Here is a 57671-nt window from a genome sequence, read left to right on the forward strand (position 1 = left end):
TGCACATTTTTGATTTCTTCACCGGTGAGGAAGCGGATGACGTCAAATTCGTGCACCACGGTGTCGTCAATGAGATTCCGTCCGGTGTAGGAGGCAGGCACATCGGGGTTGATGTGTTCGCAGGACAGCTGTAGCAACTCACCGTGCTCCCGGCTTTCAACCAGAGAGCGAATCTGCTGGTAGCCCGCGTCAAAACGGCGCATAAAACCTACTTGCACCAGTCGCTTACCCGCCTCGACCTCAGCCTGAACAATTTCCCAGGAGGACACCGAATCGGTAGTCATCGGCTTCTCACACAGGATAGGCAGACCCTTCTTGATAGCTGGCAACAGCACGGGAAGGTGTAGGAAACCGGGGGTAGCAATTAGCACTGCATCAAACGCATCTGCTTCAAGTGCAGTTTCAAAATTAGTAAAGACCTGGGCCCCCTCGATACCCTGAACCGCCTGCTGTGCCTTCTCCTCATCAATGTCGATGACGGCAGATACCGCAGCGTTGTTAATGGTTGAGTGAATGCGCTTAATGTGGTCATAGCCCATGCGGCCTGCACCAACGACACCAATTCGAAGTTCGTTAGCCATGAGTTGTTCTCCTCTAGAGAGTAGGTAGAGCGCGGACGCCGCGGTGACGGCATCCGCGTAAAAGGTTAGAGTGTTAGGAAATCACGGTGCGGGAGCCGCAACCGAGCAGGTACTGCTTAGTGCGCTTAGCAATAGGCAGCGGAGTATCGAAACTATTGACGGGGTACATATCTTGCTCCACGATGCCATAGAGGGGGCGACCTAGCTTCTCTGCAGCTTCAATGACCTTGGAAAGGTCCGGCAGACCGTGGGGAGGCTCGCACATAACACCCGCAGCGGTAGCGTCCTTGAAGGTCATATCTTCAGCGCGAACCTTAGCCAAAAGCTCAGGATCAACCTGCTTGAGATGCAAGTAGCCAATGCGATCGGGGTACTTTTCGATGAGTTCTACTGATGAAGCGCCACCGTATTCTGCGTGGCCGGTATCCAGGCACAGGGTGACAAGTTTGGGGTCAGTAACCGCTAGGAACTTTTCAATATCAGCCATAGTTTCAACATGAGAATCAGCGTGAGAATGGAACTGCTGGAACAAGCCGAAGTCGCGTTGCAAGGTCTCACCCAGGCGGTTATGGCCAGCTGCCAGATCATCCCACTGCTTATCAGTCAGCACACGAGACTCAAGAGCTTCGCCGGTCTTATCATCACGCCACAAAGCAGGAATAACGACGATATGCTGAGCGCCCATAGCGGCAGTAAGTTCTGCGACCTTGCGGGCAGGTTCCCAGGCGATGTCCCACTGGTCTACGCCGCGGTGGAATGCGGTAAATACGGTACCTGCTGATACCTGAAGGTCACGTTCTTTGAGTTCTTTAGCGAGAGTCTCGGGGTCTGCGGGTAGGTAGCCGTAAGGGCCAAGTTCAATCCACTTGTAGCCAGCCTCAGCGACCTCGTCCAGGAAGCGCTGCCAGGGGGTCTGTGCGTCGTCTTCAGGGAACCAAACACCCCAAGAGTCGGGGGCGGTGCCAATGATGAGCTTGTTCTCGGTCATGCTCTTTTCCACGCTTTCATCGTTGAAAATCTTGCCGGTATTCGGCGAGTGGCTGATTCACTCCCAACCACAATATGTACTGACATACTATCAAACACTAGTGCCTGCGGTCACTGTCTGTTGAGCAAAGTATGGAAGAAAAATACCAGAATCCGTGAAGACAAGACTGCCACCGTGCGCAAAAAGAAACGCAGGTGGCAGTCTAGCTATTTTCCTCAGCAAAGAGGATGCTCGGTACTTCTAGCCCTTATGACGAGACTCAAAATTGAAGGAAGCACCTGAGGCATCCTTACGCTCCGGAAAGCGCTGGGTAACAGCCTTGTTACGGGTGTAGAACCGCAGGCCATCTTCGCCGTAGACATGGTGTTCACCGAAGAGCGAGTCGTTCCAACCACCAAAGGAGTGGTTAGCCAGCGGCACGGGAAGGGGTACGTTCACACCGACCATACCAACCTTGATATCGCGGGTGAACTTACGGGCTGCATAGCCCGAATCGGTAAAGATGCAGGTACCGTTGCCAAAGGGGTTGGAGTTGATCACCTCGATACCCTCTTCCAACGAATCCACACGAACGACAACCAGCACGGGGCCAAAGATTTCCTCGGCGTAAGCGCTCATCTCTCGTTTGACGTGATCGATCAGGGTGGGGCCAACAAAGAAACCATTTTCGTGGTCAGCAACCACCAGGTCGCGGCCGTCCACAACGATAGCTGCACCATCGGTCTCAGCTTCAGTGATGATGCGCTTGACGCGGTCACGGGAAGCTTCGGTGATGAGCGGGCCCATGTCGGCACCTGCCTCCATACCGTTAGCTACCTTTACTTCGCGAGCCTTAGCAGCTACACGCTCTACTACGGTGTCAGCAGCGTCGCCAACAGCAACTGCTACTGAAATCGCCATGCAGCGCTGACCGGCAGCCCCAAACGCAGCGGCGGTCAGGTGATCGGTCACCACGTCCATGTTGGCATCGGGCAAGATCAATGCGTGGTTCTTAGCGCCACCCAATGCTTGAACGCGTTTGCCGTTAGCGGTCGCAGTGGCGTGGACGTACTGAGCGATGGGGGTTGAACCAACAAAGGAAATGCCGTCTACATCCTTATGGTTGAGCAGACCGTCTACCATTTCCTTGCCACCGTGCAGAACATTGAAGACACCGGCGGGCAGACCTGCTTCTTCCCAAAGCTTCGCCATGAAGTTGGCAGCACCGGGGTCACGCTCTGAGGGCTTCAAGATGAAAGCGTTACCGGCTGCGATGGCAATGGGAGCCATCCAGAGCTGGATCATTACAGGGAAGTTGAAGGGGGTGATACCTGCAACCACGCCCAGGGGCTGGCGCAGGGAGAAGGCGTCAATGCCGGTTGCTGCCTGGGGGGTGTAAGTACCGGAGATGTGGCTGGTGATACCGCAGGCGTACTCTACGATTTCCTGGCCGCGGGCAATTTCACCCTTGGCGTCAGAAAGCACCTTACCGTGCTCGCGTACAACCAGTTCAGCAAGTTCGTCAGTGTTAGCGACCAGCAGTTCGCGGAACTTGAAGAGGATGGCGGTGCGGCGTGCCAGGGAAAGTTCACTCCAGCTAGCAGAAGCGGTCTTTGCAGCTACTACTGCTGCCTGCAACTCAGGGTCCCCGCCCAGGTGCAGGGTGCCGATGGTTTCACCGGTAGCGGGGTTCAGGATGTTCTGGCGTTCGGTGCCAGCGCTGGCAACTTCTTCGCCGTTGATGTGGTGCTTGACTTCGTAAGTCATGATGTTCTCCTTGTGATTTTCTTGGGGAGTAAAACTTGTGGTTTTCCGATACCCGGACTCCACCGGCAATAAGGCCGCCGGGGAGCGCGGGATCGGTAGGTTAGAAGTAGTTACGTTGCTTGGTCTTCCAGTCAGCGTAGGTTTCATAGGCTCTCTGGGTTGACTCGATCTCTGAAGCGCCGGTCACCGGAACATCCCACCATGATTCTGATGAAGGTGCATCCAGCATGGGGTCGGACTCGACGTAGATGACGATGGGGCCTGATCCTTCGGGCGATGCCTTAGCTTCAGCAACAGCTGCCATGAGGTCTTCGCGTACGTTCTCACCCGGAGCTACACGGATAACTCGAACACCCAGGGATTCAGCGTTGGTTGCGAGGTCGATGGGCAGCTTCTCACCGTGGTCAAAGCTGTGCTTTTTAGCGTCGTGCATGCGGTACTTGGTGCCAAAGCGCTGGGAGCCCAAGGACTCAGATAGAGCACCGATGGAAGCATAGCCGTGGTTCTGAATCAGAACGGTAATCAGCTTAATTCCTTCGGCAACAGCGGTAACCAGCTCGGTATGCATCATCAGGTAGGAGCCATCGCCCACCATGACCACTACATCGCGGCCGTCGTCGGTTGCAAGCGATGCTCGCTTAACACCCAGACCGCCGGGGATTTCGTAGCCCATGCAGGAGTATGCGTATTCAACGTGGTAGCCAAAGGGATCCTTGACCCTCCAGAGCTTGTGCAGGTCGCCGGGCAATGAGCCAGCAGCACAAATGACTACGTCTCGGTCGTCCATAGCCTCGTTGACTGCACCAATAATCTCGTTCTGGCTCATCAATGGACGGTAGCGCTCGGCAAAGGCAGCATCTGCAATGGCATCCCAGCGCTCTTTCTCTTCAACAACCTGGGTTGCCTGCTCGTCGCTCACCCTGTAGCCGCTCATAGCATCGTTGAGCTTGACCAGTGCCTTACGGGCATCAGCAACAACGGTCAGGGAAGTGCCCTGCTTATAGGCATCAAAGGAAGCCACGTTGATGTTCACAAAGCGTACATCTGGGTTCTGGAAGGCAGTGCGGGAAGCAGTGGTAAAGTCCTCGTAGCGGGTACCGATACCGATGATGAGGTCGGCATCGTGAACCAGTGCATTCGAGGCGGTAGAACCGGTAGAACCAACAGCGCCAAGGCACAGTGGGTGATTCCAATCCATGACGCCAACACCTGCCTGGGTGTAGGCAACGGGAATGCCAGTAGCTTCAGCGAACTTCTTGAGCTCATCGGTTGCAAATGCATAGTGAACACCGCCACCTGCAATAATGACAGGTTTCTTTGCAGATCGGATAGCTTCAATAGCTGCGCGGATCTCTACGTCCTCAGCCTCGGGGCGGCGAATGCGCCACTCGCGGGGTGCTAAGAATTCTTCGGGAACGTCAATCAGTTCAGCCTGGACATCCTGAGGCAAAGCAATAGTGACCGCACCGGTTTCAACGGGATCAGTCAACACGCGCATACCGTTCATCAGTGACGCAAAGACCATTTCGGGGCGCCAAACGCGGTCAAAGTAACGGGAAACCGGGCGGAAGATGTCGTTGACAGTGATGTCGCCGGCATCCGGGCGCTCCAGCTGCTGCAACACGGGGTCAGCCGCACGGGTAGCAAACTGATCCGAGGGCAAAAGCAGGGCTGGTAGGCGATTCGTGGTTGCCAGCGCCGCACCGGTCACCATATTAGAAGAACCGGGGCCAATAGAGGTGGTTACTGCGTAGGTCGCACGGCGGCGGGTATGGCGGGCATAGCCCACAGCCTGGTGAACCTGGGCCTGCTCATTGCGGCCCTGGTAGTAGGGCATAACTTCGGGTTCGAGCTCCTGGAACTGACGCAAAGCCTGGCCCACACCAGCAACATTGCCGTGGCCAAAGATGCCAAACATGCCGGGGATAGTGCGCTCGCGGTAGGTCTCCCCGCCGACTTCGTCGACGGTGTACTGGTTGCCCAGAAACTTTACGACCGCCTGAGCCACTGACATTTTTTGAGTTGCCATGATCTTCTTTCTCGGTTTCAGATCTAAAAAGTAGGTTGGTTTTACGCTGAAGTGTTCAGCAGGGAAGCCGCGGTTGCCACAGCAGCGGCGACGTCGCCGTCTTCGGGGTAGAGCAGGGTTCTACCCACGGTTAGCCCCTGCACGCCGGGCAGCTTAAGCGCCGCTTCCCAGGTGTCAAAGACCTCGTCTGGTGAGCCGCTGGGGTCACCACCCAAAAGCACCGTAGGTAGGGTAGTGGACGCCATCACGCGCTCCATCTCATCTACAACCGGTAGCTTCATCCAGGTATAAGCACTGCTAGCACCCAGAGCGCTGGCGATACCTACAGACTTGATGACGGCGTCCGCGCTCAGGTCGTTTTTGATAGCACCGTTCACGGTCTCCGAGATAAAGGGCTCAACCATGGCGTACATGCCGCGCTCCGCCAAAGAATCAACTGCCTTTGCAGTTGCCTCTAAAGTTGCCACGGTTGCGGGGTCGCCGTAGTGGATGCGGGTGAGCATCTTGCCGCCATCAGCTCCCAGCTTCTCCAGTGCCTGAGCAGTATGACCGGTGAAGCGGTCATCTATCTCGTTAATGAGCCCGGAGAGACCACCTCGGTTCATGGAACCAAATACCAGCTTGCCCTCCAAGGCGCCGAGTAGCAGCAAGTCATCCAGAATGTCGGGGGAAGCAAGTACGCCATCCACTGCCGGATTTGCTAGAGCAACCTGTAGGCGATCCAGCAAATCCCGGCGATCAGCCATTGCCAGCGCGTTGTCGCCCACCTTGTTGGCTCCGCGGGCAGGGTGGTCAGCTGCAACAATAAAATTCTGATTGCCATAGACGGCACCGGGGTGGCGCTTGCGGCTGGACGCTGCGCGGAAAACCGCCTGAGGGTCTTCTAGCCGGGTGCGGTTCAGGTGCTCATACCGCCTGGGGTCGCGTTCTTCGTTGAGGTTAATGGTCATAACGTGTTCCTCTTGTTCCTGGGGCGATTAGAAACCGCGGCCGCGTTCTTCGAGCAGTGCCTTAACTTCCGTTTCAACAGGCATAGCTTCTGAGCAGGCAATCTGGGAGGCAACGATAGCGCCAGCTGCGTTAGCGAAGTCGAGAACTTGCTGCAGGGGCCAACCGGAGATGATGCCGTGAGTGAAGGCGCCACCGAAGGAGTCACCTGCACCCAGACCGTTAGCAGTTTCAACGGGTACGGGAGCAGAAACAATACGCTCAGTGGCGGTCTTTGCCATAACGCCGTTAGCGCCCATTTTTACCACGGCAATCTTGACGCCAGCTTCCAGCAGACGATCTGCCTGATCATCGGGGGTACCATCGCCTACTGCAGTGGCGCACTCTTCACGGTTACCAATAGCAATAGTTGCGTACTTGAGTGATTCCTTAGCCGCTGCAGTAGCATCCTGCGGATTTTCCCAGAACATGGGGCGGTAGTCCAAATCCAGAATGGTGTGCTGACCTTCTGCAAGTTCTTCGCGGGGGCGTGATGCATGGGCGTGGAGCTGAGCTTCACGAGCAGGTTCCTGGCACAGACCGGTGAGGGTGGTCCAGAAGATTCGAGCGTTCTTTACGGCTTCGGTATCGACCTGTTCCTTGGTAATCTGCAGATCAGGTGCAGTGGGGAAACGTCCGTAGAAGTAGAGGGGGAAGTCTTCTGGGGGCTTGATGGCACAGAAGGTAACGCAGGTTTGTAGGCTTTCATCCACCAGCACGTTGGCGTCATCCGAGCCGTAGCGGTTCAGTTCACGGCGCAAAAAAACGCCAAAGGGATCGTTACCCACACTAGTAATCACCGAGGTCTTGTGCCCATATTTTGCAGCAGCTACAGCCACGTTTGAGGGGGAGCCACCCAGGTACTTGCGAAAGGTGGTGACGTCTTCAAGACCGACGCCGATATCATCGGGATAAACATCTACACTGATGCGGCCCATGGTCAGCAGCTCGTACATTCGGTGTCCTTTACTAGCTTTGCGTGGTTCGGCTTCTTGCCGAGGAGGTCTACTACTAGCGTGCACTATGTTACTTTGTCCTGTCAATCTTTGTACTAACATATTGACAAAATTCCTTTATCTTTACAGAATGTTGGTGAGTCAAATAATAAGAAGGCTCAGATAAGACCTCCGGGCACCTAACAACCGACTATCATGCACCTCAGGGTGCGCCCGGCGTTCATTTTGAACCGTTCCAATTACTTGATTCGAACGCCGCTTTTCAAAGGAGAAACCTATGAAACTTGGTGTCTACAGCGCAATCTTGCACGACCGCCCCCTAGAAGAAGCACTGGGTATCGTCGCTGACCTCGGCCTCTCAGGTTACGAACTCAACACCGGAGGCTTCCTACCCCCGGCACACGTACCCGTAGACGAAATACTCGAAAACTCCGAACTCGCAAAGGACTACCTTGCCAAGTTCGAAGCATCCGGTGTGGAAATTGCAGGCCTCAACTGCAACGGCAACCCCCTGCACCCCAACCCCGAAATCGGAGAAAAGCACGCAGAAGACCTCCGCAAGTCCATCCGCCTAGCACCCCTTCTGGGCCAGACCCGCGTGGTCACCATGAGCGGCCTGCCCGGCAGTGAGCCAGGAACCAAGCACCCCGCCTGGCACGTCAATGCATGGAACTCTGGCACCCTGGATTCCATGGACTACCAGTGGGACGTCGCGGTAAAGTTCTGGAGCGAGATTGAAGAACTCGCCGCGGAGAACGGCGTCAAGGTAGCTCTCGAACTCCACCCACAGAACCTGGTCTTCAACCCACCCACCGCTAAGCGTCTGGTAGGGCGCATCGGCGCTAAACACATCGGCGTTGAGCTAGATGCCTCCCACCTCTTCTGGCAGCAGATGGACCCCGTCGCGGCAGTGCGCTGGCTGGGCGATCTCACCTTCCACTCAGCAGCTAAGGACGTGCGCATCAACCGCGAGAACGCCGCGATTTACGGTGTTCTGGACGAGCGCTTCCGCCGCCTCTCCCCCGAAGAGAACCGCGTCAATCTTGGGGGCGACGAATGGGTCAACGAGTGGCCCCAGGATTCCGCCTGGGACTTCGTGGCAGTGGGCGTTGGACACGATGCAGCCTACTGGGCAGAGTTCATGAAGGCTCTTTACGAGGTAGATGAGAACATGTGGGTCAACATCGAACATGAGGACACCTCTATGGGCCCCATCGAAGGTCTGAAATACGCTACACGTACTTTGTTAGAGGCCGCCGACATCGCTGGCATCAAGGTCACCTAGTACCGTCGAATTATGCAATTCGACCCCCCTCCCTTTGCCCCAGAGCAGGGAAGGGGGTTTCTAACCAGCGCAGAGCCTCAACAGCACTGCACCGTAACACCCAGAGCTGCCCTAAGCCAACCGATTCTCTTTGGTAGACCTGAGATATTCTAACGCTCCTTTTCTTATGTGGGAGCCTACCGGTGAACCGCCACATAGATGCGCGCCGTGATTCCCAGGTAACGTTCAGACTTATTGAATGTGAGCTGTAATATATCCTGTATGACTGAGAACGGTAACACTCCCACCCCTGAAAATAATCCCCCCAACACTCAAAGCTACGGTTCTTACGGTTCCCAAAGTGGCATCTCGCAGAACGGCGGGGCTTACCAGCAGCCCTACGGCGCTCCTACCTACGGCACACCGGCAAGTGACCCCCAGCAACCCGGCGGTAAAAAGCCCAAGAATATTGTTGGCATCGTTGCCCTGGCACTTTCTGCCCTTGGTTTTGTGCTGGGCCTCTTCCCCGTAACAGCCCTCTTTGGATGGCTTCTACTCTTTGCCGGTTTCGTAACAGGTATCGTGGGCCTTTTCCAAAAGTTGAAGGAAAAAATCACCTCAATTATCGCTATCGCACTTTCAGTGGTGGGCACCATTGCCTCAATCATTGCAATTGTTGTTTTCGCGGCAAATACCTTTGCAAATGACCCCGAGTTTGAACAGATGATACAGGACGCTCAGGCCTCCGTATCTGCTGCAGTAACCCCCAGCGCATCAGCAACAAGCCCCAGCGCGGCTGCAGAAACCTCACCACCGGCGGCACAAGCCTCAACAGGTACAGTAGAAACCAGCTCCGCTGTAGAACCAACGTCTGCTGCAGCTGATAATAACGCAGCAGCAGATGTGCCCCGCCAGCACACCAACGCCCTCAAAGAGGCCCGCAGCTACCTTGAATTCTCGTCTTTCTCTTACGCGGGGCTCTACGACCAGCTGACCAGTGAGTACGGTGGAAAGTACCCAGCAGAGGCTGCCCAGTACGCTATGGACAATCTTGAAGTTGATTGGAATGCTGAAGCGCTTGAAAGTGCTGAAAGCTACCTTGAATTCTCAGCATTTTCTTATGCAGGTCTCTACGAACAGCTCACCAGCGAATACGGGGAACAGTTCACTCCTGAAGAGGCCCAATACGCCGTCGATAACGTTGAGGCCGACTGGAATGCTGAGGCACTTGAATCAGCTCAGTCGTACATGGAATTCAGTAGCATGAGCGACGACCGCCTCTACGAACAGCTCACCAGCGAATACGGGGAACAATTCACTGCTGAACAGGCCCAGTACGCTATGGACAACCTCTAATCTCAGACTAAAAGCCGCCCCCTCTTTCCTTGAAACTAATCTAGGTAAGAATTGGGCGGCTTTTTGGTGTCCGCTTCGTCGGCGTAACCCAAAGCTTCACCGACATGACCTAAGAACGTGCCGGTGAAGCTTTGGGTTGCACCGGCAAGCGAGCAGAGCTTAGAAGGGTGCGATTTTAGGCGGCGCAGGGAAGATGGCGTCCAGCTGAGCCAAATCGCCCTCGCTGAAGCGAGTAGCTATGGCGGCAGCGTTGGTGCGCACCTGGTCGATGGTGGTAGCACCAGCAATGACCGATGACACCGGGCGTTGCTGGGCCAGCCAAGAGAAAGCAACCTGCACCTCGGTCAGTCCGCGCTCGGCGGCAAACTCCGAGAAAGCACGCATCTGATCCCAGTCTGTCGAGTCCAGCAATTCGGGCTTGATGCGGGTCAGGCGCCCTTCAACAGCGTCTTTACCGGGGTTATATTTACCGGTCAGCAGACCGTTAGCCAGGGGGAAGTAGGGTAGGACGCCCAGGCCAAACTCGCGGGCAGCGGGCAGTACTTCTAGTTCAGCGCGGCGGTCCAGCAGATTGTAATGGTTCTCTGCGGCGATGTAGCGAGTGCCTAATTTCTTGCCGATATATTCCGCTTGGGCTATCTGCCAACCGGAGTGATTGGAGCTGCCAATATAGCGCACTTTGCCCTGCTCAATCAGAGTGGCAAGTGCTCCCAGGGTTTCTTCCACGGGGGTGACGGGGTCGGGGGTGTGGTGGAAGTAGAGGTCAATATAGTCAGTGCCCAAGCGACCCAAGGACGCTTCGATAGCGCGCATGATGTAACGCCGGGAACCTCTCACCCCGTGGTCAGTACCGTTGGCGCCATCCATATCCATGCCAAATTTAGAAACAATCACGATTTCGTGCCGGTCAATGCCGGTGTCTTTGAGCGCCTGACCGAACATGGTTTCAGATACCCCAGGTCGAGCCCCGTAAATATCGGCAACATCAAAGAGAGTGATGCCCTGCTCCACGGCGGCTGCCAGCACATCGTTGGTGCCGGTCTGAGTTTCGGTGGCGGTTTTGCTTCTACCCAGGTTGTTACAGCCCAGGCCCACGCTCGAAACGGTTAGCCCGCTGTTTCCCAGTTGACGATACTCAATGCTCATACCTCTACCCTAGGTATAAGTCTTCAATCTTACAAAACCCGGTGGTACTCAGGGAAAAAGTCCATGAGTACCACCTCGTAGAAAGTTAAGAACATCAGATTAGAGAGTATGAAGTAGGGCCTAGTTTATGGTGGCAAACTCCCCAGTATCAGCAACTCCCAGAGCGTTGACTCCTGCGGTAGGTTGAATCCAGCTTGCAGCCTGACTCAGCAAAGAATAGTTAGATTGAGCGTTGATATTACCGCCTGGGGAACGATCACCGGTGGAGCATACAGCTACAATTCGGCCATTAATCACCAAAGGTCCACCCGAGTCCCCTCGGTTTACTGCACCAGAGACACCCCGCAATTGACCTGCGGGACCACCATAGGCATCAATTGAAGGACCCTCTACCTGCACTGTTGCCATACGTAGGCTAGTCGTAGGTTGGTCATAGGCCCCCAGCCCGTAACCCACGATAGTTCCAGTATCACCAGTGCGTGGACTGTAGCTAAAATCCAACCTAGCGTAGCTTGGAAGAAAAACTGATCGGTCTAGTTGAACCAAGGCAATATCTCCACTGGGAGCCGCATAGACTCTACTGGCCCTGACGACTGTAACGGGGTTGAGCTGGTCATTGGAGTGATAGACCTGCATGTTGGAGGCACCATCGATGCAGTGTTTTGCTGTCAGAACCCATTGTGCGTTGAGTTGTTCACCGGTACAACTGTTGATTCCATTGCTGCCGGTCACATTGAACCGGAGCTGGGCAGCCCAAGGACTCGTGGCTACTGAACCACCAATAATATTCGGAGTCGCACAAGAATTGGTATCTGTATGCGTTCCAGCGGTAGCCACTGCTACGGAGCTGAAAGAAATTGCACACGTCGCGGCGAGCACGGTGCAGAACTTTTTAATCGAAACCATGATTACTTTTTAATCGAAACCATGATTATAAAACCTTTCAAGAAAAGTAATTTTCTGGGTAACCACTCTGATGTATCTAAGAACAACCAGGGGGTGATTGGCAAATTTTCGAAAAATCGCGGATTTCATCCCCTGAAAAAAGCTCCACTCTCACTCAAAGAAACCGGTGCGACCTTTACATATCATCGCAGTAAAGCCCGAAATATTACTGTCATGTGTCTCAACACACCCGACACAAAGTCAAAAAGCTACACAGAGCGGCGGTTTCTTGCCAGCGCCCTGTCTGCGCTTTTAGTGTAGAACCATCAAATCTATCCAGAGCGACCGAGAGACCTAGCTCGATGACGTCGCAGCAACCACCCCTGACGGGAAAGGTGCTCCTGCTAGGACCGATAGAGTGCATCACCAGCGGTCCACCCCCCGCACTGTGTGGCGCCCTCCCGCCACCAATGGGAGCGGCCACCGCATTCTTTCGGGTCTACCCAACGACCTGTAAGGAAACCATGAGTACCTATACACCGGCGCTCTCCTACGAACTCTTCCCACCGCGAAGTTCTGCCAGTTGCGAGAGTCTGCTGACGACTATCGACCAGCTGGCACCCACCAACCCTGACTATGTGTCGGTGACCTATTCCGGTGACCGGGCTCGTAAGCAGAAAACCCTGGCCCTGCTAGACCATCTGGTTCATGAAACCCGGCTCACTCCCCTGGCTCACCTCACCTGTGTGGGGCACACCGCCGAGGAGCTGGAAGCTGCTGTTCGCCGTATTCTGGCGATCGGCGTCCGCGGATTTTTAGCCCTGCGCGGCGACCTGCCGCCAGGCAGCACGCAGGCCCCCGATATCCCCTTTGCCCGGTCCCTGGTTGACCTCATCCGCCGGGTAGAGACCCAGGACTTTGCCCACCTAGCGGCAGGACGCGTGGCAGTGGGGGTAGCTGCCTACCCCTCCCGACACCCGGAGTCCAGCTCGGAACTGCAGGATATTGAAATTCTGCTCTCCAAGGAGCGGGCGGGGGCTGACTTCGCTATCACCCAGGTTTTCTTTGAGGCGACCCGCTACGAATCCCTGGTGCAGCGGGCCCGAACCGCAGGGGTAACCCTGCCCTTGATTCCGGGCATCATGCCGGTCACCAGCCTGCGCAGGCTCACAACCCTCTGCTCGCTAGCGGGTCTGCCCGTGCCCCAGCAGCTGGCCTACGACCTGGAAACCGCGAGCGGGGCCGCCCAACGGCACCGTATCGGGGTGGAGTTCAGCGTCCGCCTGCTCCAAGAATCCCTCGACGCCGGTGCCCCCGGCATCCACTTCTACACCTTCAATGAACACGCAGCGGTGCTGGACGTTCTCGAGCAGGTTGACCTGCCCCGCTACAGCACCCGCTTTGAAAACCCCCTGGCCGAACTGACCTACGCCTAAAAAATATCGACCTAAAGACCTTATAGAAAGACACCACCATGACCACCGTTTTCCCCACCGCAACCATCACCGGCTACCCCCGTATCGGCGCCCGCCGCGAACTCAAGCGCGCTGTTGAAGCCTACTGGGCGGGTAAGTCCGGCCAGAAGGAACTGAAGCAGACCGCCCAGAAGATTCAGCAGGACGCCTACCGCACCCTTACCGAACGCGGCCTGACCGACGACTACGCTATTCCCGCGGACTTCTCCTTCTACGACCAGGTGCTCGATACCACCCGCCTCTTCACCGCCCTGCCCGCCCGCTTCGAATCGGTACGCGACGGCCGCGGCCTGATTGACCTGGACGGCTACTTCGCCCTGGCTCGCGGCACCGAGCACCTGCCCCCGCTGGAGCTGACCAAGTGGTTCGACACCAACTACCACTACCTGGTGCCAGAAATCGGCCGGGCCACCGGCTTTACCCTCAATACTGAAGCTCTCGACGACCTGCTGGCAGCCGCTGAGGCGGCGGGGACATCCGCCCGCCCCAGCATCACCGGCCCCCTCACCTACCTGCTCCTGGCGAAAGCTGAGGACGGCTCCCCCGCCGACTTCGCGCCCCTCGACCGTCTAGCAGACCTGTTGCCCCTCTACCGAGAACTGCTCGCCCACCTGGCCAGCCGCGGTGTGCGCTGGGTTCAGTTCAACGAGCCCGCCCTGGGTGCTGACCAGGCTGTGAGTGAAGCCGAGCTGGTGCAGCTCATTGAGAAGACCTACGGGGAGTTCACCCAGCTCTCTGACCGCCCCTCCCTGCTGGTCACCAGCCCCTACGGCAACCTGACCGGTCTATTGGAACCCCTGGTTACCTCGGGCGTAGAGGCCCTGCACCTTGACCTGGTATCTACCGGTTACGATCAGGACGCTCTCGCCCGCCTCTTCGGCGGCGATTCGGCTCCCCTGCTGGTGGCAGGTGTAGTGAACGGCCGCAATATCTGGCGCAACGACCTGGCAGCCTCCCTCCACACCCTGCAGGCGGTGGGGGCGGCGTCCGTCTCGACCTCGACCTCCCTGCAGCACGTGCCCTACGACCTTGACCTGGAAACCGGGCTCGACCAGAAACTCACCAGCTGGCTGGCCTTTGCCCACCAGAAGGTCAGCGAAGTTACCGTGCTCGCTCGAGGGCTCGCCGAAGGGCCCGAGGCTATCGCCACCGAGGTTGAGCAGGCCAAGGTAGCGCTAGTAGCGCGCGCCCAGTCCAGCGGAGTCAACGACCCCTGCATCCGCGAGCGCACCCTCTCCATTACCCCCGAGAACTACGAGCGTCCGTCCGCTCAGGTGCGTCAGCAGGCCCAGGAGGACCTGAATCTGCCCCTGCTGCCGACCACCACCATCGGGTCTTTCCCGCAGACCGGTCATATTCGCTCCCTGCGTGCGGACTACCGCAAGGGTGCGCTGACCAGGGAAGAGCTCGATGCCCACCTGCGAGAGGAGATTCGCTGTGCGATTGACTTCCAGGAGCGCCTGGGGCTGGATGTGCTGGTACACGGTGAAGCTGAGCGTAACGACATGGTGCAGTATTTTGCGGAGAACTTTGACGGATTTGCGCCGACCGAGCACGGCTGGGTGCAGTCCTACGGGTCGCGCTGTACCCGCCCCTCGATTCTGTGGGGTGATGTGAAGCGTAGCGGTGCGGGTACTCGCGGTGAGGCCTTTACGGTGCCGTGGATTAGCTTCGCGCAGCGGCAGACCGATAAGCCGGTCAAGGGTATGCTCACCGGCCCGGTGACGATTCTGGCGTGGTCGTTTGTGCGTGATGACCAGCCTCTGGCGGCGACCGCTACGCAGGTTGCGTTGGCCCTGTCCGATGAGATTGCCGACCTTGAGGCCGCAGGAACCCGCATTATTCAGGTTGATGAGCCCGCCCTGCGCGAGCTGCTCCCCCTGCGTGCCGAAGACCAGGCAGCCTACCTCGACTGGTCGGTGGGTGCCTTCCGACTGGCGACCTCGCAGGTTGCCGACTCCACCCAGATCCACACCCACCTGTGCTACTCGGAGTTCAACGAGATTTTTGGGGCAATCGATGCCCTGAACGCCGATGTCACCTCGATTGAGGCAGCCCGCTCCCGTCTGGAGCTGCTGGCCGATGTGCCTGAAAGCTTCGACCGCGGCATTGGTCCCGGCGTGTGGGATATCCACTCCCCGCGTGTGCCCCAGGTCGATGAGATCGAGAAGCTGCTGGCTACTGCCCTGGAACATATCCACACCCGTCAGCTCTGGGTTAACCCCGACTGCGGCCTGAAGACCCGCGCCTACAAGGAGACCAAGGCTTCCATCGAGTCTCTGGTTGCCGCTACCGAGGCTGTACGAGCCAGCCTCACCGTAGCGGTCTAGGCGTAAGCAAAAGGACGCCGCCCCCGCCCTCCCTGCCGCCTGGCAGGAGAGTGGGTGGCGGCATCCTTGCATCCGCGAAACGCAGGTGCGGCCTTAGTGGGCCATAGGGGCGCTTCCTGCGGCCTGCTTTCCGGCGGGCAGAAGCAGGGCTACCACGATAGAAGTCAGCGACATAAAGGCTGCTACCAGGAAGGCCAGGTGCACACCGGCCATGTAGGCCTCTACGCCGGTGCCGCCGTGGGCAGCCGACCCGATACCCATCAGAGCCACAAACAGGGCGGTCGATGCGGCGCCAGAGACCTGCTGGAAGGTGGTCATAGCGGAGGAACCAAAGGCGGTCAGCTCACCGGATAAGGAACCCAGCCCCAGGCCCATCATGGGGGTGTTGATGAAGGGCAGGGAGAAGGTCATGAGCACATAAGTGGCAATGATGTACCACTGCGGGGTGGTCTGAGAGAAGGTGCTCATCAGCCAGATAGAACCAGCCAAGAGAACTGCGCCGGGCAGAACTAGAGCTCGTGCACCGAAGCGGTCAGACATGCGTCCTACCAAGGGGCTGAGCACCGCCATGAGTACGCCGCCGGGCAAAAGCATGAGGCCGGTCTGCAGGGCGCTTACGCCCAGCACGTTGGCGGTGTAAAGCGGGATCAGGATGGAGGTGCCCAGCATGACGCCCATGCCGATGGAAGTCATAAGTACCGTCAGGGTGAAGGAACGGGAACGGAAGATCCGCATGTCCATGAAGGGGCCGCGATCTTGCAATTTGAGCTGACGCCAGACAAAAATTGCCAGAATGATAGCTGCTGAAATCACAATAACCCAGGGGTTAACGGGCAGGTGGGCACCACCGTGGGCTGAACTACCGCCCATAGAAGAAAGACCTAGCACAAGGCCGCCGAAGCCCAGGGTAGAAAGCAGCATGGAGAGCGCATCCAGCTTCTGGTTACTACCGGTGGGAGCATCCGCGGGGGCTAGCTTCATACCCACCAGCAGGGCGGCAATACCGATGGGAAGCACTAGCCAGAAAAGCCAGCGCCAGGTTCCCATACCCAGAATCAGACCAGAAACGGTGGGGCCCATAGCGGGGGCAGCAGAGATTACCATGCCGATAATGCCCATGGCCTGACCAATTTTGCTGGGGGCTACCATGCGCATCATGGTGGTCATGAGTAGCGGCATCATTACACCGGTACCCGATGCCTGCAGCACGCGGCCGGTCAACAGCATGCCGATACCGGGCGCGGTTGCTGCCACCAGGGTACCCAGCGAAAAGAGCAGCATGGCACCCATAAAGACAGTACGAATAGAGAAGCGGGAAATAATGAAGCCCGACGCTGGGGTCACTACTGCCATAGTCAGCATGAAACCGGTGGAAGTCCACTGGGCGGTGGAAGCGGTTATGTTGAGGTCTCGCATGATTTCAGGTAGCGCAACGCCGAGAAGGGTTTCGTTCAGAATGAGAACGAAACCAGCGATGACCATAATGGCAAGTAGCAGGAACTCAGCTTTTTCCAGCTTGTGCGCTACCGGCATCGATGCGGTAGGCGGGGAGGAATTAACCGCTTTTTGAGCACCCGTTTCAGGAGTGGGTGATGGTGTATGCGTGGAAGACATAAGGCTAAAGATTACAGCCTTTGGAGCGAGCGCATAAGTGGGTCTTGCTCACAGTACTTGCTTCTCACATGAGAACTTTTCGACCGTAATAGGTTAATACTCTCTCTTTTTAACCCCTTTGGGGAAATTGTTTTTAGGGGTGGCAGTGACTGTAAAAGCAGGGTGTGCCACTCACGCTGACAGCCAAACGGCGAGTAACAAGCCGCCTGGCTACGCTCTGCCGCCCTAAACTGGGGGTTATGACACATTCCGGTATTGACACCAGCTTCCTAAACCCAGAGATTGCCCCCGGCGATGACTTCTTCCGCCATGTTAATGGCACCTGGTACGACTCCCACGAGATCCCCGCTGATCGTTCACGTGACGGCGGCATGTACACACTGCGCGATGAGGCAGAGAAAAATGTACGCACCATCGTAGAGAAGTTCGCTGCTAATCAGCCCTCTTCACGAATTGGCGCCCTTTATAGCTCCTTTATGGACACTGAGAAGATTGAGGCGGGCGGGGTAGAGCCCCTGCTGGCCGAGGTGCAGCCGGTGCTTGAGGTTTCCACCCCCGAGGCTTTCGTCAGGGTCATGGGTGAGTTGGACGCCAAGGCGGGCCACGGCTCCGCCTTCGGCTGGTACACCAGCATCGACGCAAAGGACCCCGAGAAGTACGTGGTCTACCTGGCGCAGACCGGGCTGGGCCTGCCCGATGAGTCTTACTACCGCGATGAAAAGTACGCTGAACTGCGCGACGCCTACACCGCTCACATGGGCCGCATGTTTGAGCTGACCGGTCTGGCCGAACCCTTTGGTCTCAGCCCCCAGGACGCTGCTCAGGCGGTCATGGCGCACGAGACCCTGCTGGCCTCCCACCACTGGGATAACGTCAAGAACCGTAACGCTGACCTGCGTTACAATCCCGTAGCTGCCGCTGACCTGGACACCACGTTCCCCGGCTTCCCCTTTAGCGTCTGGATTGATGCCATGGGTTCCTCCACCGAGCAGTGGGGCACTGTAATCGTCAGCCAGCCCTCCTACTTTAAGGCAGTTGCACAGATGTGGACTAGCGAGCCGCTCTTCATCTGGAAGCTCTGGTACATCTGGCACATGGCGCACAGCCGCGCTCCTTACCTGACCGAAGCGGTTGTTGAAGAGAACTTCGATTTCTACGGTCGCACGCTCTCTGGTTCTGAAGAACTGCGTGACCGCTGGAAGCGCGGCGTTGGCCTGGTTGAGAACGCCCTGGGTGAGGAGGTTGGCAAGGAGTACGTTGCCGTTCACTTCCCGCCGGCTCATAAAGAGAAAATGCTGGCCCTGGTGGACGACCTGCTAGAGGCCTACCGCCGGTCGATTACTGACCTGGACTGGATGACCAATGAGACCCGCGAGCGTGCTCTAGAGAAGCTGGGCAAGTTCGTCACCAAGATAGGTTACCCCGATAAGTGGCGTGATTACTCAGAGCTGAGCCTGACCGATGATCTCTTTGAGAACCTGCGCCGCTCTGCTTTCTTTGAGCACGAGTTCCAATTGGGTCGCATTGGTCAGCCGGTGGATAAGACTGAGTGGCTGATGACTCCGCAGACCGTCAATGCCTACTACATGCCCCCGGCTAATGAGATTGTCTTCCCGGCAGCGATTCTGCAGCCGCCCTACTTTGACCCCGAGGCTGACGATGCGGTCAATTACGGTGCTATTGGCGGCGTGATTGGCCACGAGATAGGCCACGGTTTTGATGACCAGGGCTCTAAGTATGATGGCACCGGTGCACTGAATAATTGGTGGACCGATGCTGACCGCGAGGAGTTCACCCAGCGCACTGCTACCCTGGTGGACCAGTACAACGCTTACACCCCGGATGGCCTAGATGCTGAGAAGTTTAAGGTCAACGGTGAGCTGACCCTGGGTGAAAACATTGGTGACCTAGGCGGTCTTTCTATAGCCCTTAAGGCATATAAGATTGCTCTGGAACGCCAGGGGCTGACCCTTGAAACCGCCCCCGAGATGGACGGCATGAGCGCTACCCAGCGGGTTTTCTACTCCTGGGCGCAAGCATGGCGCATGAAGACTCGACCCCAGACTGCCGAGATGTTCTTGGCAGTGGACCCCCACTCCCCCGAGAAGTTCCGCGTCAACGGCGTCGTGCGCAACATCGATGAGTTCTACACCGCCTTTGATGTTCAGCCGGACGCCAAGCTTTACCTGGCACCCGAGGATCGCGTGCGCATCTGGTAGCGAGCCGACGCTTCTGCTGATATAAATCTAAGGACGCCGCACACTAACTGTGCGGCGTCCTTTCACCTTAGAAGCGAGGGCAGGCTATGCCATAGCGGGTGCGTCCCAGAGGTTCAGCACGGTGCCAACGCCCTTGCGCACGGCGTTGCGGTAGACCACAGTACCCCAGGCGACATCCTCAATAGGCATGCCACCCACGGAGTAGACGGTGATTTTCTCTTCATCATCCTGCGGCTCGGGGTGATTGAGTGCCTCACCCAAATCGCGCAGGCGCTCGGCAGGGATCAGGCCGTTGTGCACGCGGTCGTTGAACTTACAACCAATGATTGAGACATAGTTATGGGAGGCTCCGGGTTCGGTTTCTTCAGCCCAAGCGTCGTACATGCCGGCGTTATCGACCAGTAGACGCACGTCGTCTTCAAACATCCCTTCATCCAAGTTGCAGGCAGCGGGCATGGCGAAGAAAGCGCCGGGCTTGACCCATTCGCGGCGCACGGTGGGGTAGGTTTCGGGGTCGCCCACGTGAATGGAGGTGCAAAAGGTGACGATGTCAGAATCGCGCACAACTTGCTCTAGTTCTTCTACCACTTCCACAGTTTTGGTGGGGTACTTGTCCTGCGCCCATTCAATGAAGCTCTCAATACCCTTGGTGCTACGCCCCAGCACCTTAATGTGCTCCACGGTGGGTCGGGCATCGATGAGGGCAGCTACGGTTGCCTTGGCAATAACGCCAGGACCTAACAGGCCGAGCACCTTGGCGTTTTTGGGGGCGTAGTGGCGGGCGCCGACGCCGGAGGTGCAACCGGTGCGGTAGGCAGAGAGCAGGTTGGCGCTCATGTAGGCAAGAGGGGCACCAGTCACGGTGTGGTGCAGGGCCAGCATGAGAATGGAGCGGGGTAGACCCTGCTCGCGGTTACTCACATTAGAGCCGTAAGACTTCACACCGGTCATGCGGAAGGAGCCGCCCAGGTAGGCGGGCATGGTGACAAAACGGCGGTCGGGGCCGTCCGCGGGCATACCCTCGTGCGTGGGGTTGATAGGGAACTGCACCTTGGAGCCATGGGATTCGCCCAGGTGACCTGCCATGCGGTAGTCGCCGCGGGCGTGCAGTGCCAGGGTTTCTTCCATGGCGTCGATGCAGGCGGTGACATCTTCAACGCCGGCTGCGATCATGTCGGTTTCGCTGAGATAGCGGAATTCGGCTGCGGGGTAGCCGGGGTTCAGTTCAGCATCGACGGCTGCTTTGAGGTAAGCATCGTTAGTGGGCAAGCGGGGGCACCTCGTGATTGTGTGGTAAAGATTTAGACGACTTAATCTACCATCTTTGAGAGCGCGAGATAAGAGAGTTTCTAGGCACAGCGACCGCTCATCTTCTGGTTGTAGAGGTATGCGAGCAGAGATTGCTTGTTAGGTGCAGAAGGCGGAATCTACAGATATTGAACTTAAGTACAAAAACAAGTACTCCACTTCTGAACTTTTGTATAGGTCCTAGCGGGACTCGTTATTTCACAATAGATAACGAAACAACAGTTTGACTCACACCACCAAGGACTCCAAACCATGAAGAATATCCGTAAGGCACTGGCAGTTACATCCATCGTCTCAGCTCTTACCCTCGGCTTTTCGCCTGCGCATGCTGCTACTTTGCCGGAGGATACTGATGTTAAAGCTTCCCCTGCCTCAGCATCTAGCATGTCTCCTACTTTCTTTCATTGGCTTTGCAAGTCAGGAATATGTGACTAACCCTCATACGTTCCGAGGTAGCACTGCACGAGGGTTGATAGCATAAACCCATGACGACGAGCCTCACTAGTGCTTCCCGTAAGAAGTGGTTTCCCCTTGGCCCCTACCTGAGGGCGCTGCTTATCTGCCTGGTATTTATTTTTATTGCGGTCGATTTATATTCGGGAATCTATGAAAATACAGATACGCAGAATCGTGTATGGGCTGTTGCAATTGCCTATCTGCCCGTTTTTATGATGGGATTCGGGCTCATGCCCGGCATTTATGGCTGGTATTTTTCTCTTGCCAACATCACGGTGCTTTATAACGATTCCAGTTTCGTTTGGGCTGGGTTCTCATCGGCGTCAATTCTGGTACCTGTGTATTGCGCTTACCTGGCTACAAAACGTCAGGTCGTGGCATTCGGTATTGTCCTGTGTGTTTTTGTTGTGTATCCGGGTTGGGACTTCGGCGCTTCAATCACTCAGCTCTTTACATCATCCGTGGCACTTTTTTCATACATCACAGGGCTAGTCCTCAGAAGGTTCCGGCTTCAGCGGGAAAAAGACCAGCAAAAGATTATCTCTATTCAGGAAGCCCAGCTCCAGGCACGGAATGAGGAACGCACGCGCCTTGCCTACGAGTTACACGATATTGTTGCCCATGAAGTCACCATCATTGCTATGCAGGCTCGGCGTGCACAGTTTGCAAAGGATCCAGAAAAAATAGCCGCTATTCTGACCGGAATCGGGGACTCCGCGAGTCAAGCGCTCGAGGATCTTCGCAAGCTGGTGACTGTCCTTAAAGCCGAGAAAAATGACTCACTGAACGGCGAGCTACCCAGCGCTCCCCAGGCGGAAGAGAATTTGCTGCTGGGCGACGCCTCTCTTTCAGGGGAAACCACATCGGCTCTAGCCCTGACTCACGATTTACATAAAATATCTGATGCCCTAGAAAATGCAGGCTTTACTGTTACGCTGACCGTTGATGGAAATGTAAGCCTTATTCCTTTGGTATCTCGACAGGCGCTAAGACGTACAGCTCGTGAGATAGGGACCAATGTTCTCAAGCATGGTTCCCCTGAGGGATCTGTAAAAATCGACCTCACAGTGGGTCAGCGTAACGTCACGCTATCCTCAGAGAACGTCATCTCTCATAACGAACCCGTTTCTTCATCTTTGACCGGGTTAGAATCAATGAAGGCTAGGTTTCATGATTTGGGTGGAACATCGTCTTATCAAAATGACCACGGTGTGTGGAAGATTCAGGTTAGCCTTCCCCTGCCTAAAACAGTGACCAAAGCTTTTTAAGCTGCCGCTCTAGCTTGTACAGACAGTGAAGGAACCATTCATGGTTAAAGTCCTCCTCGTAGATGATGAATCCCTTATTCGTAATATTTTGAAGGATTATCTTTCCTCCGATGAAAGCCTGGAAGTGGTGGGGGAAGCTTCAAATGGCAAGCTGGCAATTTCACAGGCAAGGGCCCTACAGCCAGATGTAATTTTGATGGATATGCAGATGCCTCTGATGGACGGTGTCGAGGCAACCCAGTATATTCATCATTCTTTCCCCGACATACGAATATTGGGGCTGAGCACCTTTGCGACTGATCGCTATGTTGTTGAACTCTTGCGGGCAGGTGCCTCGGGGTACTTGGTAAAGGACTCCCGCCCCGAAGAGGTCACCAGCGCAATCCACACCGTTCATGATGGGGGATCAGTACTGTCCCCCGAGGTTACCCGCTATGTGGTGCAAGGGCTTGAGCAGTCCGTTCCTGCCGAAATTTCTCCCGACGAAGAACTCATGTCAGTTCTTACCGCGAAAGAAATAGAGGTCATTGAGCTTCTCGCGCGCGGTCTAAATAATAAAGAGATGGCCGCAGAACTTTTCGTTACTGAATCCACAATTAAAGCGCGTTTTGTGAAAATTATGGAAAAAATGCAGGTGCGCGATAGGGTTCAGATTCTAGTTAAAGCTATTGAACACAACCTAATCAACCTAAAAACCTGGTAAACCCCATAGCTTTGCTATTTTTAGCCGAGATCGATTCCTAGCACAGCCCCGATAGGGTAGACGAGCCCGGCAAAGGCTGGGGCAAGATCTTCCAAGCTAAGGCTGTCGATGCGGTGCACATCTAGCAAAGTGTCAAAACCCCAACCCATCACGCTGTACTGCGCTAAGAATCTCGCTAAATCATCGGGTGCCAGATGCGAGCGGCTAAGATTACTGAACGCAAATTTTTTGACCTGCTCAAATTCTGTCTCGCTATAAGTTTCAGGAATATTGACGACAGCTTGCGCCACGTTCCCTAGAATTTCTAATGTCTCTCTGCTTTCACCGTTGTCTCCGCTGAAGCTCCAGATGATGTGTGGTTTGCCTTCAATCAATGCGCGCATCGGCTGAAGGGTAATCCCGGCAGGTAGCCACGATGCTACGAGAGGATTCGCTGGGTTCATAAGCAAACACATGGCCACAAAGGTTTCAAGGCTCCCCGCCTTGGTTGCTGGCTCCGGGCCTGTGATAATGATGTGCTCTGTTGAGCCCTGCTGGTAGCGCTGGAGGTTAGCGGTCACTTCCGCTACCTGAAATGCAGAGGGTGGAGCAGGCTCGGGAAAGCTCTGGGCCACAGTTTCAGGAGCAACAATAGCCACTGTAGCTTGAGCACTGGCAGGCTCAGCCTTTTCATCGAGAGCTTGCGTAAAGTACTGCACCCAAGCCTGTGCATTTGCTGGGCTGAGCACAAAGGACGCTGACCCCGCCTGCTGATCATTGTCCTGTTTAGTCAGTAGCAGCTGGTTACCAACACTTTGGTTGGTCTGCTCTGTCGCTGCTGCCACGGCTTCTGCATAGTTTTTGCTAGCGGTAGCAGGCCAGCCGATAGTTATAAAAGTATGCTCTGACCTGTGATCACTAGTAGCAACGAGAGTGTAATTCTTTGGGGTAAACATAGTGGTATTCCTCTTAGAGGTTAGTGCCAATTACTAAGGACGCGAGGACCTGGTTTTCAAGGGTAACGGCAGCCTCGTTGGCTAGCTCTCGTACAGCGTCCAACTGTTCTTCTATGCCACGGAGGCGGTCTGTCAGGGCAGGGATGTAGTGGGGATCGCGTCGAATAACAGCATCACGAGCCATCACGCGCGAGATCTTCTGATCGTTAGAAGTGTTGCTTTCCAGTCGAAGTATTGCCCGCTGGACAGCAAGTTTCATAGCGCTATCCGGGGCTGTTTTGACTGAACTAAACCGATCGGCAGGGTCAAGCGGGGCGTTGGTATCATCAACCAGAACAAACAGGTCATCGTAAGGGGTATCAGCAACCCCAAAGATACCTGCGCTGGCATCCAAGGCTCGCACACCCGACAGGGTTTCTGCCACCAGCAAGGTACCTAGTAAGAGGGAGCTGATTGTGTCTGTATCGACAGTGCGGGTCACTGAAATCCTTCGTGAACCCCACTCTACAGGCTGCTCCAAATAGTTGGTGACACTCTGTTGAATAGACTGCCCAGCGCCTTTCCTCTGACTTATTTTTACCAAAAAACCACTGTTTTCTGGGCGAGTCAACCCTAGTTTAGCTAGAGCGCTTCCAACATAGCTGAATACTTGTTCAGCAGGCAGGGGACTAAGAATGACTAGAGCAGATTCATGCAGCTGGTAATAACGCCGATGGATGTCGATGAGGACGGCAGTGGTGGCTCGGTCTTGGAGATCCAGGTCGCCGCTACCATCATGCCCGTTGGCATAATCAGACCAGAACTGTCCGGTAAGGTGCGGCCATGGGAGGACCCCGCCGGGTGCTTTAGCTAACCTGTTAGAACGTTCGGTGGCTACCGCTTGAATCTGGTCGTCAAGCTGATGGAGCGTGAATGCAGGAAAAAATACCTGTTCCAGGAGTCGTTGTATCGAGGTTTCCAGGTAAAACGGGCTGCCTGTCTCGTAGAACTCAGTGTAGTCCATATGCGTATTACCGCCGAGGATACCTCCCTCACCTGAAATAGCGGTCGCCCTCTGAACGGCGGTTGAACCATGAGAATCCTGATAAACCATATGTTCAATGAGGTGGAAGAACCCTTCTTGACCAGGTTCCTCATCCCGCATACCAGCAGGTACTGCCAAACTGATGGAAAAGTTAGCTGCTTTTTGATCATGGATAGAGATAACGCGTAATCCTTCGATCATCAGCTCTTCGCACCCGTGGCTACCCAGGGATGTACGGCTAAAACTCATAAGAAGTTACTTTCCTTTCGTACCTATCGATCAAGGTAGTTAGTGGCCAAGTCGATGAGAAGCTGGGCGGCTTGAAGATTTGCCCCCGCATAATGGTGCCAGTCATAAGCATGATGAATAAGACGGAAGGCGATAGCCGAATTTAAATTATTTTCCGTAAAGTCCCCATACCCAGTAAAAAATCCTTGCTGAAGATCGGTTAGTTTAAGTCGTAGGTTGGGGTAGAAAGCGTATAGTTCAGCGAACTCCCCTAGAACCCACCCAGTGTCATATTCTGGCTGGGCGTAACCAACATCTTCACCGGCTAGTAGGACTCCGGTGACCTGGTCAGCAGAAATAAGCCAGTTAATAAAGCCGGCATTTCCGTGGGAGACTGCTAGGTTTTCACCCCTTGTGACGGCTTCGATCCACTGCCTCAGCTTTTCAAAATGTTCGGTGGCTAGAACTTTTGTGAGATGCTCCCAGCCTTCATCATTCAACCAGTGGTACGAGCGCACCGCAGTCCGAGGCGTACAGGAAGTGGGCGGCGCCTCCCCCAGGACCGGTAGCTGGTGCAGTTCCCGTAGCGCGGAGCCCCAAGCCTTTCCTATCGTTCGGTAGTCCAAGCTATCTTGCACTTCTGTTTCGATCAGATAGTTATAGAGCGGGGTGTGCTTAGTCAGTGGGTAGAAACGTTCCTGGATGTTTCCCCGGCCCCAGACCAGAACTGACGCTTGCTTCTGTTGGGGTTCGAGAACTGCGGAACTGAAGGGCAGGGGCGCTGAATCGCCTAAAGTGCGAACCAGTCCTTCCTGCCCACCGGCAGACCACTTTTCTGTTATTAAAAGACCGGTAGCTGACACCGTAGTTCGTTCGGATTGACGGGGGGCCGTCTCGGTGAGGGTCATGCTGCCCTCTCATAGGCAGAGTCTAGGCGAGCTGCTCGATGCTCCTCGATCGTTCGGAGCACAGAAACAAAGTTTGGGGGAACCCAGGCCAAAGCCGTATCACTTGACTCGCTAGGGCCCGGGACTGGATCGATGACTAGGTAATTGGAAGGCTGACGAAGTTTCCTCAGCACCTCTTGAATTGCAGGATGTTTTATTGACCGAGGGGGGAAGGAGGGAGCTATACAGACCTGTGCCTCTGTGGAGACTGCGGCCAAAAGAGAGGGGGAGTCGGTGATTCCATGAGCTAGGCGTGATGCGTAGTCCAAGGTTGCCGGGTACATTAGGATGAGGTCTGCCCACTCTGCTAAATCGATATGTTCAGCAATGATTTCGTCCGTCCAGGTATCATTTTGAAGACGAGAACGTGAACTTGATTCGATACCGTGCCTCGTCACGAAACGGTATGCAGATTCGCGCATGATGATGCGGAACTCTACCTGTGGCATAGTCTTTCGTGCCCATTCAATCCAATAGGGCATCACCTGGGTTACTGCTGACCCTGTGAGCACTAACGCTACTTTCGAGTACCCAAAGCTAGGTAGAGAGAAATCTTCTTGCTGCGTGTCCGTAGTGGTTCGTGTTGTTGTCATAGGATTCCTCTAACTGGTAGAGTAGATTTAGTTTATAGATAGTTGCGGTGCTGGAATTTTGATGTGAGGTTAAAATTCCAGCACCGCTCTTTTATTACTTCGGTTATGAAATACGCAGAATAAAAGGACTTCTAAGTACTCATCAGCAGATGGTCTCAAGTTTTTGTCAAAATATTTCTGCGCATATCGTGACTAACCTTCTATTTATTAGCAACCAGCGGTCAAGGTCAGCCCGATAACAACGCCTGCGCAGAAGGGAGTGGTTGCGGGTGCATCTGAAGCTGCATCTGAGCCCAGTTCTGCTGAGGTTGCGAAAGCAGTATGTGCATCTGCCAGTTCCATAAGGTTTACATTCTGAGCCATAATCGGTTCTCCTTAGATAAAAATAATTAGGTGTTACTTACGACAGCAAGTCCTAATATAAAAATTTTGTTTATAGTTAGTTGCGGTGCTGGATATTTCATGAAAAATGAAAATTCCACTCACCAGTTCTTTGATATATTTTGCGAGTTGCTTTCCGTCGCCTCTACGTATTATTTGTGCTACGAGGAAAATTGCAAAATAGCTACTTATAATTTTTTAGCAGCCAGCACCCAGAGTTGCGCCAACGATGATTCCGACGCAGACAGGAGTGGTTGCGGGTGCATCTGAAGCTGCATCTGAGCCCAATTCTGCTGAGGTAGTAAAAGCAGTATGTGCATCTGCCAGTTCCATAAGATTTACGTTCTGAGCCATGATGGTCTCACTTTCTTTTTGTTGTGTTATTAGTTGTGCCCCTGCGGGGCGCGAGGCAAGACTATATAAGTTATAGTTCTTACCCGCTTACTCATACGCTGTTGAAGGCAGGGAAACCTGCATCAATTCCAGCGCTGAGAGTCTCTTGATTCCAGCACTCTTGCAGAGTCTGGTGAGTATGTGCAGCGTTCAATAAAGCATCTACAAGTACCCTTGATCGATGTTGGCCAAAGCTGAGACCCTGATAGGAAGACCGTCCATCGTTCGGCTCTACCGCAATAGCTATATTGGGGCCGACCGGCTGAGTAAAGAGCGAGTGAACATGGTTATCGGTGGCTGTTGTAATCACTTCAAGCTCATTCAAAGCGGCTATGACGCAGTCACGGTCCTTATCTGCTATATAAATTACAACCCCATCAGAACGAGGGTAGGAAGCTCTCGCTGATAAAGCCTTCACCTGGTAGTTCACATCCAGACGGTCTAAGGTCTCTAAGGTGCTTTTCCACGCTTCTAGAGCTTTTTCAGCAGTTTCGCATCCGATATACAGACGGACTATGCCAGCATGACTCGTGACATGGAGGGGCTTTTCACTTAGGGCTAGCAGGTAACCCGGAGTTGTATTTCTACGCCAACTTGGAAGGGTGACTCTTACTTTTCCAGGCAAATTCGTGTTTTCTACAAGCTGGTTAGGAAAACTAACCTTGAGACCCATAATCTGAACTCTGGTGAGCTCTTCTTCTATGGAACTATCTAGTAGATCTGCACATTGATAGTGATTTTGGTGAGGAACACAGTCGATAAGTGCCTGGGATAAGTCTTGAACGTCGTGAGGGCTGACCCCACTCACCTTCGGATTTTGAAGGTGGAAATGAGCATATATCAAGGCAGCCAACTGTGATTTAAGCTCAAGCAAACTGGCCGCTTGGAGGTCGTCCCCATCAACGCTGGCTCTCAGACGAGACAGGTCAATATCAACACGTTGCTGCACCTCAATCAAGTTTTCTGCAAACCCAGAAAACCTGGTTTCAGTGGCTAAGGTCATTTCTTTTCACTCCTTTCGAATCCTAAGGTTTGTGCGTATTTCTGGGGGTTTAGAAGAATTTGACGACCAATCCCCGCAGCCGCTCTTTCAATTCCCGGTAACTTAGCAACTGAAGAAGCTCTAACAATTGTTCGGTCAATCAGATGCCAGCCTAGAAAGGCAACGGATCGTAACGCTAAAGTATGATGGTCATCAGCATGCCGTTCTTGGCAGTATGCTTCCCACATCACTTGGATGTTGGGAACCAGATGCCCCATGCGTTCTGCAATCCGCTGATTCGCAGATTCCTCGCTGAACTGCTGTGGAGGCTCCTCTGCTCCACCGCGAGTAGTTACTGTGTCAAGCACACCCCTGTAAATCCACTCGCCTGCAAAGGTTCCAAGGTCCCGAGCAGGATCCCCTACACCAAATTCTTCCCAGTCCAGCAAATGGAGCTGGTTTTGATGCATCTGGTATTGGTCCAGCCGAAGGTCACCGTGCACAGGGGAAACACTATGATTTTCTTCAGCGGCTTTTAGCGCCGCTACGCAATCTACTAACTCTTGGTCTTGCTGGAGCTTACTCCACAAAGAAATTTCAGCTAAAGAAAAGTCAGTCAGCCGTTGATATGAGATTCCTTGCTTGAGCATCTGGACAGGTGGGGATGGAGGAGCTACCTCTTGCAAGTTATCCGTTGGCCCCGCATGGAGCTTAGCCAAAGAACTACCTACGTGCTGTGGAAAATTATCAGGGATAGTCTCATCAACAAGAAGCTTCGCTAGACTCTCGCCAGTGCAATATTCAAAGGCAAGTAGACCGGATGAACGGTGAGAAGCTAATAGCTTCGGTGAGTTCGGTACATTCGTTGAATTATCGTCAGCAAACTTCGCGAAATTAACCGAACGATCGAACGCATGAGGACCAGCAATAGTTTTATCCACCTGTTTGAGAAAAACCTTATCGCCACCCATAAAGGTCAGAACCCATGACTTGTTGCGCCCCCGAAAACTGGGGCTAGAAACTGATTTCACCCTGCCGTAATGATCTTCAGGAAACAGTTCCTGCACATGCTGTCTAACATCTGAATCAAGTTCAGTAGTTTTCTGGGCTGAGCTATAGTGTGTGCTCATCGTTGTTCTCTTTCCATCGGGTGGGCTGGTTAGCCCCACCCACTAGTAAAGTTCTATCGACTTAGAAAAAGAGGGTTACTACCGCGTAGCCCACGCCGCCGCCAACCAAGGCCAGCGCCAGGCTACGAGCCCAGCGGCCAACCGCTGAGGTGCCCTTGGGGGTAGTGGAGTAGGTGGTCTCGTTCTTGTTAGTAGTCATGTTATTTTCCCTTTCAATAATGGTGGGCTCGTAGCCCTTGAAGATGAATCAGGCAGAAAGCCCGATGTTAAGCCCCATTATCTGAGGCAAATGATTGTTGCAGCGAAACCTTAGAGCCGGTTCGTAAAGCGTTGTTGCTGTATACACGGGTTGCCACCCAGAACAGCAGCGGAATAGTTACCCCAGCGATACTGGCGGCGGTCACCATTTCCCAGGTCTGCACACCATCCAGACCAAAGCGAATAGGCATCAGGTAGGAAGAGAAAAGCGGGACGAATGACAGCCCCTTAAGCCAAGCCTCTTCAAGATAGGTGGGTGTCAGGTACAGGGCGATTACCAGCAGAACCATCTGCAAGACAGACAGGGGCATCACTGCGGCACTCAGGTCCTCCTGCCGGGAGACCGTTGACGCCAGAATCGTGTTCATGGTTGCAAAGATGATGTAGCCCAGCAAGAACCATACAAGGAACCACAAGAGAGCTGCGCCTACTTCAAGCTCTAGCAGTGACCACCCGTCCACCAGGGTGAAACCCAGCAGACCAGTGCCGCCAATAAGAAGTAGCTGAACCAGCGTTATCGCCCCGATACCAATCATCTTTCCTGCCAACAGAGGTACAACACCGATTTTGGTGAGGAGGATTTCGACGACCCTCGATGACTTCTCTTCAACGACACCAGAGGTCAGGCTCTGGGATGAGTACACCAGAGAGCTGAGCAAAGCACTCACCATCGCTGTGGCAAAGAGCAGGCGGGTATCCAGCTGGAAGCTAGCATCCCCCATTTTCTCCCCCAAGAACCAACCACCAACACCTGCGCCAATGCCCACAGTCAGGGCAAGCAGCCCGGTGGCTAACAGGATGGTCTTATTCTTGGTGCGGGTAAGAACCTCACGTCGAATGACGATTAACATTTCACGGTAAGCAGTGCTCACTGATTTTTCACCTACTTCATACTGGGTAGTCTGCTGGGTCATGCCTTTAGCTTTCATCGTGTCTGACCTGCCGATTCAAGCTCTTCCTCACGGGCAGGGGTGATACCGCGGCCCGACGAAATATAATCCTGTGATAGGAGTGCACCCAAGGACCGTTGCACAGGCTCAATACTGCGCACCCCTCCAAATCGTGCGGCAATTTCTAGTACGTCCTGGGGAACGGTTGCATCCCGTCCATCAACTGTGATGAAAACTGATGATTGGTTGCTCATCTTGAATTCGATATGGAAGGAGGCAACCAACGACAGTTCGGCAACAAACTCTCCAGCTGAGCGGTCAAACTTTAGTTCCCACCGGGTCTGATCAGTATCTTGCAGCTCAGAGACAGCACCGTCTGCCATCACCCTGCCGCGGTCAAGTACACAGACACGGTCGCACAGGCGCTCGACAAGCTCCAGCTGATGCGATGAAAACAGGATGCCCACACCCTGAGCTGCCTGTTGCTGGATAAGACCAGCCATCGTATCTACAGCTAGAGGGTCAAGCCCTGAGAAGGGTTCATCAAGCACCAGCAGTTCTGGGTTACCGACTAGGGAAACAGCTAGCTGAACTCGCTGTTGGTTACCTAGCGACAGATCTTGGATGAGGGTTTTCTCTCGACCAGATAGGCCCAGTGTAGCGATAAGTTCGTCAGCTTTTTCCTTCGCCTGCCCCAGGGTTTTCCCTTCAAGTAGAGCAAAGTGAACAATCTGATCTTTGACACTCATCTGGGGGTACAGGCCCCGCTCTTCCGGCATGTAACCGATCGACCTGCGGTTCTCGGTTGAGATAGGCTCCCCGTCCCAGGTGATATGCCCGCCGGTGGGGTTAAGCATTCCTAGAATGAGTCGCATGGTGGTGGTTTTACCTGCGCCGTTGCCACCGATGAAACCAACAATTTCACCGCGGCGGACGCCAAAATCTACATCCTGCAGCACCTTGTGGTCACCGAAGCTGCGGCTAATCCCGTGAAGTTTGAGACCGTTCATTGCGCACCTCGCTTTTCTTTCTCTTGCGCCTTCACTAAAAACTCTAGTGAGGCGTTAGAGCTTGCCACATATACTTTCGTACAGTTCTGGGGTAGACGATAGTTCACACATTTGCGTGTTCGCCGCCACATCTGCAATAATTGTTGAACAATCTGAGGTGGTTTTACTCGGGTTGCTTTCGTTTACAGTCGGCACACCGCAAGGGGGCGCATGCACTCGGTTTCCCACACGTCCCGCGCGGTTAAACGCTTCGGCGCACTCGCAGTGCTGGTCGACTGCACCACCCTTGAAGCAGCCCTGCACGTGCATGCCCACCTGGTCGAACGTCCTGCCGCTGGGCAAGTAGAACTGGTGCCTGCTGCCCAGACCGTGCTGGTTCGCTTCAATACCGTTGAACAAGCGGACGCTTTCATGGCGGCCCCTGACCTACCCGCCACCAGCGGCGATGTGCGTACCCACGGGCAAACCGCCACCATCGATGTGGTCTATGACGGCCAGGATGTTGCCGAGGTCGCTTCTCTGCTGGGCATTAGCCAGGAGGCAGTGATCTACGCCCACACCACCGGGCACTGGTCAGTAGCTTTTGCCGGGTTTGCCCCGGGCTTCTTCTATCTGCACCGCCACGACAACGTGTTGGATGTACCCCGCCGCACCACCCCGCGCACCGCTGTTCCCGCCGGTTCAGTGGGTCTTGCCGGTGATTTCTCCGGCATTTACCCCCGCACCTCCCCCGGCGGCTGGCAGCTTATCGGACATACGGATGCACCCCTCTGGGATCTGGGCCAGGAAACCCCCGCTCTGCTAGAACCCGGCATGCAGGTGCAGTTCCGGGCAGTACGGGAACTGGTGCAGGTATCCGAAAAAGGCCCCCAGCAGGGCGCCATTCCCAGCGCTGACACGCTAGTCAAGACTGCGCTTCCCCCGGCGCTTACCGTCAACTCACCCGGTGCGCTGACCCTCTTTCAAGACTCTGGCCGCAAGGGGCTAACCCACTGGGGTGTCTCCCCCTCCGGTTTTGCTGACCCCGCCGCCGCGAAAGAGGCTAACCGGCTGGTCGGTAATTCACCGGGTGCTACGGTGCTCGAAAATCTGGCGGGCGGGCTAAGTCTCACCGCGCTAGAAGATACCGTGCTGGCGCTCACCGGCGCCAAGGTTACCGCGACCATCAACCAGCCTGAGGGCACCCAGCCCGACGCCGGGCTACAGGCAGAAGATCCCGAGCCTTTCATCCCGCTGGTTGCCCGCTCCTACGCTCCCTTCGCCCTGAAAGCCGGGCAGAAGCTCACTCTCTCCCCTGTTGAGCAGGGCCTGCGGGTCTACCTGGCGGTGCGCGGTGGGTTTGCCGCTCCGTTTGAAGCTACTAGTAGTTCCCGCGATACCCTGGCATCCCTGGGTGCAGACCCCCTTACAGCAGGAGATCAGCTGCAGCTGGCGTCCCTGCCGACCAGCGTGGTGGGCAACCCTGCCCCGTCTCTACCCCTTCCGGTAGCGGGTGAGACGCTGGAGGTTCGGATCATCCCGGGGCCTCGTGATGACTGGTTTACCGCCGATTCCCTGGCACGCTTTGGCCAGCTCGCCTGGCAGGTCAGTGAGGACAGCAATCGTATCGGTGTGCGTCTGCTACCCGCCGAGACCCCCGATACCCAGCCCCCGCTAACCCGCGCTATCGCCGGAGAGTTGCCCAGCGAAGGCATGGTTCCCGGTGCCATCCAGGTACCGCCCAGCGGTGAACCGGTGGTCTTCCTTGCCGACCATCCAGTGACCGGCGGCTACCCCGTCATCGCTACGGTGCACCCGGCTGACCTGCGGCTTCTCGCCCAGTCACCACCCCAAACCCTCATCCGCTTCATCACCGAGATGCCCCAAGAACCCATCGAAATTACACCTCAGACCCTTGCCCTCCCCATCACGAAAGTGCAAAAACATGCGTAAAGTTCTCATTGCTAACCGCGGCGAAATTGCCGTGCGAATCATTGGTGCCTGCGCCCAAGCGGGCATCGGGTCAGTGGCTATCTACGCCGACTCAGATGCTGAAGCTCTACACGTTGCCCTGGCTGACGAGGCCTACGCGCTAGAGGGTTCAACATCCACCGAAACCTACCTGAACATTGAGAAGGTTATGGGTATTGCCCTGGCATCCGGCGCCACCGATGTGCACCCCGGCTACGGCTTCCTGGCTGAAAACGCCACCTTTGCGCGCGCCGTGCTGGACGCCGGGCTTACCTGGGTGGGCCCCGCCCCCGAAACCATCGAAGCACTGGGCGATAAGGTCAAGGCTCGTGAACTGGCTCAGTCGGTGGGCGCCCCGCTAGCACCGGGCTCGGACGGGCCGGTTGCCAGCGCTGCAGAAGCTCGCGCTTTTGCCGAAGAACACGGTCTGCCCTCCATTATCAAGGCAGCCCACGGCGGTGGCGGGCGCGGCATGCGCATTGTGCGTGAATTGGATGAGGTCGAGGGCGCTTTTGAGTCTGCCTCCCGCGAGGCTCTTGCCGCCTTTGGCAACGGCGAATGCTTCATTGAACGCTTCCTAGAGCGCCCCCGACACGTTGAAGCCCAGGTTGCGGCAGATACCCACGGCAACGTCGTAGTCATCGGTACCCGCGACTGCTCCCTGCAGCGGCGCAATCAGAAACTGGTGGAAGAAGCCCCCGCCCCCTTCATCACACAAGTGCAGCAACAAAGCATTGAACGGGCGTCCGCAGAGATTTTCCGGGCAGCTGGCTATGTTGGTGTGGGCACGGCTGAGTTCATGATTGCTGTGGACGGCACAGTCTCTTTCCTAGAGGTCAATACCCGCATTCAGGTGGAGCACCCCGTGACCGAAGAGGTGACCGGCGTGGATCTGGTGGCCCTACAGCTGCTGATTGCCGCTGGCGAGCCCCTGCCCCTCACCGAAACCCCGCAGCCCACCGGCCATGCTTTTGAATTCCGCATCAATGCAGAGGATTCCGCCCGCGGCTTCCTACCCGCGGCCGGCGTCATTTCATCCATTACAGTGCCCTCTGGCCCCGGGATCCGTTGGGACGCCGGGGTACGCCCCGGTTCGGTGGTGAGCGGCGATTTTGATTCTATGCTGGCTAAACTGATCGTCACCGGGGCAACCCGCGAACAGGCACTGGCGCGGGCACGCTTTGCCCTCAAGCAGCTGGATGTCGCCGGGGTAGCCACCGTGATTCCCTTTGACCGTCAGGTTCTTGAGGCGCCAGCTTTCACCGCGCAGAGCGGGAAGTTCGGGGTGTACACCACCTGGATTGAGGACGAGTTCCTGCCCGGTCTTAACGGCGAACAGCAGCCCTACCGCCAGCCCCTGCTGCCCGTGGGTGCTACCAGCTTCCCCGGCACCGGGCTCACCCGATTCACCCTTGAAATCGATGGCCAGCCTCGCCAGATTGGCGTGCCAGACACCGTCTTTACCTCTCTAGGTAGTGCAGGTGGCAGCGCGGTGTCCACCCCGGAAGCTGACGCTGAAGTCAGCGTGGCAGCTCCCATGAGCGGGTCAGTACTGCGTTACCTGGTTCAGGTGGGCGATGAGGTAGAAGCCGGGGCACAGGTTGCCCTGCTCGAGGCCATGAAGACCGAGGTGCCTGTCTTTGCTGAAACCGCTGGCACTGTCAGCGAGATTCTGGTGGACGCCGGGCAGCGGGTCAACGCCGGGGAGCAGCTCTTACGTTTCTAGACCCTGGATTTTGCGCAGACTTAGTTCCATCGGTGCTCAACTAGCACCCACCCAATGGGACTAAGCCTGTCCAAAAATGAAGGAAACGGCCGGCACCTGTAATGTTTCAGATATGAACCCCGAAACTACAACCCTAGAAATACTGCCCTCACTAGAGCAAATAGTCCAACAACGCCCCGAGCATGCTCGCTCCACAGAGTGGACTGCGAGTGTTTTGCGTACCGGCATGAATAATGGAGTGCTGGTTCCTGGCGCCAAACTCGGCGAACAGCACCTTGCGGGCGTCCTGGACGTCTCACGCAACACCCTGCGGCAAGCGTTCATGGTGCTCGAGGAACAGAACCTCGTGGAACGCATCCCCAATCGTGGGGTTTTTGTGCCCTCACCGGGCGGTGAGCAGATTAAGGAAATGTTCACGATGCGCTGGGCTATTCAGGCAGCCGCTATTGATCTGGCGCCTGTAGGTGAAATTGCTGAGGCGCGGGCGGCCCTGACCCAGGGGCGGCAGGCCCGTGAGCGTAGTTCGGTGCTGGGCATGGCGTCCTCCAACCAAGAGTTTCACCGCGCCCTGGTGGATGCTGCGGGGTCCGCTCGGCTTAGTAGCGCTATGGAAAGTGTACTGGCTGAGATGCGCCTGCTCTTCTTTTCCCAGAGGACTGCGCCCGGTTTCCATGCCCCTTTTATTCAGAAGAACGCCCACCTACTGGAGCTTGTAGAAAAGGGCGAGCGCGAGGAGGCCACAGCGTACTTGCGCAGCTATCTGTGGGAGTCACGCGACTTTTTCACCGGTCAGCTCTAACACACCGTGGGGCACAGGCGATTTCCCAGTGAGAGGAAGAGCTTTCCCACCTATGCAAAAAGGCCCTCTATCAAGAGGGCCTTTTGCTTATTCTGGAGCAGGTTGTGGGTGGTGCTTAGCCTGCCCAGAGTTTGGCGATGCCGCTGAGGGACATAACTCCCAAGTAAATGGTGAGTAGCCAAGACGCCCAGCCAATAATGATTAGCCACAGCGGGTACTTGTACCCTTTGAGCAGGCTCTTGGCAAAGAAGGTTGCTACGAACATCAGTACGCCGAAACCAACGGGCAGGATGAGACCATTGACCGCGCCGGCCACAATGAGCAGGGTGGCAGGTGCCTTACCAGCAATAATGAAGACAATGGTTGATATGACGATGAAGCCAATGGTCAGACCGTTTTTCATAGCAACGCTGGTCTTTGAGCTGGTGAGGAAGGACACCGAGGTAAACGCGGCGCCGATGACGGAGGAAATGGCTGCACCCCACAAGATAAGGCCAAAGAGGCGCGTGCCTACCTCACCGGCGGCGATGCCGAAGGCTTGCCCTGCGATGGATGATTCGGTGTCCAGCTGGACACCGGTTGCCACGACACCCAAGATGGCGAGAAAGAGCAGGAAGCGCATGATGCCGGTGATGATGATGCCGGTGACCGAGGAGCGGGAGATGTCCTTGACGTACTCGGGGCCCGAGATGCCTGCGTCCAGCATGCGGTGGGCACCTGCGTAGGTGATGTAGCCGCCCACGGTGCCGCCGACCAGGGTGGTGATAATGGTGAAGTCGATTTCTTCGGGTAGGACACTCTGCTTGAGGGCCTCGCCCACGGGAGGGTTAGAGACGATAGCTACGTAGAGGGTCGCTACAATCATAATGACACCCAGGGCTACCACGATGCGGTCCAGTGCCACACCCGCACGTTTTGAGATGAAGACGCCAATCGCCAGCAGAGCGGTGATGATACCGCCAATTTTTGGGTCAAGACCCAGCATAGAGTTCATACCGAGACCGCCGCCAGCAACGTTGCCCACGTTAAAGACAAACCCGCCCAGCGCCACCAGAATGGCGAGGAAAATGCCTAGGCCGGGGATGACCGAGTTAGCGAGTTCTTGAGCTTTCATGCCTGAGACGCCAACGATGCGCCAGACGTTGAGCTGGACCGCGACGTCAATGATGACGGAAATCAGGATGGCAAAGGCAAAGGCAGCGCCCAGCGTGTAGGTGAACTGGCCGGTTTGGGTGATGAAGCCGGGACCAATGGCGCTGGTGGCCATGAGGAAGAGGGAGCCAAGTAGCGCTGTGCGGCGCCCTTGAGCTGCTTGATCTTTGGGGGTGACGAGGGCGTCTGCCATGGGTGTCTCCTTGGAAAATAGGGGCGCGCTGTGAGGAGCCCCTAAGGCAAAGCGCGCTACATCATAGACATAGGCTACACCCCAATTGTTGAACAATCATAGAAAAGGTCACTCGCACCTCAAAAAAGTTCACCGCGTGCCGGGTGCACGGCGGTGGAATCTTAACGGCGATTTACGTTAAGCCAGGCCAGGTCAGACCCAAACACTGCCTCACAGGCTGGTTAAGTGCCGCAGAAGCTAGTGAAGAAGCGGGAACGGGCTGGCGCAGTTTCTAAATCCTCTAGATCGGGACGGCGGGTGAAGGGCTGACGCACGGCGTCCAGCAGGCGCAGTATCGGTACGGTATCGCCGCCTTCTGCTGCCCGCAGAGCCGCCTCCAGGTGCAGATTGCGCGGAATATAGACAGGGTTAGCAGTCTGCATGAGACCCTCGGCGCGATCCGGGGCTGTGCCAGTGTCTTGGCGCAGGGCGGCAAGGTCAGCCAACCAGTCTTCCATCACCTCAGAGGCTGGTAGTAGCTCCACTAACTGGTCGGGGGCATCCGTCAGCATTCTGAAGAAGCCGGTGAAGTCCAGGGTGTACTCATTGAGCAGGTCTAGGGTGCGGTCAATAAACGCGACCAGCCGTTCAGAGGAGGCACCCGCAGCATCCTCTACAGTAACGCCTAGCTTGGCAGCAAAGATTCTGGTGCGGGCGTCCTGATAGATTTCTTCAAAATGCGCGAGTACGTCAGTTGCCAGGTGGACGGCGCGGTTGGGATCCGCAGAGTCAATAAGGTCTAGTAGGCTTTCGGCGAAGCGGGCCAGGTTCCACTGGGTGATGTCGGGTTGGTTGCGGTAGGCGTAGCGGCCACCCCGGTCAATGGAACTATAGACTGCCTCGTGCGAGAAGCCGTCAATGAAAGCGCAGGGGCCGAAGTCGATGGCGTGGCCGCTGATACTCACGTTGTCAGTATTAAGCACGCCGTGCACAAAACCCATACCCATCCACTGGGCTACCAGCTGAGCCTGACGCTCAGCCACTAGTTGTAGCAGGGTCAGTGCCAGATTATTACCGGGTGTTATCTGCGGGTAATGGCGAGATAAAGCATAGCCAGAGAGCTCTATACGCTGGTCAGAGCCCATATTCATGTAGGCGTATTGAAAGGTGCCGACCCGCAAGTGGCTGTCTGCTACACGCACCAGGATGCCGGCAGGCTCGGGCAGAGGTGAGCGACGGCGCACTGTTTCACCGGTCTCCAGGACCGCCAGTGCTCGGCTAGTAGGTACACCCAGGGCGTGCAGGGCCTCACCGATGACCGCTTCGCGCCAGACAGCTGAGAGGGGAGCTTTACCATCTGATCCCGGGCGGGAAAAAGGGGTGAGCCCACTGCCTTTGAGATGGATGTCTACTCGCTTTTCGGAGGTGGTGACTTCGCCCAGTAGGTGGGCGCGCCCGTCCCCGAGAATCGGGGAGAGGTGCCCGAATTGGTGGCCTGAGTAGGCGAGGGCAACGGTCATTTCGTCAGTACCTGTCAGCCAGCGCAGGCCGTCTGCACTCGCTAGCCAGGTGGCGTCTAACCCCAGTTCGACCGCTAGGTCTTTGTTAATCCAGTGCCCTGTGGTTGCGGCGGGAACCTCCGGCTCAGCAGGAAGAGCAAGCTCGGGGAATGTGCTGGTGTAGATGTGTTCTAGATTCATGGCTGCGCTTTTCTGGTGGGGACTCTTCCCACCAATCTATTAGGTTAACGCTGATAACTTAATCTCTGTTCACTCGGGGCAAGGCCTGCCTACGATAAGATATGACAGCTAATCTCGTCAAAGGAGCACCCTATGATTTTTATCGTTGTGAAATTTCAGGTTAAAAACGGCGACCGCGAAGGCTTTCTAGCCGCCGCCCGCGACTTCACCGAAGGCACCCGCGCTGAGCCCGGTAACAAGTGGTACGAGTGGTCACTGAGCGTTGAAAACCCCAATGAAGTTGTACTCGTTGAGGCTTTCGACGACGATGCCGCAGGTGCGCACGTGAATTCAGATCACTTCGCTAAAGGTATGGAGAGCCTGCGCCCCTGGTTGATCGCTACCCCCAAGATCATTTCCCGCCAGATTGATGGGGACGATTGGGGCGAGATGGGCGAGCTGAAAATCGACTAAAATCAGTCGCTGGCCCGCTCCATAGCCCGAGGGCACCTCTCTTTGCAGTTGAATTAACTACAATGGGAGGTGCCCACCTTTTTATAAACTGACTCTAACTTTTGTTATAGCACCGGGGAGCCCCATGACTTTGCCTGACTCGACCTCTCACACTGCGCACGATGAGCACCTTGAAGCTGACCACACGTCCGTTTCACTGGCCGTCTCCACCGTTATTCTGGCGCTGCGCCGCAAAGAAGGGCAGCAGCACCACTCACTATGGCTACCGCTAGTGCGCCGTTTGCGGGAACCCTATAAGGGTCAGTGGGCACTGCCAGGTGGTCCCCTCTTACCCGCCCTTTCTCTAGAAGAAGCGGCAGGCTCCACTCTCAAGCGCGCTACCGGCTTGGTACCCGGCTACCTTGAGCAGCTCTACGCTTTTGGCGACGTCCACCGCACCCCCGATTACAAGGTCATGCGTGAGGGCGGCTCCCTGCCTATCCCCGCTGAAGAGGACACCCACGAGCGCGTCGTGTCAGTGATTTACTGGGCTTCGATTCCCCAGACCGAGGTCAACCGCACCCGGGTCCACGCGAACATTAAATGGTTCCCCATCGACGAGCTACCCGTACTGGCTTTTGACCACAACGAAATCATTGAGTATGCCCGCTACCGCCTGCAGAATAAGGTGGAATACTCGCGTATCGCCCATTCCTTCCTAGGTGAAGAATTCACGCTAGCGCAGCTGCGTGAGGTCTATGAGGCTATTCTTGACCGCCCGCTTGACCCCGCAAATTTCCGCCGCCAGATTGCGGCGTCCAAGTCGATTATTGATACCGGCAAGCGGGTAGAGGGCACCCGCCATCGCCCACCGCGTCTCTACCGTTACGACCACTCACGCGCTTTCGCTGATCAGGGCCCGCTGGGCATGTACCGCGAGGCTGCCTACCACGCCCAAAATCATGAGGTATGAGCGCCACGGTAGTTTCAGTAGAGACCGGTTACGTTGAGGTCGCCGTGTATGCCGGTGAAGCTGCACCCGTTCGCCCTGGCTCCTCGATAGCCTGAAAACCAAAGGACGCTGGGCCCCAACCTTCCATGCAGAAGGTGCGGGGCCCAGCGTCCTTTAGTATTCCTAAGGGTTTATGCCTCGGGAATGATCAGACCCTTGGTCTGGGATACTGCGCGGTCGAAGCGTGCTGCAACGTCTGCCCAGTTCACGATGTTCCAGAAGGCCTTAACGTAGTCACCCTTGACGTTCTGGTAGTCCAGGTAGAAGGCGTGCTCCCACATATCCAGCTGCAGAACGGGAATGAGGGCTACGGAGATGTTGCCCTGCTGATCGTAGAGCTGCTCGATAACGAGGCGCTTACCCACGGTGTCCCACGCCAGGATTGCCCAGCCGGAACCCTGAATGGTCAGTGCTACGTTTTCAAAGTGGGCGCGGAAGCCGTCGAATGAACCGAAGTTGTCATCGATTGCTGCTGCCAGTTCACCTTCGGGCTTGTCGCCGCCCTCGGGGGAAAGGTTTTCCCAGAAGACGGAGTGGTTGGTGTGACCACCCAGGTTGAAGGCGAGGTCCTTGGAAAGCTTACCGATGTTGGCGAAGTCGCCCTTCTCGCGGGCTTCTTCCATCTTCTCAAGAGCGGTGTTTGCGCCGCCTACGTAGGTTGCGTGGTGCTTTGAGTGGTGCAGCTCCATGATGCGAGCTGAGATGTGGGGCTCGAGGGCTGCATAGTCGTAGGAGAGTTCAGGGAGAACGTACTTCTCTGCCATGAGGGGTATTCCTTTCGTTGTAAGACCCAGCGTTGGGTCTTTCTGGTGTTAACTCTACACACTTTGGGTGGGGGCGGTCACGAGACTTTACGCGCAAAGACACCTGTTCAGCGGTCAGCTAACACGAGTATTCACTGCAGGTCTCGTACGGCACGAGATATCTCAGCGATATCCTGCGGGGTGGTACGACAGCATCCTCCGATGAGTCGGGCACCGGCCTCTACCCAGACCGAGGTGTTAAGGGCAAAGGACGCCCCCGCCCCAGCAGGGTGCCAGGTTTTAGTAATGGGATCATAGGCTTCACCTGAGTTAGGGTAGGCCACCAATGGTTTTTCGGTCAGTGAGCGCAGGTGTTTCAATGCTGGTTCAACCAGCTGCTGGGCGAGACAGTTGACGCCAAGGGCTAGAACCTAATCTGCTGTATTAAGGGCAGAGATCAGTTCTGCCAGGGGTGTCCCATCTGCCAAATGATGTGGGTCTTTCACAGAGAAGGAAAACCAGGCTTGGGATTCTGGGAACTCATCGGCTAGTAGTCCTACCAACGCAAGTATCTCATCTACGTTAGGCATGGTCTCAAAGGCAAAACAGTCAGCACCCGCGGCATCCGCCAGGGCTATGCGCTGTCGGTGGAATTCACGGTATGTGGCATCCGGCAAATTGTAGGCGCCGGTGTAGCAGTATCAACCCCCAGTTTTTCTAGTTCTGTTGCCATAGCTCCATCCACCACTAAAGGTGCGGTGGCCGCAAGTAAGGTGCTGAGGCGTTGTGTTGCCATGATGTCCTCTGGATAGAACGATGATTATTCACCTTCCAATGTATGTCAGGTAAAGAAATAGGTTATGGCTTCATCACATAGTGATACATCAGGTCAGCAGCATTTAGAACGCCAGATGAGCAGCAGGCACATGCTAATGCTCTCACTGGGAGGCGTAATTGGCACCGGTCTGTTTTTGAGTTCGGGCTACACCATTAATCAGGCTGGCCCATTGGGTACGGTGCTGGCCTACGGGCTGGGTGCCTTAATTGTCTACCTGGTGATGATGTGTCTAGCAGAACTGTCGGTAGCAATGCCGTATACCGGCTCTTTCCATGTCTACGCCAACAAATTTCTTGGCAGAGGAACGGGCTTTACCGTAGCAATTTTGTACTGGCTCACCTGGACGATTGCCCTCGGTTCAGAGTTCACAGCGGTAGGTTTGCTCATGCAGAAGTGGTTCCCAGCGAGCCCAGTCTGGGTGTGGAGCGCCATCTTCATCGTCATTATTTTTGTGCTCAATACGGTATCAGTGAAGTGGTTTGCCGATACTGAGGCGTGGCTTGCTAGCGTCAAAGTCTTTGCCATTATCGGTTTTATTGTGCTGGGTGCCCTAGCCATGTTTGGCGCCTTGCCGTTACGAGATGGCGGAGAAGCACCGGGTTTTTCTAATATTGTTGCCGACGGTCTGTTTCCCAACGGGCTCATGGCTGTTTTCACCGTGATGCTCACCGTTAATTTTGCCTTCTCAGGCACCGAACTCATCGGTGTTGCTGCCGGTGAAGCCAAAGACCCTGAACAGTCAATACCCCGTGCTATCCACGGCACCCTCTGGCGTTTAGCTATCTTCTTTGTGGTGGCTATCATTGTCATGTCAGCCCTCATCCCTTACCAAAGCGCAGGAGTGGAGCAGAGCCCCTTCGTCACGGTCTTTGAAATGATTGGGGTGCCTTACGCGGCCGACCTGATGAACTTTGTAATTATCACTGCTATTCTGTCGGCGGCTAACTCCGGGCTATACGCTTCGACCCGTATGCTCTGGTCTTTAGCTAATGAAGGCATGATCCCCCAACAGCTGGCTTCCGTTAACAGGTTTGGTGTGCCCTTCCTTGCCATGTGTATCTCCATGGTGGGAGGCTTGCTGGCCCTGCTATCCAGCGTTGTGGCAGCTGGCACCGTCTACCTTCTTCTGGTATCTGTATCGGGGCTCGCCGTAGTACTGGTATGGATTTCGATTGCGGCCTCCCACATCGTGTTCCGCAAGAGGTACCTGGCAGAAGGCAAGAGCCTGGGTGATCTAGCCTACAAAGCTCCTGGCTACCCCTGGACCTCCTGGGCCGCTCTCATCCTCAGCTCTTTGTCATGCATTCTCATCGTATTTGATGAAACTCAGCGGCCCGCGCTGTACTACACCGTACCGTTTGTGCTGGCCTGTTACCTGGCACATCGAATCTTTGTAGGTAAGCGCGGCAAAGTAAGTAGCTAGTTTCCACACCTTTCCACTTAAGCTCCAAAAAGTTATCCACAGGTGGGGATAAGTCTGGGGATATTCGAATTAAATACATTTAATATTCGATGAGATTCTAAACCACACCGGCGTCGGGCGATAAAAGCAGGTGCTCTATTTCGAAAATACACGGCTCGTCTTCGAAAATAACACCGGTGTAAGTTTTCCACTGTGTGGATAAGACCTGTGGATAACCGAGGTATCTCATCAGGTTTCCCCCTCATATTTACCTCTTTGAGGCTTCTTACCCACATTTGGGCAGTCTTTCCCCACTTTAAGTGGATATTGTTCACAGTCTTATCCACAGCTGGGGAAAACTTTTCTTGAACCTTGCAAATTTCCTTATATTCCGGTGACTACACATCCCACATGCAGAACCTCAGTGTGGATAACATCTGTGAAAGAAGAAACCCCCGACGGCTGTCCGTCCGGGGTTCTAGAACTTTAGGTGTGTGGCAGGCTGAACGAGCAGCCTACAGGGGGGCTCATCTAGTCTAAAGACTGAACATTTTCCAGGTTCATGACCGAGCTGGGCTTGTCCCCCAGTACAGCTTCACCGATTTTAGCCAAGGCAGTAATCTGGCGGTTCTGGAGACGGTCAAAAATAAGCTGACGCACAGCGGCTACGTGACCGGGCGCGGCGTCGTGCACTTTGGCGTAACCTTCGGGTAGCAGGTGGCAGATTGAAACTCGGCGGTCCTTCTTCCAGACAGTACGCTGCACGAAACCGTCCTTTTCAAGGCGGGTCACCACACGAGACAGGCGGGGAAGGAGGGTATTAGTCTGACGGGCGAGCTCGGTCATGGTGAGCTTATGATGCGGAGACTCAGAAAGCATGGCGAGCACCATGTACTCCACAAAACTGAGGTCAGAATCTGCCTGTAGCTGGCTTTCGAGCTGACCGGGCAGGTTGAACATAATAGAGGAAAGGAAAAGCCACCCTTCGCGTTCTTCCTCATTAAGCCACTGTGGAACCTCAGCGGCGGAAGTGACTTTTTGGCGGCTCATAAAATCCTCATTCTAGGCTGGAAAGGCGATTTTTCATCTATTGTAGTTTCTCACATAGCGCTTCATATTCACCCACAGTTTGAGAGACTTCCCGTACTCTCTCACATAATTGGTTCGATGGCCCAAAAATAACTGAGCGCCTCTCCCTCTAATATTTGGTAAGCTGACATACTAAGGTGTGCCGGGAAGACTGGTCGGCTCGCCAGCTCAACCTATTACTCGCCATCTCAGGGCGGTTAGGTCATAAGCTGGCGGTAGATATTCTTGCAGAAGAACCACAAATCAGAAGGTTTTATGACGACCGATAACACCGTGCTCTCGCGAGGTTCCTACAAGGAATCCCAGCGCATTAGCGAAATCCTTTCTAAAGAATCCACCGGCGGCATTATTCTGCTGATTGCCACCCTTTTGGCCCTTATCTTTGCCAACTCAGCAGCATCAGAACACTACTTTGGTCTGCGCGACACCTACCTGGGTGCAGACTTCTGGGGGCTACACCTCAAACTCTCCATCGGCCACTGGGCATCAGATGGACTGCTCGCTGTCTTCTTCTTTCTAGTCGGTCTCGAACTCAAAAAGGAGTTCGTAGAAGGCGATCTGCGTAACCCCGGCAAGGCGATGGTTCCCATCGTGGCGGCAGCTGGCGGCGTCGCCTTGCCCGCTCTGTTTTACGTACTGGTTAACCTCAACAGCAGCGATGAAGCACTGGGCGGCTGGGCAATCCCCGCCGCTACCGATATCGCCTTCGCCGTAGCCATCCTGGCAGTCATTGGTTCGCACCTACCCGCAGCTCTGCGTACCTTCCTGCTGACCTTGGCAGTGGTCGATGACCTTATCGCGATTACTATCATCGCCGTCTTCTACACCTCTGATCTGCAGATTGGCTACCTGGCGCTGGCGATCATCCCCATCGCCCTCTACGCACTGGTCGCCCGTAAAGGTGAGAAACTCTTCCATCTCTCCCCCGCCGCTAGCTGGCTCATTCTGCTACCCATTGGCTTCATCGTCTGGGTGCTCTTCCTCAACTCCGGTATCCACGCCACCATCGCCGGCGTTATTCTTGCCTTCTTGATTCCCGTACGCCAGAACACCCGCACTGAAGCAGCGGACGCCCACCACGGTCTGGCCGAGGTCATGGAGCACCGCGTGCGCCCCTTCTCCGCAGGTTTCTGCGTACCCGTGTTCGCCTTCTTCTCAGCGGGCGTCTTCATCGGCGGTTGGGAAGGCTTCACCACCTCCATCACCGAGCCCATCGCTTACGGCATTGTCATTGCTCTGGTACTGGGCAAGATGATTGGTATCACCGCATCCACCTGGCTAATTACCCGCCTGCGCGGCGCCAACCTTGACCCTGATATCAAGTGGGTAGACGTCTTTGGTGTAGCAACTCTTGCCGGTATCGGTTTTACCGTTTCGCTGCTCATTGCCGAGCTATCCTTCGGTCTAGGTTCTGACTATAACGACGACGCCAAGGTCGCTATTCTGACCGCATCGATCACCGCCGCAATGATGGGTGGCGCAATCCTATCTATGCGCAACAAGCGCTACAAGGAGATTGCCCTCAAGGAACTTGAGGACGTCAACCAGGACGGCGTGCCCGACGTCTTTACTGACGACAGCACTAAGCAGCAGCTTTCCTAGACATCAAGCCAGCACTGCTTAGCAGAGGGGCACCCCACCCGGGGTGCTCCTCTTTTTTGTTCAGATTTAGCGGGAACGGTAGGGGTAACGTTCATTTTCTCGCTCGTACATACTGAACATAATGTTCCATCAGGAGCATAATGGGTAAAGCACAGCGTGCAGAAGTTTAAGGTGAGCTTGCCTAGACACACTGACACGTCCTCCTTTTCAGAGAAAGAACGACATGTCCCAGACGCCTCAGAGCCAGGATCTCTTTTCCCGCGGCTCCTACGCAGAAACTGCCCGCATTTCAGACATCATGCGCAAAGAGTCGGTGGGTGGTTTCATCCTTCTTGCCGCCACCGTGCTTGCCGTGGTGCTGGCAAATACCCAGGCGTCCCACTTCTACGAGACTGTGCGTGACACTGAGGTCGGCATAACTGTGCCCGGCTTTAGCCACCTGATGATGAATGTGCACAATTGGGCTGCAGACGGCTTGCTCACTGTCTTCTTCTTCCTCACCGGCCTGGAACTCAAAAAAGAGTTCGTGGTGGGTGACCTGCGCAGCCCCGGCAAAGCAATAGTTCCGGTAGCTGCGGCCTTTGGTGGTGCTATGACTCCCGCTATTCTCTATTTCGCCATCAACAACGGCAGTGATACTGCGGTGCACGGTTGGGCTATTCCCGCCGCGACCGATATTGCCTTCGCGGTTGCTGTGCTGGCGGGTGCGGGCACCTTCCTCCCCGCAGCCCTGCGTACCTTCTTGCTGACTCTGGCGGTGGTCGATGACCTAATCGCCATCGTCATCATCGCTCTCTTTTACACCAGCAGCTTTCAGGCCTGGTACCTCATTGCCTCCATTATTCCCATCGGTATTTACTTCTGGATGACTCACAAGCATGAGCGTCTCTTCCACGAAAAGAAGTGGGCTGCTTGGGTTATTCTGCTACCCCTGGGGCTTATTACCTGGGCACTGTTCTTGGAGTCAGGTATTCACGCCACCATCGCCGGCGTCATCCTCGGCTTCTGCGTACCGGTGCGTATGACCACCCAGGCTAAGGCAGCCGGGTCGCACGGCGGCCTGTCTGAGGTGCTCGAGCACCGCCTGCGCCCGCTCTCTACCGGCCTCTGCGTTCCCCTCTTTGCATTCTTCTCAGCCGGTGTAGCGATTGGCGGTTGGGACGGCCTGCAGCGAGCAGTCACCGACCCCGTAGCCATCGGCATCATCGTGGGCCTGGTAGTCGGCAAGACAATCGGTATCACCGGCACCACCTGGCTTATTACCCGCTTCCGCGGCGTCAACCTAGACTCCGACATCGCCTGGGTGGACATCATTGGCCTGGCGGTGACCGGCGGTATCGGCTTCACTGTCTCCATGTTGGTGGCCGAACTGTCCTTCGCGGCAGGGGACGCTCACACCGAGGACGCCAAAATCGGCATTATGATCGGATCTGTCACCGCCGCTATCTGTGGCGCTATCATCCTGTCCATACGCAACAAGCACTACAAGCTGATTGCCCAGAAGGAATCTCTGGACGAAAACCAGGACGGCATCCCCGACGTCTTCACGGACGACACCAGCAAACGCTAACCACGAAACGACAACGTCACAGTCCCACCCCTTTGCACATTTGCGGGTGAGCTGTGAGAATTGCCTAGGTATTTACGAGGGTATTTGGCCCCCACACACTGGCAAGCCCCCGCCCCACGTGCCGCGGCGGTTTGCTACTGAGTAGCGCACCACCACCCCACCCATACAATCGGGGTGGTGTTGCCCATTAAAGATTTGGAGCACGCATGGATATTTTGCTGGACGCGGTTCACTGGATTAACCAGTCCACCGCAGGGGCGACTGAGAGAATTACTAACACCTCAGACGCTCTCTGGAAATACTTCCTTCTCTACGCCCTAGTCGCTGTTGGCCTCTTTATCACGGTAGCCACCCGCGGCATCCAGTTCCGTTCCATCGGTGAAATGTTCCGCACTCTTAAGGATCCAGCGGGCACTGAGTACAACGGCAAGAAGAGCATCTCAGCTTTCCGCGCTTTCACTGTCTCCGCGGCGTCCCGTGTAGGTACAGGCAACATCGCCGGTGTTGCGCTAGCTATCTCTATTGGTGGCCCTGGCGCAGTTTTTTGGATGTGGGTTATCGCGTCCGTGGGTGCGGCGTCCGCATTTGCTGAGTCTTTGCTGGGCCAGCTCTACAAGCGTAAGGGCGAGGACTCCTATATTGGTGGCCCTGCCTACTACATGCAGCGCGGCCTGAATGCCCGCTGGCTGGGTCTTATCTTTGTAGCTTTCATCGTGGTCACTTACGCTTTCGTATTTGTGGCTGTGCAGACCAACTCGATTGTGGACGCTGTGGCTGGCTCTTTTAACGTGGACGTCACCGAAACTCACGGCATGGGCTTCCGCTTGGCTATTGGTGCGATAATCGCTGTCATCTCAGCCTTCATTATCTTCGGTGGAATTCGCACCATTTCATCAGTGACTGAGGTTCTGGTGCCGGTGATGGCAGTTCTCTACCTCTTCTTGGGTGTGCTCATCGTGGCGATGAACCTGGGTGAAATCCCCGGCATGATCGGTGATATTTTGGCTGGTGCTTTTGGCGTCAAGGAGTTCACCACCGGTGGTCTGATTGCAGTGATTACTCAGGGTATGCGCCGCGGCCTACTCTCTAACGAGGCCGGTATGGGTACCGCGCCTAACGCCGGTGCTACCGCATCCGTTTCGCACCCCGCCAAGCAGGGTTTCGTGCAGGCGCTGGGCGTCTACTTTGACACCATGCTGGTCTGCTCCATCACCGCTTTCATCGTGCTACTCTCTAACCCCACCTACGGCGATCAGGCCAAGGGCGCTTCGCTCACCCAGAGTGCTCTGGCAGAGCAGCTGGGCCCCTGGGCAGTGCACTTTTTGACCGTAGCAATCGCTCTCTTCGCCTTCTCCTCCATCATCGGTAACTACTACTACGGTGAATCAAATATCCGTTTCATGACCGAGAAACATCTGCCCATGAACATCTTCCGCCTCGTGGTCATTGTGTTTGTGTTCTTCGGTGCTATCGCGTCGCTGGATCTATTGTGGAACCTGGCTGACTTGCTGAACGGCGGCATGGTTATTGTGAACCTGACCGCGGTCTGCCTGTTGATGCCTAAGGTACTGAAGGTGCTGCGCAACTACGAGTCCCAGCGTAAGGCTGGCCTTGAGCCCATCTTCCAGGCTTCTGATCTGCCCGAGATTAAGAACCTGGATGCCTGGGACGGCACCGACGAACTGACTCAGCGTTCCTACTGGGACGAGATGGACCGCAAGATGGCTGAAAAGAAGGCGGCTAAGGGGCACTAAAACGCAGGTGCCTATCCCCCGCCATTCAACTCCTTAGAAAGTGAGTGAGGGCAGTCATTACCAAGTGGCTGGTCTCACTCAACTTTTTAAGGGGGAGTAGCGTCCCCACCTCAACCCCTTCGTCCACGAGGCATACACAGCAAGAAAGTTTATTTAATGGAGCATTATGATTCTGGCATAATGGTCCTACGTTCCTTGGAAATACGGGAAAGTTGATAAAGGTTAATATCTCAGAACACCGATAAAGACTGCACTTTCCCTATAATCAGCGCTGACATAGAGGGTGCCTTAGATTTACACACTTTTTCGAGGTGAGAGAAGATCCTGTTCCTGCAGATTTAGAGACCTTCCTACACATCGCCACAGAGCAACACGAAATATCTATATACGGCAAGAAGGAGCCCCATGCCCGTTGACCCTCAGCACACCCAGATTAAAGAAACCGCCTATACCCTGGCTAAGAAGTTCGGCTGGGCACTGGAATACAACGGTGGGCTAGAACTCGATGGGGAGTTCTTAGATGACGCTGACCTTTCCACCGAGCGCACCGAGGACGGGGTGACCGTGGAGTACGTGCTCAATCTCAGCTACGCTGACAGCACCGCCTACGGTTTCACCCTCACCCGTGAGGATGCCGGCGGTCAGCTGATAGCCAGCACCGGCTTTGATTCAGGGGCTAGTTTTGGTGGGGCCGCAGCATCCATATCCGGTGACACCTTCGGAGCTGGTTCCTTCGCTACTGGCGGGATCCCGGGTGAGAATGCGGTAACCCTAGCAGAGAAGTACTACATCACCACGGTAGCTGAGCTGGTGGAGGCGATAGAAACAAAGCTGGAGGCTCTGGGTATCTAGCAGAACCCTATTGGTACTCCACCCACATAAAAGGTAAGCTCACTTATACTACCACCGTAGCAAAGGAGCACCCCGTGGCAATTTTCACCCACACTTCAACTTTCACGCCCTCTCAAGAAACGGTGAAAACCTGGCTGACCCGCCCCGGCGCTCTCACCAGGGCCACCCCGCACTGGTCAGGTTCGGTCAAGAAAGAAGGCGACCCCCAGAATCTTGGTTCGCAGGCGCACCTTGCCTCAGCCCTCCCCTTCACCTCAGGCCTACTCACTCTTCCCTGGACCGCCGAGCACGTGGCAGCAGGAGAAGATACTTTTACGGACCAGCAGACCAAAGGCCCTTTTAGCTCCTGGCAGCACACCCACGACTTCTTTGAGACTCCCGGACGCACCGTCATGCGGGATACCGTGACGTATGAACTGTTCCCCGGTGAGAAGCTGGGTACATCTGCTCAGGAGGCCGAAGGTAAGGCAAAACAGCAGGGCTTTAAGCTGCTGGGCACCGGCCGTAAAGGTGCCGAAAAAATTGGTGACACTCTGGTTAACAAGCACCTGACAAGAGTTTTTGATGCTCGCGAGCGCCGTATTGCTGCTGACCTTGAATTCCAGGAGCGGTACGCCCACGATCCCATCACCGTGGTTATCGCTGGTGCTTCAGGCATGGTGGGGCAGCAGGTTTCCGCCCTCTTGACCGGCGGTGGGCACACGGTGCGCACTCTGGTGCGCCGTGCTCCTCAAGCTGAGAATGAGTTTCGCTGGGACCCTGCCGCTGGTGAGATTGATACCGAGGCTTTTGATGGCGCGCAAGCTGTTATCCACCTGGGTGGCGCAAGCATCAATCAGCGTTTTACGGAGCAGAACAAGAAAGCTATTCTTGAGTCCCGCATCCAGTCCACCACCCTGCTGGCTAATACGCTTGCAGATTTGGCACGCAAGGACGGCGGCGCCGGCCAGGTGCCCCACACCTTCATTTGCGCTTCGGCGGTTGGCTTCTATGGAGCTGACCGGGGCACCGAGGTGCTGACTGAAGATACCCCGGCGGGTTCCGGCTTTTTAGCGGAGGTATGCCAGCAGTGGGAGGCCGCGACCGAACCTGCCAGGGAAGCTGGTCTGCGCACCGTTAATATTCGTACCGGCCTGGTGCAGTCAGCCCTTGGTGGCATGCTCAAAGTTCAGCTGCCTCTCTTTCTCACCGGCACCGGTGGGTATGTGGGCAGCGGTGAGCAGATGCAGAGCTGGGTAAGCCTGGACGATATTGCGGGCATCTATGTGCACGCTCTCTTCACCGATTCTTTGCAGGGCCCAGTTAACGCGGTTGCACCCACCCCTGTTACCGCCAAGAAGCTGGCTAAGACTGTGGGGGCAGCACTCAAGCGTCCTGCGGTTCTACCGATTCCCCCGGCGGCTCCTGCCCTCCTGCTTAAAAAAGAGGGTGTGCAGGAGCTCGCGCTTGCCAGCCAAAACGCCAGCGCTGACAAACTGGTCAAGAGCGGCTATGTTTTCTTTGAACCTGCTCTGCGCCAGGCACTAGAACACGAGCTGGTGCGCTAAACCTGGCACAACTAACGCCTCACCTGCGTGGACGCCGCCTCACCGCTTTCTGCTAGCAGAGTTAGCGGGCGAAGGCGGCGTCTTTTTGCTACCCCGAACCGCAGTTTTATTTGATGGCTCAACCTTTTTTCTTTACCCGCATTCCGTCTCAGCACCTCCAAAAGTTAACCGCCACCCACTAAGCTGTTGTCTAACACACTGCCCTAAACACACACGAAAGATGAGCAATGGCTTCTTCTCTCTCACGCCGCCTTGCGGGCATCACCGCCACCGGCGCAACTGTACTTGCCCTCATTGCAGTACCGGTTGACCATGCTAACTCAGCGGATGCTCCTAGCACTCTGACCCTGCTGAACATCAACGATTTTCACGGCCGCATTTCTCCGAGCATCGCTATGGGTCTAGCTAACACGGTGCAGACCGAACGCGCAGCAGCTTCTGGAGATTCCATGTTGCTCTCTGCCGGTGATAACGTGGGTGCCTCTCTCTATGCTTCCAGCGTGCAGAAGGACAAGCCCACCATCGACTTCCTCAACGCTCTGGGTCTGCAGGCAACTGCCGTTGGCAATCATGAGTTTGATGCTGGCTGGGATGATCTGATGAACCGCATCGTCCCTTCGTCTAACTACTCCCAGCTGGGCGCTAACGTCCTCACCCTTGACGGCGCACCTGCCCTGGATCCCTACTACACTTACACCACCGCCGAGGGCGTGAAGGTAGCTGTTATTGGTGCTGTCACTACCGAAACCCCTCAGCTGACTGACCCTTCAGCCCTCAGCACCATTCAGTTCACCGACCCCGTCGCTGCGGTTAACCGCTACGCTGAGCAGCTTTCAGATGGCAATGAAGCTAATGACGAAGCTGATCTGGTCATCGCTGAATACCATGAAGGTGTTAATACCAGCGCTACGGCAACCGATGCAATCATCAACCAGACCAGCGGCGCTGTTGATGTTATTTTCACTGGCCACACCCACGAAGAATACGTTATTGACGCACCTGTTCCAGGCGAAAACCGCACTCGCCCGGTTCTCCAGACCGGTAACTACGGGGATAATCTGGGCAAGGTCGTGCTTAACCTGAGCGCCGACGGCACGGTGGAAAGCTACACTGCCGGTCTCGTGCCTAACATGGGTGCCCCCAGCGCTGATCAGATTGCTGCTGACCCCGTGCTGGCTACTGCAAACACCATCATCACCGATGCTAACGCCTACGCTACTGAGCAGGGCTCAGTAGTGGCAGGTCAAATCACTGGCCCCATTACCACCGGTTACGATCCCACAACCGCCGCTAAGGGTGGCTTTGATATGCGTGACCGTGAATCCACCATGGGTCACCTGGTAGCTGATATGTACCTGCACGCCGCTAACTCATCCGGGCGCACCCCCGCGGACATTGGCATTGTCAACCCCGGCGGCCTGCGCGATGAACTACCCGCTGGTCTGCGCACCTCACTTGGCGCAGCTGCTGGAACCGATGTGCGCGTCATGGACATCGTGAACGTCACCCCTTTCGCTAATAACCTTTGGACCACCGAGCTCACCGGTGCACAGCTACGCAGCGTGCTAGAAGAGCAGTGGCAGCAGACCTCAGCTGGTGAGATGGCTACCCGCCCCTACCTTCAGCTGGGTTTCTCCTCGAATGTCACCTACACCTACACAGGTGCGCCCACCGCTGAAGGTTACGCAACCCGCGGCTCTAACATCCTGGATGTTTTTGTGAACGGTACTAAGGTTGCGGACAGTGACACCTACACTGTAGCTATCCCCAGCTTCTTGCTGGGCGGAGGCGATAACTTTGGCACCCTGTCAGCAGGGGCAAACGCCAAGGACACCGCCCTGGTTGATTCGGATGCTTTCGTTTCCTACTTCAAAGAAATGGGCAGTGTTTCGCCTAACTACGCTAAGCAGGCAGTACAGGTGCAGAACCTGACTGAATCCTATGACGTCAACGGAGCGCTCACCTTTGATTTAGCGGATCTGAATGTAGATAGCTACGGTGTACCTAGCCTGACAGAACTGAAGGTCACTGTGGGCGGTATTGAGGTAGGCACCGCCACTGTGGCTGCTGACGGAACCGCCAGCATTAGCCTTGACATGGCTGGCAAGGGCGTTCCCAACGGCACCCACGAGGTTGTGCTGACCGATGGTACCGGCGTAGCTGGCACCGTGGTTCGCCTGAGCGCTACCTTCACCGGCGAGCAGAGCGTCCCACCCGTGGTTGAACCCAGCCCGGAGCCCAGCGAACCCGTTCCTTCACCAGAGCCCGGCCAGCCTGCCCCCTCTGATCCTGCTCCTTCACCGGAACCCAGCGACCCTGCACCTGCCGAACCTACGGCAGACCCCTCCGCAACCCCTGCGCCCACCTCTGAACCCACCGCTTTTGAATACGAGAACTGCCGTGCAGTTTGGGATGACCTGGACAGGCCCATCAAAGAAGGTGAGCCCGGTTTCCACCCCGGTCTTGACTCAGATGGTAATGGAGTTGGGTGCGAGACTGACCCCGACTACACCAATGATTCTGATGACTCAGGTTACTCCGATAGCTCAGGCCTTTATGGTTCTAGTGGTTACGGCTCTAACGGTTCTTCGCAGCGACTGGCTCATACCGGTTTCACCTCGATTATGATTGCTGCCGCTGGTGCGCTGGCAGTTTTCGCCGGTGGTGCCGTCCTGGTAGCTAACCGCCGCCGCAAGGTCTAAGCTAACCCACCCTCTAGAGGGGACGTCAGCAAAGAAGCCCCGCAGACTACATATCAAGTCTGCGGGGCTTCTTTGCGCCCTGTAAGAAGCTTAATCTTCAAGATTTTCAGGCAGCATCCCTCACTACAGGGCTTGACTATAAGGGCAAGTTCGCCAGGTGCTGATGATGCTGACCATTCAAGATCAGTCTTTGCGTACGTGCGAGTAGATCGCTGCGGCAGCTGCTCGTACACCCACCGACAGCGTCGGGTCCGGCAACGGAGCAAAGAAAGGTGAATGATTGCTGATGGGCACCTCAGCATTGAGATGCTCATCGGAAAAGCCGCCCAACATCCAAAAAGTATAGGGAATATTAGCAGCGTCCCCCAGCTCACCGAAATCTTCGCTACCCATCAGGCGGTAATCCGGATCAAAGGTCACCAGTTCTTCTCCTAGTTCCTGGGTGAAGGTTTCTGTTAATTTTTCAGAAAGAGCAACGTCATTCATCACGATATTTGAGGCATGATAATTCTCAATTTCTGGTTCGTCAGCGCCAGAAGCTTGGCACTCACTACGAATAATACGTATAACTTTGTGCAAGACCTCTTCCCGAATTTTCTGAGAGGCCGATCGAATGCTTAACCGAAATTCAGCCTGATCGGGAATAATATTCTCCTTTTTCCCGGCATGAAGGTAGCCGCAAGTAACCACTGCTGAATCCAAGGGACCAACTTCACGGGAAACCACCGACTGCAGGCGTACCAGAATGTAGGCACTCAGAATAACCGGATCAATAGTGTCCTGAGGTTGAGACCCATGTCCACCCTTACCTTTAACAATGACTTTCAACGAGTCAACGGAGGCTGTGACCTCATTTTTTGTCACCCTGAGGGTTCCCGCTGTGAAAGGAAAAACGTGCTGACCGTACAAAGCCTCAGGACGAGGCACTGATTGCCACAAGCCCTGACTCACCATAAGTTTGGCGCCGTCCTTACCTTCTTCTCCAGGCTGGAAAATGAACTCAATCGTCCCAGCCCAACTTTCTCCGTCGCGGGCAAAGAGATCCATGGTTTTCAGCCCCATAGCGATATGGGTATCATGGCCACACCCGTGCATAACCGCAACGTCCTCGCCGTCTAAAACGCCTCTTGCCTCTGAGGCGTAGTCCAATCCGGTTTGCTCCAGGATGGGTAAGGCATCGATATCTGCCCGATAGGCAACGACCGGCCCCTCACCATTGCGCAAAATTACCACTGTTCCGGTTTCACCAATAGGAACAATCTCTCGCTCTACACCGGGAGCCAGAACCAGACTTTCCGCCCGTTCTCTGATTTTGCGGGTGGTTTCAAACTCCCGCAGAGACAGCTCTGGGGAGGCATGATACTCCTTGTATTCAGTTATAAGAGCAGCGATGTCCTCATCGCGGAGGTTTAGGGTAGCGGGAAGATAAGACATAAATGATTTCTTTCTATCAATTAGTTACGTGCGAGAGTTAATTACGGTTTAGTCGATTAAAATACCTGCCCCGGGGCCCATAGGTAGGTTGAAAGTGTAGAACACGAAGAGAACCGCCAACCAAGCCAGCCAGAAAGTAAAAACGAAAGGTAACAGGCGGGCTATCATGGTACCCAAACCAGCCTGGGGCTCATACTTTTTGACCATTGCTAGTACTAAGAAAAGGTAGGGGTTCATGGGGGTTACGATTTGAGTCGCAGAATCTCCTACGCGGAAGGCGCCCTGAATAAAAGCGGGTTCAAAGCCTAGCAGACCGAACATCGGAACGAAGACTGCTGCCATGATGGTCCACATCCCTGAGCCAGAGGTGATGAAAAGGTTGAGGAAGGAACAGAGGATGATGAAAAGGATGATCACGGGGAAACCGGTCATACCAAGATTTTCAAGCCCCTCTGCACCAGTTACAGCGATCCAGGAGCCGAGGCCACTCCAGTTGAAGAGGGCAACAAATTGCCCTAAGACAAAGGCTAGAACCAGGAAACCGGTCATATCTTTCAGTGCTTCACCCATGAGGGTGGGCACATCTTTATACCCACGAATTGACCCCGAAACCCTGCCATAGACGTACCCGCTGATAGAGAAAAATAAAAAGATAATGAAGACAATGGACGCGAGCAAAGGCGATTTAGGTAAAAAGCCACCATCTTCATTACGCCAGGGAGATTCTGGAACGAGTACAGCCACGAGAACTACTATGGCAGTCAGGAAAATGGAGATGCCCGCCCAAGCTAGAGCTTTCTTTTCTACTTTGCTGAGGCGAGCTTCAACAACCATGTTGGGAGTAGTTGGGGGAACCTGTTCATTAACTATGGCGCGTTGTGCGCGGGTAGTGGGGGTGAGATCTTCTGTTTCGCTATCTTGGATTTCCTCCCGTGAAACTCGGTCTTTCACGATTCGGGGCTCTAAAAATTTATCGATGACAAAGCCCGCAACCAACGACAGGACGATGGCCGAAGCGACGTTGTAGTAATAGTTTGAAATCGGTGAAACTTCGGCCACTGAGTCTACTAAAGCAGGAACAGTCGGCAACACTGCATTGGTGATGCCTGCAAA

At 55.4% G+C, this 57671-nt stretch carries 47 protein-coding genes, 1 pseudogene and 1 riboswitch (2 of these 49 cut by a window edge); of the genes and pseudogenes, 20 read left to right on the forward strand and 28 right to left on the reverse strand.

What is annotated here, in order from left to right:
* The 6 genes from M3668_RS08275 to iolC form a co-directional block, all read right to left on the reverse strand.
* Positions 1–581, reverse strand: the 5' portion of a protein-coding gene (locus M3668_RS08275) for a Gfo/Idh/MocA family protein (protein ID WP_251380372.1). Its footprint begins 394 nt before the window's first position; 581 of the gene's 975 nt are visible here — the first part of the coding sequence; the start codon lies at positions 579–581; its stop codon lies beyond the left edge, outside the window.
* Between the two features lie 73 nt (positions 582–654).
* Complete coding sequence (locus M3668_RS08280; protein ID WP_251380373.1) at positions 655–1569, reverse strand: sugar phosphate isomerase/epimerase family protein; 915 nt, start codon at positions 1567–1569, stop codon at positions 655–657.
* A gap of 240 nt (positions 1570–1809) precedes the next feature.
* Positions 1810–3315 (reverse strand): CoA-acylating methylmalonate-semialdehyde dehydrogenase, encoded by a 1506-nt coding sequence (locus tag M3668_RS08285; protein ID WP_251380374.1) that lies wholly within the window; start codon positions 3313–3315, stop codon positions 1810–1812.
* A gap of 100 nt (positions 3316–3415) precedes the next feature.
* Positions 3416–5329 carry a 3D-(3,5/4)-trihydroxycyclohexane-1,2-dione acylhydrolase (decyclizing) gene (gene iolD, locus M3668_RS08290; RefSeq protein WP_251380551.1) on the reverse strand — a complete coding sequence of 638 codons (1914 nt, stop codon included), beginning with the start codon at positions 5327–5329 and terminating at the stop codon, positions 3416–3418.
* A gap of 56 nt (positions 5330–5385) precedes the next feature.
* Complete coding sequence (locus M3668_RS08295) at positions 5386–6294, reverse strand: Cgl0159 family (beta/alpha)8-fold protein (RefSeq protein WP_251380375.1); 909 nt, start codon at positions 6292–6294, stop codon at positions 5386–5388.
* A gap of 27 nt (positions 6295–6321) precedes the next feature.
* Positions 6322–7287: a 5-dehydro-2-deoxygluconokinase gene (gene iolC / locus M3668_RS08300; RefSeq protein WP_251380376.1), complete on the reverse strand. Its 966-nt coding sequence runs from the start codon at positions 7285–7287 to the stop codon at positions 6322–6324.
* A gap of 277 nt (positions 7288–7564) precedes the next feature.
* On the opposite strand from iolC, the gene M3668_RS08305 reads away from it, so the two are divergent.
* Positions 7565–8572, forward strand: a complete 1008-nt coding sequence (locus tag M3668_RS08305) for a sugar phosphate isomerase/epimerase family protein (RefSeq protein ID WP_251380377.1) — start codon at positions 7565–7567, stop codon at positions 8570–8572.
* Positions 8573–8833: 261 nt separating this feature from the next.
* Positions 8834–9907, forward strand: a complete 1074-nt coding sequence (locus M3668_RS08310; protein WP_251380378.1) for an Ltp family lipoprotein — start codon at positions 8834–8836, stop codon at positions 9905–9907.
* Between the two features lie 159 nt (positions 9908–10066).
* Here the strand turns inward: M3668_RS08310 and M3668_RS08315 are convergent, their stop codons facing one another.
* Both M3668_RS08315 and M3668_RS08320 read right to left on the reverse strand, forming a co-directional pair.
* The gene (locus M3668_RS08315) at positions 10067–11053 is read right to left on the reverse strand and encodes an aldo/keto reductase (protein WP_251380379.1); all 987 of its coding nucleotides are present in this window, start codon (positions 11051–11053) and stop codon (positions 10067–10069) included.
* Between the two features lie 120 nt (positions 11054–11173).
* Complete coding sequence (locus tag M3668_RS08320; RefSeq protein ID WP_251380380.1) at positions 11174–11959, reverse strand: S1 family peptidase; 786 nt, start codon at positions 11957–11959, stop codon at positions 11174–11176.
* On the opposite strand from M3668_RS08320, the gene M3668_RS08325 reads away from it, so the two are divergent.
* The 3 genes from M3668_RS08325 to metE all read left to right on the forward strand — a co-directional run bounded on the left by M3668_RS08325 (position 11870) and on the right by metE (position 15743).
* Positions 11870–12259 carry a hypothetical protein gene (locus M3668_RS08325; protein WP_251380559.1) on the forward strand — a complete coding sequence of 130 codons (390 nt, stop codon included), beginning with the start codon at positions 11870–11872 and terminating at the stop codon, positions 12257–12259. The genes M3668_RS08320 and M3668_RS08325 overlap by 90 nt on opposite strands.
* Before the next feature lie 8 nt (positions 12260–12267).
* Positions 12268–12358: riboswitch (SAM riboswitch) on the forward strand.
* Between the two features lie 104 nt (positions 12359–12462).
* Positions 12463–13374, forward strand: coding sequence for a methylenetetrahydrofolate reductase (locus tag M3668_RS08330; RefSeq protein WP_251380381.1), 912 nt, complete (start codon positions 12463–12465; stop codon positions 13372–13374).
* Positions 13375–13412: 38 nt separating this feature from the next.
* The gene (gene metE, locus M3668_RS08335) at positions 13413–15743 is read left to right on the forward strand and encodes a 5-methyltetrahydropteroyltriglutamate--homocysteine S-methyltransferase (protein WP_251380382.1); all 2331 of its coding nucleotides are present in this window, start codon (positions 13413–13415) and stop codon (positions 15741–15743) included.
* Between the two features lie 93 nt (positions 15744–15836).
* Here metE and M3668_RS08340 read toward each other — a convergent pair whose 3' ends face one another.
* The gene (locus M3668_RS08340; protein WP_251380383.1) at positions 15837–17357 is read right to left on the reverse strand and encodes an MDR family MFS transporter; all 1521 of its coding nucleotides are present in this window, start codon (positions 17355–17357) and stop codon (positions 15837–15839) included.
* A 239-nt stretch (positions 17358–17596) separates the two neighbouring features.
* On the opposite strand from M3668_RS08340, the gene M3668_RS08345 reads away from it, so the two are divergent.
* Positions 17597–19576: a M13 family metallopeptidase gene (locus M3668_RS08345; protein WP_251380384.1), complete on the forward strand. Its 1980-nt coding sequence runs from the start codon at positions 17597–17599 to the stop codon at positions 19574–19576.
* A gap of 84 nt (positions 19577–19660) precedes the next feature.
* Here the strand turns inward: M3668_RS08345 and M3668_RS08350 are convergent, their stop codons facing one another.
* Entirely contained in the window at positions 19661–20845 is a 1185-nt protein-coding gene (locus M3668_RS08350; RefSeq protein ID WP_251380385.1) for a tyramine oxidase subunit B, read from the reverse strand.
* A 524-nt stretch (positions 20846–21369) separates the two neighbouring features.
* On the opposite strand from M3668_RS08350, the gene M3668_RS08355 reads away from it, so the two are divergent.
* Both M3668_RS08355 and M3668_RS08360 read left to right on the forward strand, forming a co-directional pair.
* Positions 21370–22608, forward strand: coding sequence for a sensor histidine kinase (locus M3668_RS08355; RefSeq protein WP_251380386.1), 1239 nt, complete (start codon positions 21370–21372; stop codon positions 22606–22608).
* Positions 22609–22648: 40 nt separating this feature from the next.
* The gene (locus M3668_RS08360) at positions 22649–23311 is read left to right on the forward strand and encodes a response regulator (RefSeq protein ID WP_251380387.1); all 663 of its coding nucleotides are present in this window, start codon (positions 22649–22651) and stop codon (positions 23309–23311) included.
* A 20-nt stretch (positions 23312–23331) separates the two neighbouring features.
* On the opposite strand, the gene M3668_RS08365 is transcribed toward M3668_RS08360, so the two are convergent.
* From M3668_RS08365 to M3668_RS08415, 11 genes are all read right to left on the reverse strand, one after another.
* Positions 23332–24246, reverse strand: a complete 915-nt coding sequence (locus M3668_RS08365) for a hypothetical protein (RefSeq protein ID WP_251380388.1) — start codon at positions 24244–24246, stop codon at positions 23332–23334.
* A gap of 13 nt (positions 24247–24259) precedes the next feature.
* Positions 24260–25519: a M16 family metallopeptidase gene (locus M3668_RS08370; protein WP_251380389.1), complete on the reverse strand. Its 1260-nt coding sequence runs from the start codon at positions 25517–25519 to the stop codon at positions 24260–24262.
* 23 nt (positions 25520–25542) lie between these two features.
* On the reverse strand, positions 25543–26406 hold the full coding sequence (locus tag M3668_RS08375) for a hypothetical protein (RefSeq protein WP_251380390.1): 864 nt from the start codon (positions 26404–26406) through the stop codon (positions 25543–25545).
* A complete protein-coding gene (locus tag M3668_RS08380; RefSeq protein ID WP_251380391.1) occupies positions 26403–27038 on the reverse strand; it encodes a flavoprotein in 636 nt (211 codons plus the stop codon). Before M3668_RS08380 ends, M3668_RS08375 begins: the two co-directional genes overlap by 4 nt.
* Positions 27039–27245: 207 nt before the next feature.
* Positions 27246–27401 carry a hypothetical protein gene (locus M3668_RS08385; RefSeq protein WP_237203157.1) on the reverse strand — a complete coding sequence of 52 codons (156 nt, stop codon included), beginning with the start codon at positions 27399–27401 and terminating at the stop codon, positions 27246–27248.
* A 216-nt stretch (positions 27402–27617) separates the two neighbouring features.
* Complete coding sequence (locus tag M3668_RS08390) at positions 27618–27773, reverse strand: LxmA leader domain family RiPP (RefSeq protein WP_251380392.1); 156 nt, start codon at positions 27771–27773, stop codon at positions 27618–27620.
* Between the two features lie 91 nt (positions 27774–27864).
* Positions 27865–28815, reverse strand: a complete 951-nt coding sequence (locus tag M3668_RS08395; RefSeq protein ID WP_251380393.1) for a T3SS effector HopA1 family protein — start codon at positions 28813–28815, stop codon at positions 27865–27867.
* On the reverse strand, positions 28812–29924 hold the full coding sequence (lxmK, locus tag M3668_RS08400) for a class V lanthionine synthetase subunit LxmK (RefSeq protein WP_251380394.1): 1113 nt from the start codon (positions 29922–29924) through the stop codon (positions 28812–28814). Before lxmK ends, M3668_RS08395 begins: the two co-directional genes overlap by 4 nt.
* A 61-nt stretch (positions 29925–29985) precedes the next feature.
* The gene (locus M3668_RS08405; RefSeq protein WP_251380395.1) at positions 29986–30123 is read right to left on the reverse strand and encodes a hypothetical protein; all 138 of its coding nucleotides are present in this window, start codon (positions 30121–30123) and stop codon (positions 29986–29988) included.
* 67 nt (positions 30124–30190) lie between these two features.
* Entirely contained in the window at positions 30191–31096 is a 906-nt protein-coding gene (locus M3668_RS08410) for an ABC transporter permease (RefSeq protein WP_251380396.1), read from the reverse strand.
* Between the two features lie 11 nt (positions 31097–31107).
* Positions 31108–32082: an ABC transporter ATP-binding protein gene (locus tag M3668_RS08415; RefSeq protein WP_251380397.1), complete on the reverse strand. Its 975-nt coding sequence runs from the start codon at positions 32080–32082 to the stop codon at positions 31108–31110.
* Positions 32083–32292: 210 nt separating this feature from the next.
* On the opposite strand from M3668_RS08415, the gene M3668_RS08420 reads away from it, so the two are divergent.
* From M3668_RS08420 to M3668_RS08430, 3 genes are all read left to right on the forward strand, one after another.
* A complete protein-coding gene (locus tag M3668_RS08420) occupies positions 32293–34014 on the forward strand; it encodes a 5-oxoprolinase subunit B/C family protein (protein ID WP_251380398.1) in 1722 nt (573 codons plus the stop codon).
* Positions 34007–35758 (forward strand): acetyl-CoA carboxylase biotin carboxylase subunit, encoded by a 1752-nt coding sequence (locus M3668_RS08425; protein WP_251380399.1) that lies wholly within the window; start codon positions 34007–34009, stop codon positions 35756–35758. Before M3668_RS08420 ends, M3668_RS08425 begins: the two co-directional genes overlap by 8 nt.
* 112 nt (positions 35759–35870) lie before the next feature.
* Positions 35871–36557, forward strand: coding sequence for a GntR family transcriptional regulator (locus M3668_RS08430; RefSeq protein WP_251380400.1), 687 nt, complete (start codon positions 35871–35873; stop codon positions 36555–36557).
* 115 nt (positions 36558–36672) lie between these two features.
* Here M3668_RS08430 and M3668_RS08435 read toward each other — a convergent pair whose 3' ends face one another.
* The gene (locus M3668_RS08435; protein ID WP_251380401.1) at positions 36673–37902 is read right to left on the reverse strand and encodes an NRAMP family divalent metal transporter; all 1230 of its coding nucleotides are present in this window, start codon (positions 37900–37902) and stop codon (positions 36673–36675) included.
* 221 nt (positions 37903–38123) lie between these two features.
* Positions 38124–39581, reverse strand: a complete 1458-nt coding sequence (locus M3668_RS08440; protein WP_251380402.1) for a protein adenylyltransferase SelO — start codon at positions 39579–39581, stop codon at positions 38124–38126.
* A 132-nt stretch (positions 39582–39713) separates the two neighbouring features.
* Between M3668_RS08440 and M3668_RS08445 the strand changes: the two genes are divergently transcribed.
* Both M3668_RS08445 and M3668_RS08450 read left to right on the forward strand, forming a co-directional pair.
* The gene (locus tag M3668_RS08445) at positions 39714–40034 is read left to right on the forward strand and encodes a putative quinol monooxygenase (protein ID WP_251380403.1); all 321 of its coding nucleotides are present in this window, start codon (positions 39714–39716) and stop codon (positions 40032–40034) included.
* Between the two features lie 124 nt (positions 40035–40158).
* Positions 40159–40986, forward strand: coding sequence for an NUDIX hydrolase (locus M3668_RS08450; RefSeq protein ID WP_251380404.1), 828 nt, complete (start codon positions 40159–40161; stop codon positions 40984–40986).
* 170 nt (positions 40987–41156) lie between these two features.
* Here the strand turns inward: M3668_RS08450 and M3668_RS08455 are convergent, their stop codons facing one another.
* Together M3668_RS08455 and M3668_RS08460 are read right to left on the reverse strand one after the other, a co-directional pair.
* Positions 41157–41789 carry a superoxide dismutase gene (locus tag M3668_RS08455; protein WP_251380405.1) on the reverse strand — a complete coding sequence of 211 codons (633 nt, stop codon included), beginning with the start codon at positions 41787–41789 and terminating at the stop codon, positions 41157–41159.
* 131 nt (positions 41790–41920) lie between these two features.
* Positions 41921–42445 (reverse strand): annotated as a pseudogene (locus M3668_RS08460) (homocysteine S-methyltransferase family protein).
* A gap of 183 nt (positions 42446–42628) precedes the next feature.
* On the opposite strand from M3668_RS08460, the gene M3668_RS08465 reads away from it, so the two are divergent.
* Positions 42629–44029 carry an amino acid permease gene (locus M3668_RS08465; RefSeq protein ID WP_251380406.1) on the forward strand — a complete coding sequence of 467 codons (1401 nt, stop codon included), beginning with the start codon at positions 42629–42631 and terminating at the stop codon, positions 44027–44029.
* Positions 44030–44539: 510 nt separating this feature from the next.
* Here the strand turns inward: M3668_RS08465 and M3668_RS08470 are convergent.
* Positions 44540–45058 carry a MarR family winged helix-turn-helix transcriptional regulator gene (locus M3668_RS08470; protein WP_251380407.1) on the reverse strand — a complete coding sequence of 173 codons (519 nt, stop codon included), beginning with the start codon at positions 45056–45058 and terminating at the stop codon, positions 44540–44542.
* A gap of 294 nt (positions 45059–45352) precedes the next feature.
* On the opposite strand from M3668_RS08470, the gene nhaA (M3668_RS08475) reads away from it, so the two are divergent.
* The 6 genes from nhaA (M3668_RS08475) (at position 45353) to M3668_RS11065 (ending at position 55124) form a co-directional block, all read left to right on the forward strand.
* Positions 45353–46699 carry a Na+/H+ antiporter NhaA gene (gene nhaA, locus M3668_RS08475; RefSeq protein ID WP_251380408.1) on the forward strand — a complete coding sequence of 449 codons (1347 nt, stop codon included), beginning with the start codon at positions 45353–45355 and terminating at the stop codon, positions 46697–46699.
* Between the two features lie 223 nt (positions 46700–46922).
* Positions 46923–48269, forward strand: coding sequence for a Na+/H+ antiporter NhaA (nhaA, locus tag M3668_RS08480; RefSeq protein ID WP_251380409.1), 1347 nt, complete (start codon positions 46923–46925; stop codon positions 48267–48269).
* Positions 48270–48475: 206 nt separating this feature from the next.
* The gene (locus M3668_RS08485) at positions 48476–50023 is read left to right on the forward strand and encodes an alanine/glycine:cation symporter family protein (RefSeq protein WP_251380410.1); all 1548 of its coding nucleotides are present in this window, start codon (positions 48476–48478) and stop codon (positions 50021–50023) included.
* A gap of 405 nt (positions 50024–50428) precedes the next feature.
* The gene (locus M3668_RS08490) at positions 50429–50875 is read left to right on the forward strand and encodes a hypothetical protein (protein WP_251380411.1); all 447 of its coding nucleotides are present in this window, start codon (positions 50429–50431) and stop codon (positions 50873–50875) included.
* Positions 50876–50949: 74 nt separating this feature from the next.
* Entirely contained in the window at positions 50950–52422 is a 1473-nt protein-coding gene (locus tag M3668_RS08495; RefSeq protein ID WP_251380412.1) for a TIGR01777 family oxidoreductase, read from the forward strand.
* Positions 52423–52649: 227 nt separating this feature from the next.
* Positions 52650–55124 carry a 5'-nucleotidase C-terminal domain-containing protein gene (locus M3668_RS11065; RefSeq protein ID WP_285835821.1) on the forward strand — a complete coding sequence of 825 codons (2475 nt, stop codon included), beginning with the start codon at positions 52650–52652 and terminating at the stop codon, positions 55122–55124.
* A 183-nt stretch (positions 55125–55307) separates the two neighbouring features.
* On the opposite strand, the gene M3668_RS08515 is transcribed toward M3668_RS11065, so the two are convergent.
* Together M3668_RS08515 and M3668_RS08520 are read right to left on the reverse strand one after the other, a co-directional pair.
* Entirely contained in the window at positions 55308–56558 is a 1251-nt protein-coding gene (locus M3668_RS08515) for an amidohydrolase (protein ID WP_251380413.1), read from the reverse strand.
* Between the two features lie 48 nt (positions 56559–56606).
* Positions 56607–57671, reverse strand: the 3' portion of a protein-coding gene (locus tag M3668_RS08520) for an AbgT family transporter (protein WP_251380414.1). 573 nt of this gene lie beyond the right edge of the window; the window shows 1065 of its 1638 coding nt (coding positions 574–1638); its start codon lies off the right edge, out of view — the gene reads right to left on this strand; it ends in the stop codon at positions 56607–56609.

It is taken from the genome of Rothia sp. P100 (assembly GCF_023712425.1).
In the GTDB taxonomy this organism is placed as follows: domain Bacteria; phylum Actinomycetota; class Actinomycetes; order Actinomycetales; family Micrococcaceae; genus Rothia; species Rothia endophytica.

Coding starts and splice junctions, on each gene's coding strand:
- M3668_RS08420 (WP_251380398.1), top strand. CDS start 32,293: ATGCACTCGGTTTCCCACACGTCCCGCGCGGTTAAACGCTTCGGCGCA.
- iolC (WP_251380376.1), bottom strand. CDS start 7,287: ATGTACGAGCTGCTGACCATGGGCCGCATCAGTGTAGATGTTTATCCC.
- M3668_RS08315 (WP_251380379.1), bottom strand. CDS start 11,053: ATGAGCATTGAGTATCGTCAACTGGGAAACAGCGGGCTAACCGTTTCG.
- M3668_RS08485 (WP_251380410.1), top strand. CDS start 48,476: ATGGATATTTTGCTGGACGCGGTTCACTGGATTAACCAGTCCACCGCA.
- M3668_RS08440 (WP_251380402.1), bottom strand. CDS start 39,581: ATGAATCTAGAACACATCTACACCAGCACATTCCCCGAGCTTGCTCTT.
- M3668_RS08320 (WP_251380380.1), bottom strand. CDS start 11,959: ATGGTTTCGATTAAAAAGTTCTGCACCGTGCTCGCCGCGACGTGTGCA.
- M3668_RS08365 (WP_251380388.1), bottom strand. CDS start 24,246: ATGTTTACCCCAAAGAATTACACTCTCGTTGCTACTAGTGATCACAGG.
- M3668_RS08390 (WP_251380392.1), bottom strand. CDS start 27,773: ATGGCTCAGAACGTAAATCTTATGGAACTGGCAGATGCACATACTGCT.
- M3668_RS08490 (WP_251380411.1), top strand. CDS start 50,429: ATGCCCGTTGACCCTCAGCACACCCAGATTAAAGAAACCGCCTATACC.
- M3668_RS08425 (WP_251380399.1), top strand. CDS start 34,007: ATGCGTAAAGTTCTCATTGCTAACCGCGGCGAAATTGCCGTGCGAATC.
- M3668_RS08410 (WP_251380396.1), bottom strand. CDS start 31,096: ATGACCCAGCAGACTACCCAGTATGAAGTAGGTGAAAAATCAGTGAGC.
- M3668_RS08295 (WP_251380375.1), bottom strand. CDS start 6,294: ATGACCATTAACCTCAACGAAGAACGCGACCCCAGGCGGTATGAGCAC.
- metE (WP_251380382.1), top strand. CDS start 13,413: ATGACCACCGTTTTCCCCACCGCAACCATCACCGGCTACCCCCGTATC.
- lxmK (WP_251380394.1), bottom strand. CDS start 29,924: ATGAGCACACACTATAGCTCAGCCCAGAAAACTACTGAACTTGATTCA.
- M3668_RS08385 (WP_237203157.1), bottom strand. CDS start 27,401: ATGGCTCAGAATGTAAACCTTATGGAACTGGCAGATGCACATACTGCT.
- M3668_RS08465 (WP_251380406.1), top strand. CDS start 42,629: ATGGCTTCATCACATAGTGATACATCAGGTCAGCAGCATTTAGAACGC.
- M3668_RS08325 (WP_251380559.1), top strand. CDS start 11,870: ATGCGTTCCAGCGGTAGCCACTGCTACGGAGCTGAAAGAAATTGCACA.
- M3668_RS08355 (WP_251380386.1), top strand. CDS start 21,370: ATGACGACGAGCCTCACTAGTGCTTCCCGTAAGAAGTGGTTTCCCCTT.
- M3668_RS08305 (WP_251380377.1), top strand. CDS start 7,565: ATGAAACTTGGTGTCTACAGCGCAATCTTGCACGACCGCCCCCTAGAA.
- M3668_RS08395 (WP_251380393.1), bottom strand. CDS start 28,815: ATGACCTTAGCCACTGAAACCAGGTTTTCTGGGTTTGCAGAAAACTTG.
- M3668_RS08310 (WP_251380378.1), top strand. CDS start 8,834: ATGACTGAGAACGGTAACACTCCCACCCCTGAAAATAATCCCCCCAAC.
- M3668_RS08435 (WP_251380401.1), bottom strand. CDS start 37,902: ATGGCAGACGCCCTCGTCACCCCCAAAGATCAAGCAGCTCAAGGGCGC.
- M3668_RS11065 (WP_285835821.1), top strand. CDS start 52,650: ATGGCTTCTTCTCTCTCACGCCGCCTTGCGGGCATCACCGCCACCGGC.
- nhaA (WP_251380408.1), top strand. CDS start 45,353: ATGACGACCGATAACACCGTGCTCTCGCGAGGTTCCTACAAGGAATCC.
- M3668_RS08370 (WP_251380389.1), bottom strand. CDS start 25,519: ATGAGTTTTAGCCGTACATCCCTGGGTAGCCACGGGTGCGAAGAGCTG.
- M3668_RS08340 (WP_251380383.1), bottom strand. CDS start 17,357: ATGTCTTCCACGCATACACCATCACCCACTCCTGAAACGGGTGCTCAA.
- iolD (WP_251380551.1), bottom strand. CDS start 5,329: ATGTCAGTGGCTCAGGCGGTCGTAAAGTTTCTGGGCAACCAGTACACC.
- M3668_RS08450 (WP_251380404.1), top strand. CDS start 40,159: ATGACTTTGCCTGACTCGACCTCTCACACTGCGCACGATGAGCACCTT.
- M3668_RS08375 (WP_251380390.1), bottom strand. CDS start 26,406: ATGACCCTCACCGAGACGGCCCCCCGTCAATCCGAACGAACTACGGTG.
- M3668_RS08285 (WP_251380374.1), bottom strand. CDS start 3,315: ATGACTTACGAAGTCAAGCACCACATCAACGGCGAAGAAGTTGCCAGC.
- M3668_RS08515 (WP_251380413.1), bottom strand. CDS start 56,558: ATGTCTTATCTTCCCGCTACCCTAAACCTCCGCGATGAGGACATCGCT.
- M3668_RS08415 (WP_251380397.1), bottom strand. CDS start 32,082: ATGAACGGTCTCAAACTTCACGGGATTAGCCGCAGCTTCGGTGACCAC.
- M3668_RS08360 (WP_251380387.1), top strand. CDS start 22,649: ATGGTTAAAGTCCTCCTCGTAGATGATGAATCCCTTATTCGTAATATT.
- M3668_RS08405 (WP_251380395.1), bottom strand. CDS start 30,123: ATGACTACTAACAAGAACGAGACCACCTACTCCACTACCCCCAAGGGC.
- M3668_RS08380 (WP_251380391.1), bottom strand. CDS start 27,038: ATGACAACAACACGAACCACTACGGACACGCAGCAAGAAGATTTCTCT.
- nhaA (WP_251380409.1), top strand. CDS start 46,923: ATGTCCCAGACGCCTCAGAGCCAGGATCTCTTTTCCCGCGGCTCCTAC.
- M3668_RS08445 (WP_251380403.1), top strand. CDS start 39,714: ATGATTTTTATCGTTGTGAAATTTCAGGTTAAAAACGGCGACCGCGAA.
- M3668_RS08280 (WP_251380373.1), bottom strand. CDS start 1,569: ATGACCGAGAACAAGCTCATCATTGGCACCGCCCCCGACTCTTGGGGT.
- M3668_RS08330 (WP_251380381.1), top strand. CDS start 12,463: ATGAGTACCTATACACCGGCGCTCTCCTACGAACTCTTCCCACCGCGA.
- M3668_RS08455 (WP_251380405.1), bottom strand. CDS start 41,789: ATGGCAGAGAAGTACGTTCTCCCTGAACTCTCCTACGACTATGCAGCC.
- M3668_RS08345 (WP_251380384.1), top strand. CDS start 17,597: ATGACACATTCCGGTATTGACACCAGCTTCCTAAACCCAGAGATTGCC.
- M3668_RS08470 (WP_251380407.1), bottom strand. CDS start 45,058: ATGAGCCGCCAAAAAGTCACTTCCGCCGCTGAGGTTCCACAGTGGCTT.
- M3668_RS08430 (WP_251380400.1), top strand. CDS start 35,871: ATGAACCCCGAAACTACAACCCTAGAAATACTGCCCTCACTAGAGCAA.